This window comes from Streptomyces boninensis (assembly GCF_048572725.1).
Classification (GTDB): Bacteria; Actinomycetota; Actinomycetes; order Streptomycetales; family Streptomycetaceae; genus Streptomyces; species Streptomyces boninensis.
The window spans coordinates 5,000,567-5,057,892 of record NZ_CP183837.1 but is presented as its reverse complement, the minus strand read 5'-3'; the positions used below and the strand labels follow the sequence as shown (position 1 = coordinate 5,057,892).

Genomic DNA, 57,326 nt, shown 5'->3' with positions numbered 1-57,326 from the left:
GGTGATGCCGAAGCCGGCCTCGGTCAGGTCGCCGCGGTATGCGGGCGCGGGCTTGGCGGCGCCCTTGATGGTGTTCCGCAGCGTCACCGGGACCGGCTTCTTGAGCTGATCGCCGAGGTCCGGGTGCACGGTCACCGCGACGTAGTACCAGCCGGCGATCGAGGCCGGGGCGTAGTCGGTGACGTCGTCGAAGCGGTTTTCGTACTTCACCGGCGGCCCGACGGCGGTCAGCGCCTTCGGCTTGAAGCCGTTCCACCACGCGGACTCGCTGGCGAACAGCGCGCGCCCGGGGCCGTACATCCGCACCATGGCGCCGCCGTAAGCCTGGTCCGTGATGTCGTCGCCCTTGCCTGCGCTGCCGAACTCCACGGCGGCGTACGGCTGTTGCCCCCAGTCCACCGGCATCCGGTAGTAGCGGGTCTCGCCCGGCACGACCTCGTCCCGCCACACGCCGGCGTTCATGCTGCCGGCGTCGGCGAAGCCGAGACCGCCGCTGACGGCCTTGGCCTTGCCGCCGGGCGGCGCCGGGGGATTCTTCTCGTCCAGGTCCGTGTAGTCGGGGGCGTCGTCCCGCATCGGCTTCTTCAGCGCGGGTTCGTTGCGGAACTGCAGCTCGACCGGCCACGCGGTCGGGTCCGAGGTGCCGGCGCTGGTCCGCTTGAGCACCACGTAGTAGATGCCGGCGGCGTTGCAGTCTCCGATGTCGTCGAGCTGCCGGACGGCCTCGCTGCTCATGACCCGGGCGCCCTCGCTGTCGAACCTCGATGACGCTTCGTCGCACTCGTCGCCGCCGGTGGAGGTGAGCCCGATGCTGAAGCCGTCCATGACGCCGGCCTTGGCGCCGGGCTCCGGCGCGACCGTCGCCGAGACGTGGGCGGTGGACTTCGAGTCCAGCTTCACCTGGTAGTACTTCTGGTCACCCGGCTTCACCGAGTCCTTGTAGACCTGCCCGGCCGCCAGCCGCGGCCCGTCCGCACTGCTGGCGGCACCCTTCACCGCCTTCGCCGCCGGATCGACCTTGTACGGCTGCGGGTCCTGCCCGCCCTGGGCCGCGGCCTGCGGCACGGCCAGCAGCGCGCCCAGCGCGCCCGTCGCGACTCCCGCCGCAGCCGCCGCCCGGATCCTGCCGCCCATCACCACTCACCCCTCGTCGGTAGGCCGTTCCCGCCGCCGCTGCCTGCGCCGCCCGGGCGCCGGGTCCGTACGACGGTGAAGACCACCGCCGCGGCCACCAGCACCACGCCGCCCGCGATGCCCGCGATCAGCGGAAGGGACAATCCTGACCCATCCGAGTCGCCGCTGTCCGCGCGGGTCTGCCCGTCGTTAGCGTCCTGTGCCCTCAGCGCGGGCGCATTGTGCTGCGGTCCCGCCTTGGCCTTGCCGGCGACCTCGACGCGCAGCACGACGCCGATGGCGGTGTTCTTGGCGAACTGCGCGGCGTTCGGGCCGAGGGAGACGGCGAGGTAGTAGTCGCCCTTCATCCGCACCGGCTGTACGGCGGCGTCCTGTTCCTCCCAGCGGTTGGTCCAGCTGACCGGGACCGTGCCGAAGTCGACGGCGGCCGGTTCGGCGCTGTAGGTGCTCTGGTCGGTGAACTCGGGGTCGGTGACCGGCACCCGGCGCGGCGAGAAGGCGTCGGTGCGCACGAAGCTGGAGTCGGCGTACCCGGCGTCCTCGTCGACCGTCGGCTCGTTGGCGAACTCGGCCTTGTAGCGCAGCTGCTGGCCCCAGCCGACCGGCACCTTGTAGTAGCGGGTCTGGCCAGGCAGCAGCTTGTCCTTCCACACCCCGGAGGCGAGGGCCTTGGCGTCGTTGAAGCCCGTACCGCCGGTGACCGTTTTCGGCTGGCCGGTCGGCAGCTTGGCGCTCTCCGGTCCGTACGCCCCGTACTCGGTCTCGGACTGGGCCGGAGTGAGGCCCTTCTTCAGCGGGCCCTCGGTGCCGTAGACCAGCTCGAACGGCCAGCGGGCCTGACTGGCGCCCGCCTCCGTCTCCCGCTCGACCGTGAGCAGGTAGGTGCCGGCCTCGTCGCAGCTGCCGTCGCCGTCCTCGGTGGGGATGCGGCTGGCGGCCGCGGTGAGCGGCATGGCGCCTTCCTGGCTGGGGAAGTCGGCGCTGCCGTTGGGGGCGTCGCACGGGAAGGTGTTCTCGTCGGCGGTGGTCAGATCGACGTCGATGCCGTCGGACATCCCGACCTTCACGCCCGGCTGCGGCACCGCCGTCACCGCGAAGTCCGCGGCCGTCTTAGCGTCCAGCTGGGCGGTGTAGTACTTCTTCTCGCCCGGGCCGATCGAGTCCAGGTACTGGCCGGGCTGGATGCCGGTGGCACCCTTCGCCTGCACGGATCCGGTGATCTGCTTGCCCTTGAAGCGGTAGCCGTCCGCGGACAGCCGGCCCGCGCGCTCCAGCTGCCGGGCGAGCGCGGCCGCGTCCGGGGCGTCGTAGTACGAGCCGTGGCCCTGCTCGGCGACGCACTCCAGCTGCCGCTTGGCCTTGCCGCGCACCTGGAAGCCGATGGTGTCGATGCGCAGGTCGATGCCCTTCTTGCCGAGCTGCGCGGCGACCTTGCAGGGGTCGGGGGCGCAGTTGGACTCGCCGTCGGAGATCAGCACGATCGAACGGTGGCCCAGCGCACCGGCCTTGGGCTCGGGAAGGTCCTTGGCGGCCTGCTGCAGCGAATAGCCGATCGGGGTGTCGCCCTTGGGCTTTACGTCCGCTACCGCCTGCTTGATGCCGTCGCGGTCGAGCGGCTCGACCGGCTTGGCGAGCCGGGTGTCGGTGCAGCCCTGCGGCTTGTCGGCGCCGTAGACCCGCAGCCCCGTCGGGTACGCGTCCGGCAGGCTGTCCACCACCGAGCCGACGGCCTTGCGGGCCGAGGCGATGCGGGTGCTGCCGGAGCCGTCGGACTCCTTCATCGAGCCGGAGGAGTCCAGCACCATCACCATGGAGCTGTTCCCGTCGGCCTTCGGCTCGTCGGCCGCGGGTGCGGCGGCTCCGGCTGCCGGAAGCGGCCCCGCCAGCAAACCCAGCAGCGTCCCCGCGATCAGAGCGGCAGCCGCACCTCGGCGGCGTGGCGTACGCATGATCCGTCCCCCTCGAGTCGTCATGCGCAGCACACTAGAGCGTGTGCAGTAGCAAATTCCAGCGGGTTTGCGTCACGGTACGGAAACAGCGGGCGCACGACAAAGCCCCGGCCGCCGCCAAGGCGGGACCGGGGCCCTGTCCAAAAGTGCTGCCTCGTTGCGATATCCGCTCAGACGCCGGAGCCGGAAGGCACGGAGTCGGTCGCCTCCGTCCACAGATCCTGCTCGGCGCGGTCCGCCTGGACCTGGCGGTACACGAGGAGCCCGCCCACGGCGGCCAGTGCGATCAGGAGCAGCTTCTTCACTGCGCTACCTCGTCCTTCAATAGACGTTGGGACCTCTGAGGCCCGATGATACACAGCGCCGGAAGCCAAAAACCCCCGGTCCTCGATGGACCGGGGGTCTGGGTGTCTGTGCGGGTACCAGGACTTGAACCTGGGGCCTCATCCTTATCAGGGATGCGCTCTAACCGTCTGAGCTATACCCGCTCGCTGACCCCTGAAGATTAGCGCACGAAGCCCCCATGCCCAAAATCGGTTCCGAGCTGCTACTCGTCCTCGGCGAGAGTCACCTCGACGCCACCCACGAACCCGGCGGACAGGTTGTAGATGAACGCCCCGAGCGTCGCGAGCGCAGTGGCGAGCACCACATCGATGACCGCGATCACAGCCGTGAAGAGCAGCACCCGCGGCAGCGACAGGAACGACTCCAGATCGAATCCGGTCGACCCCTCCGAGCCGGTCGCCTCCGCAAGCGTCGCGCCCACGGTGGAGAAGACGCCCATCGCGTCCAGCACCATCCACAGCACCGCGACCGCCACGATCGTGCACAGCCCGAGCGCGATCGACAGCAGGAAGCTGACCTTCATCACCGACCACGGGTCGGCCTTCGCCACCCGCAGCCGCGCCTTGCGGGTCCGCGGCACTGTACGGGCCCCGGTGCGCGACCGCCGCGTGCCCTGCTCGGCGCGACGGCTGCCACGGGTCCGTACGGCGGTGGTGGTGGCAGCGGCGCCCGCGGCGGCACCGGCAGCGCCGCCGCCTGTGGAGCCGCCACCAGGCGGTGCGTACGCCTGCGGCGGATGATGCGGGGCGGCCGGCTGCGGCGCGCCCTGCGGCGGCGCCGGCGGCATCGGCGATCCCCGGCCGTCCGTGGCCGGCGACGGGCCGGCCGAGGCGGGCGCCGAATCGTAGCCCCCCTGCTCGCCGCCTTGCGCGGCCCCATGCTCGCGCGTATCGGTCACGGTGCCCCCCTGGCCCTTGGACGTGGCCGAGCCACCGGCATCCTGCTGCGGCTGCGAGGAATCGGCCGGGGCTCCGCCCGAAGGCCGCTGTGCCCCCGCCTGGCTTCTGCCGGCGCCGGTGGCTCCACTCACGTCTTACTCCCTTACGCCTTAGGCGTCCGGCGTGGGCGCCTCGCCCTCGCCATCCGCCGCCTCGGTGGCCTCCCCGGTGGGGTCACCCACCTGGTTCGCCGCCTCTTCGACCTCTTCGGCTTCGCGCCCGGCCTCGGCGTTCCGTGCGATGCCGACCACGGCATCCTTCTTGCCCAGGTTGATCAGTTGGACGCCCATGGTGTCACGGCCCGTCTCCCTGACCTCGTCGACGCGTGTCCGGATCACGCCGCCGCCGAGCGTGATGGCGAGGAGCTCGTCAGAGCCCTCCACCACCAGCGCGCCGACCAGCTCACCCCGGTCCTCGACGATCCTTGCCGCCTTGATCCCGAGGCCGCCGCGACCCTGGACACGGTATTCATCAACGTTTGTGCGCTTCGCGTACCCGCCGTCGGTGGCGGTGAACACGAACGTACCGGGCTTGACGACATTCATCGAGAGGAGCTCGTCACCCTCGCGGAAGCTCATGCCCTTAACACCGGAGGTCGCGCGGCCCATCGGGCGCAGTGCTTCGTCCGTTGTGGTGAATCGGATGGATTGGGCCTTCTTGCTGACAAGCAGCAGATCGTCCTCCGCCGAGACCAGCTCCGCGCCGATCAGCTCGTCCGGCCGGCCGTCGGGCATCTCGCGCAGATTGATCGCGATGACGCCGCCGGAGCGCGGCGAGTCGTAGTCCTTCAGCGACGTCTTCTTCACCAGGCCCGACTTCGTCGCCAGGACGAGGTACGGGGCGGCGTCATAGTCGCGGATGGCGAGGATCTCGGCGATCTGCTCGTCCGGCTGGAAGGCGAGGAGATTCGCCACGTGCTGCCCGCGGGCGTCCCGGCCCGCGTCCGGGAGCTCGTACGCCTTCGCCCGGTAGACCCGGCCCTTGTTCGTGAAGAACAGCAGCCAGTGGTGCGTCGTGGAGACGAAGAAGTGGTCGACGATGTCGTCCTCACGCAGGCGCGTGCCCCGGACGCCCTTGCCGCCGCGCTTCTGCGAGCGGTAGTCCTCGGTCTTCGTACGCTTCACATAGCCGCCACGGGTGATCGTGACGACGATGTCCTCCTCGGCGATCAGGTCCTCGATGGACATGTCGCCGTCGAAGGGCACCAGCTGCGAGCGGCGGTCGTCGCCGTACTTCTCGACGATCGCGGCCAGCTCCGAGGAGATGATCTTCCGCTGCAGCTCGGGGGAGGCGAGGATCGCGTTGTACTCGTCGATCTTCGCCTGCAGCTCGTCGTGCTCCGCGGTGATCCGCTGATGCTCCAGGGCCGCCAGCCGGCGCAGCTGCATCTCCAGGATCGCGTTCGCCTGGATCTCGTCGATCTCCAGCAGGTCCATCAGGCCCCGGCGGGCGACATCCACGGTCTCCGACGCCCGGATCAGCGCGATGACCTCGTCGATCGCGTCCAGGGCCTTCAGCAGGCCGCGCAGGATGTGCGCCCGCTCCTCGGCCTTGCGGAGGCGGAAGGTCGTACGGCGGATGATGACGTCGACCTGGTGCGACACCCAGAAGCGGATGAACGCGTCCAGCGACAGGGTGCGCGGCACGCCGTCGACCAGGGCGAGCATGTTCGCACCGAAGTTGGTCTGCAGGTCGGTGTGCTTGAACAGGTTGTTCAGCACGACCTTCGCGACCGCGTCCCGGCGCAGCACGATCACCAGGCGCTGGCCCGTACGCGACGAGGTCTCGTCCCGTACGTCCGCGATGCCGCTCAGCCGGCCGTCCTTCACGCCATCGGCGATCTTCTGCGCCAGGTTGTCCGGGTTCACCTGGTACGGCAGCTCGGTGACGACCAGGCACTGCCGGTCCTGGATCTCCTCGACCTCGACCACCGCGCGCATCGTGATCGAGCCGCGGCCCGTGCGGTACGCCTCCTCGATGCCCTTGCGGCCCACCACCAGGGCGCCGGTCGGGAAGTCCGGGCCCTTGATGCGCGCCAGCAGCGCCTCCAGCAGGTCCTCGTTCGAGGCCTCCGGGTTCTCCAGATACCACTGCACGCCCGCCGCGACCTCGCGGAGGTTGTGCGGCGGAATGTTCGTGGCCATGCCGACCGCGATGCCCTGCTGGCCGTTGACCAGCAGGTTCGGGAAGCGGGCCGGGAGGACGGTGGGCTCCTGGGAGCGGCCGTCGTAGTTGTCCCCGAAATCGACGGTCTCCTCGTCGATGTCGCGGAGCATCTCCATGGCCAGCGGCGCCATCTTGCACTCGGTGTAGCGCATCGCCGCGGCCGGGTCATTGCCCGGGGAGCCGAAGTTGCCGTTGCCGTCGACCAACGGCATCCGCATCGACCACGGCTGGGCGAGCCGCACCAGGGCGTCATAGATCGCCGAGTCGCCGTGCGGGTGGTAGTTGCCCATCACGTCGCCGACGACGCGGGCGCACTTGTAATAGCCGCGGTCCGGGCGGTAGCCGCCCTCGTACATCGCGTACAGCACGCGCCGGTGCACCGGCTTCATGCCGTCGCGTACGTCCGGCAGCGCCCGGGACACGATGACGGACATCGCGTAGTCCAGATAGCTGCGCTGCATCTCCGTCTCGAGGGAGACGGCGTTGATGCGGAGCAGGCCTGCGGAGTTCGTCTCCGCGTCGTCGGGCTGATCCGGGGTGGTGGGGGTGTTGTCGTCGGCCATCGCTGGTCTTCAGTCCTTGTCTGGTTCGTAAGGCTCGTATGGCCTGAAGCGGCCGACTCAGATGTCGAGGAAGCGGACGTCCTTGGCGTTCCGCTGGATGAAGCTGCGGCGCGCCTCCACGTCCTCGCCCATCAGGATCGAGAACAGGTCGTCGGCCGCTGCCGCGTCGTCCAGCGTCACCTGCCGCAGCACCCGGTGGTCGTAGTCCATCGTGGTGATGCGGAGCTCCTCGGCATTCATCTCGCCGAGGCCCTTGAAGCGCTGCACCGAGTCGTCCTTGATGCGCTTGCCCGCCGCCCGGCCCAGCTCGATCAGCTGGTCGCGCTCGCGGTCGGAGTACGCGTACTCGAACTCGTCCCGGGTCCACTTGATCTTGTACAGCGGCGGCTGGGCGAGATAGACATGCCCGCCCTCGATCAGCGGCCGCATGAAGCGGAAGAGGAGGGTCAGCAGCAGCGTCTGGATGTGCTGGCCGTCGATGTCCGCGTCCGCCATCAGCACGATCTTGTGATAGCGGAGCTTCTCCAGGTCGAAGTCCTCGTGAATGCCCGTGCCGAAGGCCGAGATCAGCGCCTGGACCTCGGTGTTCTGCAGCACCTTGTCGATCCGGGCCTTCTCCACGTTCAAGATCTTGCCGCGGATCGGGAGGATGGCCTGGTACTTCGGGTTACGCCCGGACTTCGCGGAGCCGCCGGCCGAGTCGCCCTCGACGATGAAGATCTCGCACTTCGTCGGGTCGTTGGACTGGCAGTCGCTCAGCTTGCCCGGCAGCGACGCCGACTCCAGCAGGCCCTTGCGCCGGGTCAGGTCGCGCGCCTTGCGGGCCGCGACGCGGGCCGTGGCCGCCTGGATGGCCTTGCGGATGATGTCCGACGCCTCGTTGGGGTTACGGTCCAGCCAGTCCGTCAGATACTCGTGCGTGACCTTCTGGACGAAGGTCTTCGCCTCCGTATTGCCAAGCTTGGTCTTCGTCTGGCCCTCGAACTGCGGCTCGCCCAGCTTGATCGAGATGATCGCCGTCAGCCCCTCGCGGATGTCCTCACCCGTGAGGTTGTCGTCCTTCTCGCGCAGCAGCTTCTTGTCGCGCGCGTAGCGGTTGATCAGGCCCGTCATCGCCGCGCGGAAGCCCTCTTCGTGGGTGCCGCCCTCATGCGTGTGGATGACGTTGGCGAAGCTGTAGACACCCTCGCTGAACTGCGTGTTCCACTGCATGGCGATCTCGACCGACATCTGCCGCTCGGGGTCCGACGTCTCGAAGTCGATCACCGTGGGGTGCACCGGCTCGCCCTTGCGCGCGTTCAGGTGCTTCACGAAGTCGACGATGCCGCCCTCGTAGCAGTACGTCACCGAGCGGGCCTGGTCGTCGTCGGCGTCGTCCGCCGTGTCCGCGCCCGAGGTCTGCTTCGCCGCCTCGCGCTCGTCCGTCAGCGAGATGGTCAGGCCCTTGTTCAGGAACGCCATCTCCTGGAAGCGCCGCGACAGCGTCTCGAAGGAGTACTCGGTGGTCTCGAAGATGTCGCCGTCGGCCCAGAACGTGACCGTGGTGCCGGTCTCCGTCGTGGCCTCGTGCTTGGCCAGGGGCTCGGTAGGCACACCCAGCTTGTAGTCCTGCGTCCAGCGATAGCCGTCCGTCTTGATCTCGACGGACAGCCGCGTCGACAGCGCGTTCACCACGGACACACCCACACCGTGCAGACCGCCGGAGACCGCGTAACCGCCGCCGCCGAACTTGCCGCCCGCGTGCAGCACCGTCAGCACGACCTCGACGGCCGGCTTCTTCTCCACCGGGTGGATGCCCACCGGGATGCCGCGGCCGTTGTCGACCACTCTGACGCCGCCGTCGGCGAGCAGCGTCACGTCGATCGTGTCGCAGTAGCCCGCCATGGCCTCGTCCACGGCGTTGTCCACGACCTCTTGCACCAGGTGGTGCAGGCCGCGCTCGCCGGTCGAGCCGATGTACATGCCCGGTCGCTTACGAACCGCGTCCAGACCCTCCAGCACGGTGATCGCGCTGGCGTCGTACGACTGCTTATTGGACTCGTTGGAGTTGCCGGAATCGGCCACGAAGCGCCCTTTCTGGCACAGCACGGGCCACTCCTCCATGGGAGCGGCCACGCTTCTGATTCAGCTCAGTATTTCGACTTTTCCGCAGTGGGCGGGTTGCTCTCCAGTGTACCGGTAGCCGGGGACAGAATGGCGGTTTGCCGGGCCCTGACGGAGCATGTGCCGCCTTCGATCCCGTCCCGCCGACTCCCCACACACGGGCTGGGCCTCCAGAAGCCTCTGGGCGCCGCTCAGCGCTTCGCGCCGTCAACCCGGAGCGACTGTGACCGAAGTCACGTCAATCACAGGCATAAGACTGCGCATCGCGCGTCATCCGTACGTGTCCCCGGGCCCCCGGCTGCCCGGCGCCCGCAGCCGCCCGCCGTACTGCTGCGGCGGGCCGCCGGGACCGAGCACCTTGATGAACGTGACCGTCCCCTGCCCCAGCTCCCCGTTCAGCCGCGCCACGAACTGCGGCGCCAGCAGCCGCATTTGCGTCGCCCACGCCGTCGAGTCGCAGCGCACCATCAGCACCCGCTCCTGCTCGTCATACCGCTCCGGCACGCAATGCTGCGCCACCTCGGGCCCGACAAGCTGCGGCCAGCGCCCCATCACACCGCCCACCGCGGCCGGCGCCTCCCAGCCGCGCTCAGTGATCAGCCGGCTCACCGCGGCACCCAGCGGCAGCGGATCGCGGCCGTCCGCCCGCGCCCCCGACCGCAGGCCGCCGCCGCGGCGCGCCTGCCGCTTCTGCTGCGCGGCCGCGCCACGGGCCCGAGCCTGCTCCTTGGCGGCGCGCAGGGCGACCCGGGCGAGGTCTACGCCGGAGGGCTCGGGTGCTCCCGCAGCCGGCTCCGACTCGGGCGTCTTGGCGGACTCGTCGCTCATACGCGCTCAACGCTCCCGTCCGCCACCGCGAACCGCGCCCCCGCCAGCACCCCGGGCACATCCTCGGCCACCGCCGCCGTCACCAGCACCTGCTCACCCGGCGCCACCAGCTCGGCAAGCCGCTCCCGCCGCCGCGAATCCAGCTCCGCGAAGACATCGTCGAGCACCAACACCGGCTCCGCACCCTCCGCGCTCAGCAGCTCGTACGACGCCAACCGCAGCGCCAGCGCCAGCGACCACGACTCGCCATGCGACGCATACCCCTTCGCCGGCAGCTGCCCCAGCTTCAGCACCAGATCGTCCCGGTGCGGCCCGACCAGCGTCACCCCGCGCTCGATCTCCTGCTTACGGGCCTCCGCCATCGCCGCCAGCAGCAGCTCGTACAGCTCCTCCCGCGTCGACGCCGCCGCCAGCCCCTCACCCACCGACGACCGGTACTCCAGCGCCACCGGACCACCACCCGGAGCCAGCTGCTCGTAGGCCTTGTCGGCGAGCGGCTGCACCGCCCCTATCAGGTCCAGACGCTGCGCAAGCAACTCCGCACCCGCCCGCGCCAGATGCTGGTCCCACACATCAAGGGTGGACAGATCCATCTGCCGGCCGCCGTGCCGCCGCGCCATCGCCGCCGTCTTCAGCAGCGTGTTCCGCTGCTTCAGCACCCGCTCGTAATCACTGCGCACCCCCGCCATCCGCGGCGACCGCGCCGTGATCAGCTCATCCAGGAAGCGCCGCCGCTCACCCGGATCGCCCTTCACCAGCGCCAGATCCTCGGGGGCGAAGAGGACGGTCCGTACGACACCGAGCACCTCCCGCGGCCTGACCTGGGAGGAACGGTTCAGCCGTGCCCGGTTCGCCTTCCCCGGATTGAGCTCCAGCTCCACCAGCTGCGAGCGCTCGCCCTGCGTCACCGCCGCCCGGATCACCGCCCGCTCGGCGCCCATCCGCACCAGCGGCGCGTCCGACGACACCCGGTGGCTGCCCAGCGTCGCCAGATAGCCGACCGCCTCCACCAGGTTCGTCTTCCCCTGGCCGTTCGGGCCCACGAAAGCGGTCACGCCCGGGTCGAGAGCAACCTCGGCCCGGGCGTACGAGCGGAAGTCGGCGAGCGACAGATGCGTGACGTGCATGTATTTCGCCGACCTCCCCCGGCTGCCGTGCACACGGAGTGCACAGCCTGTGGATCAGTGTTCGCTCTTGGACTCGACCGCGTGGCCGCCGAACTGGTTGCGCAGCGCCGCGATCATCTTCATCTGCGGGGAGTCGTCCTGCCGCGAGGCGAAGCGGGCGAAGAGCGACGCGGTGATGGCGGGCAGCGGCACCGCGTTGTCGATCGCGGCCTCCACCGTCCAGCGGCCCTCGCCGGAGTCCTCCGCGTAACCGCGCAGCTTGTCCAGGTGCTCGTCATCGTCCAGGGCATTGACCGCGAGGTCGAGCAGCCAGGAGCGGATGACCGTGCCCTCCTGCCAGGAGCGGAAGACCTCGCGCACATCCGTGACCGAGTCGACCTTCTCCAGGAGCTCCCAGCCCTCGGCGTAGGCCTGCATCATCGCGTACTCGATGCCGTTGTGAACCATCTTCGAGAAGTGGCCGGCACCGACCTTGCCCGCGTGCACCGAGCCGAAGTCACCCTCGGGCTTGAGGGCGTCGAAGACCGGCTGCACCTTCGCGATGTTCTCGGCGTCGCCGCCGTACATCAGCGCATAGCCGTTCTGCAGGCCCCAGACGCCGCCCGATACACCGCAGTCCACGAAGCCGATGCCCTTGGCAGCCAGCTCCTCCGCATGCTTCTCGTCATCGGTCCAGCGCGAATTCCCGCCGTCCACCACCACGTCACCGGGCTGCAGCAGCTCGCTCAGCTCATCGATCGTCGACTGCGTGGCGGCACCCGCCGGCACCATGACCCACACGACGCGCGGCGCAGGCAGCCGCTCCACCAGGTCCTTGAGGCTGGACACGTCGGCCAGCTCCGGGTTCCGGTCGTATCCGATGACGGTGTGGCCTGCGCGGCGGATGCGCTCGCGCATGTTGCCGCCCATCTTGCCGAGGCCGACGAGACCGAGCTCCATTGGTGACCCTTCCAAGCGAAATGTCCGTAGCGTCTACGAGCCTACGCCGAGGTCAGCCGCTCAGCCTCACGGGCATGATGAGGTACTTGTACTGGTCGTCCGCCTCCGCATCCACCGCGGGCTTGCCGCTGAGCAGCGCGGGCTTCGTGGACGTGGTGAAGGCCAGCTGGGCGACCGGGGAGTCGATCGCGCTCAGACCGTCCAGCAGGAAGGTCGGGTTGAAGGCGATCGAGATGTCATCGCCCTCCAGCGTCGCGTCCACCCGCTCCACAGCCTGTGCGTCGTCGCTGGACCCGGCCTCCAGGGTGAGCACACCCTGCTCGAAGCTCAGCCGCACCGGCGTATTGCGCTCGGCCACCAGGGCGACGCGCTTCACGGCCTCCACGAACGGCGCCGTCTCGATCACCGCGACCGTATTGAACTCGGTGGGGAAGAGCGTCCGGTACTTCGGCAGGTCGCCTTCCAGCAGCCGGGTGGTCGTACGCCGCCCGGCCCCCTCGAAGCCGATGAGCCCCTCGCCCGCACCCGATCCCGCCAGCGCGATCGAGACGGTGTCACCGCTGGTCAGCGACTTCGCGGTGTCCTGCAGCGTCTTCGCGGGGACCAGCGCCACCGCGGAGATGTCGGCGGCCTCCGGCTTCCACAGGAACTCGCGGACCGCGAAGCGATAGCGGTCGGTGGAGGCCAGCGTGACGGTGTCGCCCTCGATCTCGATGCGCACACCGGTGAGAACCGGCAGCGTGTCATCCCGCCCGGCGGCCACGGCCACCTGCGCGACGGCGGCCGCGAAGACCTCGCCGGGGACGGTGCCGGTCGCGGTGGGCATCTCCGGCAGCGCCGGATACTCCTCCACAGGCAGGGTGTGCAGGGTGAATCGCGAGGAGCCGCAGACCACGGTGGCCCGCACCCCGTCCGATGAGATCTCCACAGGCCTGTTGGGAAGTGCACGCGAGATGTCGGCGAGCAGCCGGCCGGACACCAGCAGCTGCCCCTCCTCCTCGACCTCGGCCTCCACCGAGACGCGGGCCGAGACCTCGTAGTCGAAGCCGGAGAGGCTGAGGGTGCCCTGCTCCTCGGAATCGGCCTTCAGCATCAGGCCGGCAAGGACCGGCGTCGACGGGCGGGCAGGCAGGCTCCGAGCCGCCCACGCCACCGCCTCTGCGAGTACGTCGCGCTCCACACGGATCTTCAACGGGACCGCCTCCTGCAGTACGCCGGCACTTCTTGTCGTCAGACACAGCTTGTCTGCGGGGAACAGTCTGACGTACGGCACCGACAGCGCGGGGACGGTCTCGGTCAACTCCTCGCGGCCCGCCTCGTCGGCCGCTCCCCAACTTGTGCACAGGCCCCACTTCGAAGCGAATCCCGAGCTAACTATCCGAGGCAGTAGTAGTAGGGCCTGTGGACACGGTGGAAAACCGTGTTTGCGCAGGTCACACCCGTTTTTTTACCCACAGCGGCTGTGGGTGGAGCCGGTGGAAAACCAGACGTTTCTGTGGACCAGCAGATTCTGTGCACAGCTGATTCACAGCCGAGGCCGTCTTAGCCACAGCTCCATCCCCAGCTTTACCCCGTTCTCCCACAGGCCAACCGACCCCCTTGGTGTGACAGCTTTCACACGTACCGGTGAAGGGGCGCGTTGCGTTGCCGAACAGTGGACAGGGGTGTGGACAAGGTGTGGACAGGAGCATGTTTCCTGTGGGCGGGCGGTGGACAGTGCCACCAGGCGCCTGTGGACGCCCGATCCGTCCCCAGTCTGTGGACAGCTTGGGCCCACAAATCCACAGCCTGCTGAACTGGATCATCGCGAGTTATCCCAGGCAGGTCCACAAGGGTACGTGGGTAACCAGTGCCCTCCCCAGGGTGTGGACGGCCCATCCGCCGCGGTGGTGTGGAGAAGTCAATACACAGGCTGTGGATTCGAACAGCGAAGAGCCCCCAGGGAGTTCGAGGACTCGATCCAGGGGGCTCGGGGTGCCGCTGAGCGGCCTGTGTCAGCTGTTCTTGATGCGGTTCGTGAGCTCGGTGACCTGGTTGTAGATGGACCGCCGCTCCGCCATCAGCGCCCGGATCTTCCGGTCGGCGTGCATCACGGTCGTGTGGTCGCGGCCGCCGAACTGGGCGCCGATCTTGGGGAGGGAGAGGTCGGTCAGCTCCCGGCACAGGTACATCGCGATCTGCCGGGCCGTGACGAGGACCCGGCTGCGGGAGGACCCGCACAGATCGTCCACCGTCAGCCCGAAGTAGTCGGCCACGGCGCTCATGATGGCCGGCGCCGTGATCTCGGGTGCCGCGTCCTCACCGCCGGGGATGAGGTCCTTCAGCACGATCTCCGTAAGACCGAGGTCCACCGGCTGCCGATTGAGCGACGCGAACGCCGTCACCCGGATCAGCGCGCCCTCGAGCTCGCGGATGTTGCGCGAGATGCGGGAGGCGATGAACTCCAGTACCTCGGGCGGAGCGTTGAGCTGCTCCTGCACCGCCTTCTTGCGGAGGATCGCGATCCGGGTCTCCAGCTCGGGCGGCTGGACGTCGGTGATCAGACCCCACTCGAAGCGGTTGCGCAGCCGGTCCTCCAGGGTGACCAGCTGCTTGGGCGGCCGGTCGGAGCTGAGCACGATCTGCTTGTTGGCGTTGTGCAGCGTATTGAAGGTGTGGAAGAACTCCTCCTGCGTCGACTCCTTCGACGCCAGGAACTGGATGTCGTCCACGAGCAGGATGTCCATGTCGCGGTAGCGCTTGCGGAAGGTGTCCGCCTTGCCGTCGCGGATGGAGTTGATGAACTCGTTGGTGAACTCCTCGGAGCTCACGTATCTGACCCGGGTGCCCGGGTAGAGGCTGCGGGCGTAGTGGCCGATGGCGTGCAGCAGGTGCGTTTTGCCGAGGCCGGATTCGCCGTAGATGAAGAGTGGGTTGTACGCCTTGGCCGGGGCTTCGGCGACGGCGACCGCGGCCGCGTGGGCGAAGCGGTTGGAGGCGCCGATGACGAAGGTGTCGAAGAGGTACTTCGGGTTCAGCCGGGCGGTCGGCTCGCCGGGGCCGGTCGCGGGGGCCGGCTGGGCGGCGAGCGGGCCGGGGGCGCCGCTGGGCGCGGGGAGCTCGGCGCTGCCGAGGGAGGCGGCGCCCGGGGAGCCGTGGAGCGGCGGCGGCGTCTGGCTGGGGAGCTGGGGGCGGCGGGCGGCGTACGGGTCGTGCTGGCGCTGGCCGCCGTTGTAGTCGGTCTTGTAGTCGCCCTGGCTGTAGTCGGTGTGGCTCGGGGCGGCGTGGTTCTGGGCGCTGTGGTTCGGGGCGCCCGGGTGGCCGGGGGTGTGCTGCTCCGGGGGCTGCTGGCGCGGGAAGGCGGGCTGGTCAGGGCGGTGGCCCTGATGGCCCCCGGGTCCCTGGTGCGCCGGGCCCGGCTGCTGCGCGCCTGGCGGGGTGGCGCGGGGCCAGGCCGCGGGCTCGGGGTGGTGGTGCTGCGCGTACTCGGGATAGGCCGGGCTGGCGGTGGGCAGCTGGGACTCGTCCTGGCCGCGGCCGTAGTCGTCGCGCGGGGTGTGGCCGTAGTCATAGTCGGCCTGGGGCTGACCCTGGGGCTGGTGCTGCGTCTGGGGTGCTTGAGGCTGCTGTGACTGCTGTGACTGCTGCGGGCCGCTGGGCTGGTGCTGGCTGGGCTGCAGCAGTCCCGGCTGGTGCGGGTGCTGCCCCGGCTGCGACGGTCCGGCCTGGTGATGCTGGGGCTGGCCCGGCACGGTCGGCTGCGCGGCGGGTGCCGCCGGCGCGGGGGCCGGTGTCGGCTCGGCCTCCCCGGGGCTGACCGTGATCGCGAGGCCGATGGGCTGGCCGCAGGCGCGGCTGAGGGCGTCGCTGATCACGGGGGCGAGCCGGCCTTCGACGACGCCCTTCGCGTATTCATTGGGTACGGCGATCACCGCGGTGCCCGCCACGAGCACGAGCGGCTGGCAGTCGCGCAGCCAGCGCTGGTCCTTTGCCTCTACGGCCTGGCCACCTGGTCCCCCGTCGATCAGCTCTTCGAGCACGCGTGGCCATACTGCCGCCAGATCTGCAGGTAGGTCAGCCACGGGGCACTCTCTCACTCGCTGCGCGGGGTGAACGCCCGGAGGGGCGGGATTGACGGCGGGAACTGGCCACGCTACTCAGCCTGGCCTGCACCATTCAAGTCGTTGTCCACAGGGGTGTGCATGATTGTCCGGCGTCGCCGGGGTCGTTGTCCGGGGAAGTCCCCGGTTTGACCGGAAGGTACAGGCGCACGTACCGTAGCGAGGTCGAGTTGTCGACGGCTGCTGCCGCCTGCCTCCGATCGGCCGGCGCCGCACAGATCTTCACCTGTCAGGCGTATAGCGAGCCACTCGCGGGCGCACGGTGCCAGCCGTCGGCTCTACACACACCGTCTCGTAACCCGCGAGATCCAAGCTTTTCTGGAGCCCCCGAGTGAGCAAGCGCACTTTCCAGCCGAACAACCGCCGTCGCGCCAAGACCCACGGCTTCCGGCTGCGCATGCGTACCCGTGCCGGCCGCGCGATTCTCGCGTCCCGCCGTGGCAAGGGTCGCGCACGCCTTTCCGCCTGATCGCCGTGGTCTGACCGTGCTGCCTGCTGAGCATCGGCTGAGGCGGCGCGAGGACTTCGCGACCGCGGTACGACGAGGGCGCCGGGCCGGGCGCCCGCTCCTCGTCGTCCATATGAACAGCGGTACGGACCCGCACGTCCCGGGGGAGTCCATTCCTCCGGCGCGTGCGGGTTTCGTCGTCAGCAAGGCAGTGGGCGGCGCGGTCCAGCGCAACCTTGTCAAGCGTCGGCTGCGTCACCTGATGCGTGACCGGCTCTCTGCGCTGCCCGCAGGTAGCCTGGTGGTCGTACGCGCGCTGCCGGGCGCGGCCGCGGCTGATCACGATCAGCTGGGCGGCGACCTGGATTCGGCGCTGCGGCGACTGCTCGGAAGGGCGCCGCTATGAAGTACCCGCTGCTTTTGCTGATCAAGCTCTACCAGTGGACCATCAGCCCGCTCCTGGGGCCGGTCTGCAAGTACTACCCGTCGTGCTCGCACTATGGCTTCACGGCCATCGACCGGCACGGCGCGGTGAAAGGCACGGCCCTGACCGCTTGGCGCATCCTGCGCTGCAACCCGTGGTCGCTCGGCGGAGTCGATCACGTACCGCCCCGTAAGCATCCGGTCTGGCACCGGCGCCTCCGTCTTTGGATGAGCAGGCGCAGAGGCGAGACTCAGCCCAAGGCCCAAGGAGCCTGATTAGTGGACACGATCCTCAATCCTCTCTATATCGCGGTCTCCTGGATCATCGTCCAGTTCCACAGCCTGTACTCGCTGGTCTTCGACGCGAGCAGCGGCTGGGCCTGGGGTCTGTCCATCGTGTCGCTGGTGGTCGTGATCCGTATCTGCCTGATCCCGCTCTTCGTGAAGCAGATCAAGGCGACGCGGAACATGCAGGTCCTTCAGCCGAAGATGAAGGAGATCCAGGAGCGCTACAAGAACGACAAGCAGCGCCAGTCCGAGGAGATGATGAAGCTCTATCGGGAGTCGGGTACGAACCCGCTCTCGAGCTGTCTCCCGATCCTGGCGCAGTCGCCGTTCTTCATCGCGCTCTTCCAGGTGCTGAACAAGATCGCCGGTAACCACGAGGTCGGTGTTCTCACCCAGACGCAGGTGGAGCAGGCCCGTGAGGCGCATGTCTTCGGTGCGCCGATCGCGGCGAAGTTCATGGACAGCGCCGAGAAGGTCGAGTCTCTGGGCGCCACGCTGACCGATGTGCGGGTCGTCACGGTCATCATGATCGTGCTGATGTCGGCGTCGCAGTTCTACACGCAGCGTCAGCTGATGTCGAAGAACGTCGACACCTCGGTGAAGACGCCCTTCATGCAGCAGCAGAAGATGCTGATGTACATCTTCCCGATCATGTTTGCCGTCTTCGGCATCAACTTCCCGGTCGGTGTCCTCATCTACTGGCTGACCACCAACTTCTGGACGCTCTGCCAGCAGATGTACGTGATCAAGCGCAACCCGACGCCGGGCAGCTCAGCGCAGCGGGAGCTGCTGGAGAAGATGGCGCCGAGGATCGTGTCGCACGGCGGTGTGCGGTCCCGGCACGACCGGGCGATCGTCAAGGCCATCGCGGTCAAGGAGGACAAGTCCCGCGCGGAGGCCGAGCGGAAGTTCATCAGCACGCTGGGGAGCTCCGAGCTGGTCGCGAACGAGGACGGCACGGTGGAGAAGGGCAAGCCGAAGCCGCCGCCGGAGGAGCGTGCCGCACGCCGGAAGCAGCCGAAGCGGCAGACGAAGTCCCAGCGGCAGGGCGTCCAGTCCGGCCAGGCGCAGTCCGGTGATGAGCCGCAGGACGGTGACGGCGGCGGCAGCGGTGGCGGCGGTGGCAGCAAGCCGAAGTCCGGCCCGCAGGATGCCAAGCCGTCCGGCTCCGGTTCCGGTAACCAGCGCAGCCGGGCGAAGTCCGGTCAGCGCAAGGGCCAGCAGCGCCCCAAGTCCCCGTCGTCGAAGAAGTAAGCAAGAAGGAGTCCTGAAGTGACGGACACCCCGACCGCCGTTCCCGAGACGGACGCGGCAGACGTGGTCGACACGGCCGACGAGGCCGACGAGGCCACCGACGGTCTTTCCCGCCTGGAGCAGGAGGGCGAGATCGCGGCCGACTACCTCGAGGGGCTGCTGGACATCGCCGATCTCGACGGTGACATCGACATGGATGTGGAGGGCGACCGCGCCTCCGTGTCGATCATCAGCGAGGGCGAGAGCCGCGATCTGCAGAAGCTGGTGGGCCGCGACGGCGAGGTGCTGGAGGCGCTCCAGGAGCTGACCCGACTGGCGGTGCACCGGGAGACGGGCGACCGCAGCAGGCTGATGCTGGACATCGCCGGCTTCCGGGCCCGTAAGCGGGAGAAGCTGACAGAGCTGGGCACAAAGGCGGTCGACGAGGCGAAGGAGACCGGCGAGCCGGTGAAGCTTGCGCCGATGTCGCCGTTCGAGCGCAAGGTGGTGCACGACGCGGTGAAGGCCGCCGGGCTGCGCAGCGAGTCCGAGGGCGAGGAGCCCGAGCGCCGCGTGGTCGTGCTGCCGGCCTGAGCCGGTCGCAGTCGTAGCCGGTGTTGCTCGTGTTTGCGTGGTCTGTGGTCGTGGTCAGTGGTCAGTGAGAGGACGGTCCCGTGACGGACGCGGCTGAGCTGCTGCCCGCCCCCGAGGCGGCTCAGAAGGTCTTCGGTGACCGGCTTCCGGACGCGGTGCGATACGGGGAGCTGCTGGCGGATGCCGGGGTGCGGCGCGGCCTGATCGGGCCGCGGGAGGTGCCCCGGCTGTGGGAGCGGCATCTGCTGAACTGCGCGGTGCTCTCCGAGGTGGTTCCGGAGGGTGTGTCGGTCTGCGACGTGGGGTCGGGGGCCGGCCTGCCGGGCATTCCCCTGGCGCTGGTACGGCCCGACCTGCGGATCACGCTGCTGGAGCCGCTGCTGCGGCGGACCACGTTCCTGCAGGAGGTCGTGGAGCTGCTCGGCCTGGATCATGTTTCGGTGGTCCGGGGCCGGGCGGAAGAGGTGCTGGGCACCTTTGAGCCGGTGCATGTGGTGACGGCACGGGCGGTGGCCCCACTGGACCGGCTGGCCGGTTGGGGAATCCCGCTGCTGCGCCCGTACGGGCAGATGCTGGCGCTGAAGGGCGACACGGCGGCCGAGGAGCTGCAGACGCACAAGGCAGCGCTGGCGAAGCTCGGTGTCGAGGAGACCTCGATCGTCCATGCGGGTGCCGGTGTCGTGACGCCGTCGACGACGGTAGTGCGTGCCGTGGTGGGTGAGAGCCCGGGCGGTGTGCGGTTCGCTGCGAAGCGTGCGCGGGCGGCCCGGAGGTCGTCGGGGAAGAGTCGTCGGCGGCGCTGAACATCACACCGGACTCTGCTGTCCGGTTTGTTCCTTTAATGCGGCTCATTCCGTTTTCGGAGTGTCGGCCGCGGCGTGCGACGCGCCGAGTGCATCGTGTTTCACGTGAAACGTCGCTCACTACTGCCGGGAATCCTGAATCGTGGGCGTGAGGCTGCCGAGTCTCATGGTCCGCCGCCGGGATTTGACCGAGATTCATCCACAGGAGAACGGGGCTCGCTGGTTCCTACCCCCGACGGCATGGCAGGCTCTGTGCATTGCGAGTCTGAAGTCGAGGAGAGTGACCCCTTGCGGTCCGACGCCAACGTCGCGGGTCCGATGACCGATCCGGTCCCCGGCCCGCGTTCCGAAACGGTGGATGTTTCACGTGAAACACCACCCCCGATGGACGACACCCCCATCGGTCGTGCCGCTCAGCTCGCCGTAGAGGCGCTGGGGCGGGCGGGCGAGGGCCTGCCCCGTCCGGAGCAGACCCGGGTGATGGTCGTCGCCAACCAGAAGGGTGGGGTCGGCAAGACCACCACCACCGTCAACCTGGCCGCATCCCTGGCGCTGCACGGCGCGCGGGTGCTGGTCATCGACCTCGACCCGCAGGGCAATGCCTCCACTGCCCTCGGCGTCGACCACCACTCCGAGGTTCCCTCGATCTACGACGTCCTCGTAGAGGGGAAGCCGCTCGCGGACGTGGTGCAGCCGGTCCCGGACGTGGAGGGGCTGTTTTGCGCACCGGCCACGATCGATCTGGCCGGCGCGGAGATCGAGTTGGTCTCGCTGGTGGCCCGTGAGAGCCGGCTGTCGCGAGCCATCGATGCGTACGAGCAGCCGCTGGACTATGTGTTCATCGACTGTCCGCCGTCGCTGGGCCTGCTGACCGTCAACGCTCTCGTGGCAGGTGCCGAAGTGCTCATCCCGATCCAGTGCGAGTACTACGCGCTGGAGGGCCTCGGGCAGCTGCTGCACAACGTGGATCTGGTCCGCGGGCACCTGAACCCGAAGCTGCACGTCTCGACCATCCTGCTGACGATGTACGACGGCAGGACGCGGCTCGCCTCGCAGGTGGCCGACGAGGTCCGCGGGCACTTCGGCAAGGAGGTCCTGCGCACGAGCATCCCGCGCTCGGTGCGTATCTCGGAGGCGCCCAGCTATGGGCAGACGGTGCTGACTTACGATCCTGGATCGAGCGGGTCGCTCTCCTACCTGGAGGCGGCACGGGAGATCGCGCTGCGCGGCGTCGGGGTCAGCCATGACTCCGTGCCGGCTCAGCCGAGCGGCGGCGATCAGGCTGGAACACGGCATGACGGAGGGGCGCAGTGACGGAACGACGAAGAGGGCTAGGCCGCGGGCTCGGCGCGCTGATTCCCGCGGCCCCGACGGGCAGTGACGCCGGTCCCCTGGTGGGCGGCGCCACTACGTCCCCGGGCGCGGTGCCGGTCATAGTGTCGGAGCGCGATCTGCCTTCTCCCACGGTGCCGGAGGCGCCGGCGGAGGCCGATCCGATTCCGCCGCAGGACCTCGGCGAGTCCCAGGAGTCCCCCGCAGAGATGCCGGGAGTCGACGAGGTGGCCGGTGCGCACTTCGCCGAGGTCCCGCTGGATGCGATCACGCCGAACCCTCGCCAGCCACGCGAGGTCTTCGACGAGGACGCCCTCGCCGAACTGGTCACCTCCATCCAGGAGGTCGGCCTCCTGCAGCCGGTCGTGCTCCGGCAGCTGGGTCCGGAGCGCTACGAGCTCGTCATGGGCGAGCGCCGCTGGCGGGCCTGCCGCGAGGCCGGCCTGGCCCGTATCCCCGCCATCGTCCGGCAGACCGACGACGAGAAGCTGCTCCTCGACGCGCTGCTGGAGAACCTGCACCGCGCTCAGCTGAACCCGCTGGAAGAGGCTGCCGCCTACGACCAGCTGCTGAAGGACTTCAGCTGCACGCATGACGAGCTGGCCGACCGCATCGGCCGCTCGCGTCCGCAGGTCACCAACACGCTGCGACTGCTGAAGCTGTCGCCGAAGGTGCAGCAGCGCGTCGCCGCCGGAGTGATCTCCGCTGGGCATGCCCGCGCGCTGCTGTCCGTGGAGGACTCGGAGACCCAGGACGGGCTGGCGCACCGGATCGTCGCCGAGGGCCTCTCGGTGCGGTCGGTGGAGGAGATCGTGACCCTCATGGGGGCGAGTCCGAAGTCCGCCAAGCCGAAGGGGCCGCGGGCCGGCAGCCGGATGTCCCCCGCTCTGGTGGACCTCGCCTCCCGGCTCTCGGATCGCTTCGAGACCCGGGTGAAGGTCGATCTGGGCCAGAAGAAGGGAAAGATCGTCGTCGAGTTCGCGTCGATAGACGATCTGGAGCGGATCCTCGGCTCCATCGCTCCTGGCGAGGGCAAGGTGCTCGAGAAGCGCCTGGCCGAGGAGGACGCGGACGACGAGGAGTGAGCCCGGCCCTCAGCAGAGGGACGGGTGCGGGAGCGGGTCGTGTCCGTACACGACCCGCTCTTTACGTTGTGGTGGGTAACGCCACGGTCATCCCCTGGATACGATGCGTAGGCGTGGAGGGGAGTCGGCCATGCGAACGGTGAGCCGCACCGGACTGGTGACCGTAGGCCTCGGCCTGGGTGCAGTGAGCGGGTTCATTGGAAGCTTGATCCGCGAGCGAGGTGCCTTGGCCGCGGCGGCGCGAGGTGCTCCGGGAGGAGAGGAACGCAACTCATGGGGCGACGTCTCGCGCCGCTTACGCTCGACAACCTTCCCGACGTCCCCAAGCGATGCAGATCCTGTGTCTTCTGGGAGCTCGACCCTGTCAGCGGAGAGGCCGCGGTAAAGGCCGGCCGGCCCGAGCTGGAGAAGGAAGCCTGGATTTCCGGCGTGCTGCTGGAGTGGGGTTCCTGCGGCCGGGTCGCTTATGTCGACGACGTGCCCGCGGGCTTTGTGATGTACGCGCCGCCCGCCTATGTGCCGCGTTCCTACGCCTTCCCGACGAGCCCTGTGTCGGGTGACGCCGTCCAGCTGATGACGGCCTGGCTGATGCCGGGCTATCAGGGGCAAGGGCTCGGCCGGGTGCTGGTGCAGACCGTGGCGAAGGATCTGCTGCGGCGGGGGGTGAAGGCGATCGAGGCCTTCGGCGACGCACAGTGGAAGGAGCCGGCCTGTGTGCTGCCCGCCGAGTATCTGGCCGCCGTGGGATTCAAGACCGTACGGCAGCATCCGCGCTATCCGAGGCTGCGGCTGGAGCTGAGGACCACGCTCTCGTGGAAGGAAGACGTCGAGCTGGCGCTGGACAAGCTTCTGGGGGCCGTACAGAAGGATCCGGTCCTCCGCCCCCTCTGAGGCGGTGCGAGGCGCTCACAGGGGCATACAGGGGCATATCGGGTCGGGTGCACGAAAGGGCCGGGCGGTGTTTCACGTGAAACACCGCCCGGCCCTTTCGGTGGGCTCTGCCGTCGCCTCAGCCGATGAAGTCGGCGAGGTCGCGCTCCAGCGCGGCCTTCGGCTTCGCGCCGACGATGGTCTTCACGACCTCGCCGCCCTTGTAGACGTTCATCGTCGGGATCGACATGATGCCGTACTTCGCGGCGACCGCCGGGTTCTCGTCGATGTTCAGCTTGACGATCGTGATCTTGTCGGCGTTCTCCGCGGCGATGGCCTCGAGCGACGGGGCGATCTGGCGGCACGGACCGCACCACGCCGCCCAGAAGTCGACCAGCACGGGCTTGTCGCTGTTGAGGACCTTCTCCTCAAAGTCTGCGTCGGTAGCGGTGACCGTGGCACCGGCCATGGTGTTCTCCTTACTTCGGGTGTTGCGCTGGCGGGGTGGAAGGGTCAGACGGCGGTGGCGGCCGTCTTCTCCGGCTCGGCGGTCTTCTCGCCGTCCGTGAGGGCGGCGAGGAAGCGCTCGGCGTCGAGGGCGGCCGAGCAGCCTGTGCCGGCGGCGGTGATCGCCTGGCGGTACGTGTGGTCGACGACGTCGCCCGCCGCGAACACACCCGTGATGTTGGTGCGGGTCGAGGGTGCGTCCACCGTCAGGTAGCCCTCGTCGTCCAGGTCCAGCTGACCCGTGAAGAGCTCCGTCCGCGGGTCGTGGCCGATGGCGATGAACAGACCCGTCACCGCGATCTGGGAGGACTCGTCGGTCTTCAGATTCCGCAGCGTGAGGCCGGAGAGCTTGTTCTCGCCGTGGATCTCGGTGACTTCGCTGTCCCAGATGAACGAGATCTTCGGGTCGGCGAAGGCGCGCTCCTGCATGGCCTTGCTGGCGCGGAGCTCGTCCCGCCGGTGCACGACCGTCACGGACTTCGCGAAGCGGGAGAGGAAGGTGGCCTCCTCCATGGCGGTGTCGCCACCGCCCACCACGACGATGTCCTGGTCGCGGAAGAAGAAGCCGTCACAGGTGGCGCACCAGGAGATGCCGCGGCCGGAGAGCTCGTCCTCACGCGGCAGCCCGAGCTTGCGGTGCTGGGAGCCGGTGGAGACGATCACGGTCTTTGCGCGGTGGACGGTGCCCGCGGTGTCGGTGACCGTCTTGATCTCCCCCGTCAGGTCGACGGAGACGATGTCGTCCGGCACCAGCTCGGCGCCGAAGCGCTCCGCCTGGGCCCGCATGTTGTCCATGAGGTCGGGCCCCATGATGCCGTCCCGGAAACCGGGGAAGTTCTCCACGTCGGTGGTGTTCATCAGCGCGCCGCCTGCGGTAACGGCTCCCTCGAAGACGAGGGGCTGAAGAGCCGCGCGGGCGGTGTAGAGCGCCGCGGTGTATCCCGCGGGCCCCGAGCCGATGATGATCACGTTGCGGACGTCGCTCACGGGAATCTTCCTTGTCTCCTGCCGGGCAGCTGTCGATCTTTTCGCTACTTGTTGCGGCTTCCACACCACCCAACGGATCCTACGGCCCGGGCATTCCCGGTGCCGAACGCCACGGCTACGGGCGCGGGTAGGTGGACTTCTGCAGCAGCTCGGAAGGGCTTCCCGGGGCGGTGACACAGGTGGCCGAGACGGCGTACGCGTCGACCTGTGCGCGGTCCGTGACGTTCGGCAGCACCACGACGTAGACCTGCCCGCCACGCATGACGCTCTCGTCGACGGCGACCGGTTTCTCGGCACGGCTGATCAGGTCGCGGATGCAGGTGGGCACGACGGCCGGGCGGCGCTCGTCCTTCGTCTTCGGCTCCCCGGTCTCCGGTGTCCCCTTGAGGGTGGCGTCACCACCGCCCTCAAGCGTCTGGTTGCCGGGATCGGCAAGGAGCGCCGTGACCTTGTCGCCGAGTTCCTCGCGGGAGACGGACCCCGCGGACGATTCGCCGGGGGCGGCCTTTTCAGCGCCCCCGCCGGCGTCCTGGGCCTTCGACGCGTTATCGCCTCCCGCTCCGGAGTCGATCGCGAGGGAACCCAGCCAGACGCCGCCGGCGATGACGGCGACCGACGCGGCGAGGCTCAAGACGATGCGTGGGCCCCTGCCCCGCTGCCGCCGGCGGCCGGCGGTAAGTGGCGTCACCGTTTCACGTGAAACAGAGCTCGGCCCGGCATCCGTTTCACGTGAAACATCGTCCGGCGCCGTCGCGGTTTCACGTGAAACAAGCGCCTCGGCCGCCAGCGCCGCATCGATTCGGGTGGCGACGTCCTCCGGCATGGCAGCCGGGCTCGGAAGGTCACCGAGCAGCCCTCGGATCTCATCCAGCGACATCTCGATGTCCGCGCAGATCTCACACTCCGCAAGATGCGCGCGTACGGCGCTGCTCTGCTCGGCCGGGAGCAGTCCCTCTGCGAGTGCGGAGATGTCCGCGACCTCCGGGTGCCCGTCCGAGGAGGCGGACGTGTGGGCTTCCGATGTCACGAGATCTCACCTCCGCCCTTGACGATGCTGCTCTCCGGCGGATCTGCGGGACCTGCCGTCTGTGGGACGGATGCGTCGTCGGTCTGGTTCCGCTTGGGATGCAGGTGCGTAAGAAGCGGCAGCAGCCGGGAGCGTCCGCGGGCGCACCGGCTCTTCACCGTACCTACCGGCGTATCGAGGATCTCCGCCGCCTCGGCCACCGGGTACCCCTGCATATCGACGAGGATGATGGCCGCCCGCTGTTCCGGCGGGAGCGTGGCGAGGGCCGCCAGCAGCTCACGGTTGAGGTCGCGGCGCTCTGCTGGGGCGGCAGCCGATTCGGCGGGTTCCAGGAGCTGCTCGAAGCGGTCGGTGTCGGCGACCGGCGAGGTGCGGCGGGTGGCTGCCTTGCGGGCCCGGTCGAGGCAGGCGTTGACCGTGATGCGGTGCAGCCAGGTTGTGACGGCCGACTGGCCGCGGAAGGTGTCGGCACGCCGATAGGCGGAGACGAGGGCGTCCTGGACGGCGTCAGCGGCTTCCTCGCGGTCGCCGAGCGTGCGCAGCGCCACGGCCCAGAGCCGGTCGCGGTGGCGCCTGACTATTTCGGCGAAGGCGTCGGGGTCACCGGAGACGTGTCGGGCGAGGAGCTCGCGGTCGTCGTCCGCGGCGCTGCCGCCGGGGTGTGCCACCGTCTGCCCCCTCCCCTGCTGCGCATCGTCAGTCCTTGACCTTGATATCCGAGATCTTGCCGCGGAACTCACCGTTGTTCTGCGGTAGCTCGGTGAGCCAGACAAGAACGTACCGCGTCATGACCGCCTTCTTCGGCTTCAGAGTGACATCGGTTCCGTTACCACTGGCAATACGTGTGAAGCCGTCCAGGGCCGTGGGCATGGCCGAGGCGCTCTTCGGCGCCGCCATCGCCTGGAGCTTGGTGGCCCCGATCGCCTTGACCTCCACGCTCCCGACCCGCTGGACCTTGCCGAGGTCCAGGATGAGGCCGACGCCCGGCTTGAGGTTGCCGAACCGGGCGGAGGTGTACCACTGGGTCTGCCAGAAGGTGCCGGCGTCCCCGTCGATGGCATTGCCGGTCCGCTCGGGGTTCTCCTCGCCGTTGCCCGGCGCGGGCGGGTCGAAGTCCTTCACCTCTTTGATGTCGATGGGCTTGCCGTCCTTGGCGCCCCCGGCGGCGTTGGACTGGCTCTGGCCGGAGTCGTCGGAGGTCGTCCCCTGGTTCATCAGCGTGTCGGCGAGCTGCCAGCTGCCGAGGGCCAGCGCGGCGATCAGCAGCCCCGAGACGCTCCACTTGACCGCCTTGCCGGTGCGGCCGGGCAGCGCGGGCGGCGCCGCGGCCGCCGGTGCCCCGACGCCGGGCCGGCCGCCGCTGCCGTTGGGGCCGGGGCGGGCGTACGAACCCTGCTGATAGGTGGTGCGCCCGCCGCGCGGCGGCAGGCTGTAGTGGGTCTCCGGGGGCCGGATCCGCGGCATCGCGGCGACGGCCTCGGCGAGCTCCTCGGATGTGGTGCACGGCGGCTCAAGCCGCGAGGGGGTGGCCCCGTCGTTCACCAGCGCCCGCATGGCGAGCTCGGACAGTCCGCGGTGGACGCCCGCGCGCACCTGGTCCGGCGCGATCAGCCCGACCTGCTTGGGCAGCCCGCTGAGTCCGTACGCATCGTCCTCGTACGGCCAGCGGCCGGTCAGCCCGGCGTAGAGGAGGGCGCCGATCGCCTCCGTGTCGTCGCGCTGCGGGTGGTCGGAGCTGAGGCCGCGCAGCGCGGCGAGGATGGCGAGGCCGCGGATGCGGTACTGCCCGGAGGAGGTGCGCAGCACAGAGGCGGGGGTCAGCGCCAGGTGCGTCAGCCCTTCGCGGTGGGCCGCGGCGACGGCCTGGGAGAGCTGGCTGACGAGCTGGTAGGCGTCGTGGGGCTCCAGCGGTTGGCCCGTGGCGAGGAGCGTGGACAGCTCGGTGGCGTCGGGGAGCCATTCGTGGACGACGTAGACGAGCGACTCCTCCTCGACGGCGTCGAGGACCTGCACGAAGCGTGGGTCGCCGAGCAGCGCCGAGGAACGGGCCGCGGCGAGCACCGGGCGGGCGCGCGGGTGGTCGGCCGGCAGCACATGGATTCCGACGGCGCGGCGCAGCTTTTCGTCGACCGCCCGCCAGCTGCTGAATCCATCCAGACGGGTGAGGCACTCTTCGAGGCGATAGCGCCCGGCCAGCTTGTGGCCGCTGTGGAGCTCCGGTGGCGGCGTGGTTTCCGATGTTTCTTCGGCGCCGCCGTTCTCCTCCGCGTCGCTCATCGGGTCCTTGCCGTCTGCCGTGTCGTCGACGGCCGCTGAACTACGATCCGCCACCGTCGTTCCTGCCTCCCCATTCCATGTGCTTCCACCGACGCGAGCCAAGACAATTGTGCCCACACCTTGCCGATAAGCACGACACGCGGTGGCCGCCGATGGTTGCGCGTGTACCCCGCTTTTACCGGCCGAGGCGGCCGCGCACCATCCCGACCAGTGTGTTGAGTTCCTCGACCCGCAGCCGCCTGGCGACGACGTAGAAGAGTGCGAGGAGCACGGCCCCACCGACGACGGTGGCGGCGAGGGCCGAGAAGAATCCGTCTCCGAGCGCCCGGAGGATCGCCCACGAGACGACGCCGCTGAGGACCGCCGCCGGAATGCTGGCGAAGCTCAGGCGGGCGTAAGTGCGGACGACGCGTGGGCCGTCGAGGTCGCCGACGCGCTTCTTCAGCCGGGCCCAGGCGACGCCGACGCCGACCGCGTAGGCGAGTCCGTACGCGGCGGCCATGCCGGCGACGGCGTACTGGTCGGGCAGCAGCACGTAGGCGAGCGCCGAGGCTCCCGCGGAGACCCCGGCGACGATCAGGGTGTTGTAGAAGGGCGTCCGGGTGTCCTCGAAGGCGTAGAAGCCGCGGAGGACGACGTACTGCACGGAGAACGGGATGAGGCCGAGGCCGAAGGCCATCAGCACATAGCCGAAGGACCGTGCGGTGTCGTGGCCGGAGGAGCCGAACATCAGCAGACACATCGGCACGCCGAGCGCGAGGAGGCCGAAGGCGATCGGCACGATCGCGACGGCGGAGGTGCGCAGCCCGTGCGAGATGTCGTCGCGGACCGCCGCGAACTCGCCGTCGGCGGCCGCCCGGGAGATCCGGGGGAGCAGCGCCGCCATCACCGACACCGTGATGATCGCCTGCGGCATCTGCCAGATCAGCAGGGCGCTCTGGTAGGCGGTGATGCCGGTGCCGGGGTGCTCCTTGCCCGCTGCCTTGCCGGCGGCGGTGGCGAGCTGGGTGACGACGATGTTGCCGAGCTGGTTGGCGAGGACGAAGAGGAGCGTCCACTTGGCAAGCTTGGCGGACTTCCCGAGGCCCTTGCCCTTCCAGTCGAAGCGCGGGCGGACCTTGAAGCCGGTCTCCCGCAGGTACGGAATCATCGACAGCGCCTGGACGATGAGGCCGAGGAGGGTGCCCGCGCCGAGCAGGCGGATGGCCTCCGGCGGGATGTTGTCCTCGGTGAGGCCCGAGGAGCTGTTCGTCCCGTACACCCACAGGAAGAGGCCGAGGGTGCCGATGACGACGATGTTGTTGAGGACCGGGGTCCACATCATGGCGCCGAAGCGGCCGCGGGCGTTGAGGATCTGGCCCATCACCACGTGGATGCCCATGAAGAGGATGGTGGGCAGGCAGTAGCGGGCGAAGGTTACGGCGACCGCGTCGGCGTTCGGGTCGTTTGCGATCGGCGTCGACAGCAGCCGTACGAGGAGTGGGGCGGCGAAGAACGAGATGACGACCAGCGCGCCGAGGATGACCGCGACGAGGGTCAGCAGCCGGTTGGCGAAGGCCTCGCCGCCGTCCTCGTCGTTCTTCATCGAGCGGACCAGTTGCGGCACGAAGACGGAGTTGAGTCCGCCGCCGATGGTCAGGATGTAGATCATCGTCGGCAGCGTCCAGGCAACGGTGTACGTGTCGTTGAGGGTGGCGCCGCCGAGCGCCGCGACCAGCATCAGCTGGCGCAGGAACCCTGTTACACGCGAAACGAGCGTGCCTGCCGCCATGACGGCGCTGGACTGGGCGATGGACGCCATCTTGCCGCCTCGCTGGGCGGGCACCGCCGGCTGCGCGGGCTCCGGCTGCTCCTGGCCGTGCTGCTGCTGCGCGGCGTGGGCACCCTGATCCCGGTAGAGGTGCGCGAAGGCGTCCGGCTCCGGCTGCTGCTCCCCGGCATGCGTGACGAGGTCGTCGAGGCCGAGGTACATGGTGCCGGTGGAGGCGTCCCCGTACGGCAGATGGCGGCCGGGCCCGTCCGGCTCCGGCGCGGGCGGCTGGCCCCACAGCCGCGGGTCGGGGGCGTGCTCGGGGGCCGGCGGCTGCTGATAGAGCGGCTGTGCCGGCGGCTGGCTGCCGGGCGGCGGCGGGGGGTGCGCCGCCTGGTCGTAATAGGCGTCGGTCAGCGGGTCCGGCTCGCGGTACGGGTCGTAGGCGTACGCGTCCTGGACATACGGATCCTGGGGCTGCTGCTCGCCGGTCTGCGGGTCCTGTGCGTACGGGTTCTGCTCCGGCGACTGGGCGGGCGGGTGCCCGGGCGGCGGCGGCACAGCGGGCGGGCCGGCCGGGTCGCTCCCGGAGCCCTGCACGCGGTCACCGTCATACGGCGCGTTCATCGCTACCCCACATCGTCATTGCGGCGGCCCGGCTCGGCTGTCACGAGCTGCGGCACGGGCGCTGTCACCGGTCCACCTTCTCACCCGCGCCGGAAGGCGCGCCGCTTTCGGGTCCGGTGTCGTCGTCGCCCGAGCCGTCGGAGCCGGGGTCCTCAGGCCCCTCATCCTGCCGCTCCTCGGGGTCGTCCGCCTCCGGCTCGGCGGCCTCCGCGGCGGCCCGCCGCTTGCGGGCCGTGTACATCCGCACGCCGGCGAGGACGAGCAGCAGGATGCCGACGCCGATGACGAGGAGCACGGTGGAGGTGATGGAGGTGACCTCGACGGTGAAGGTCATCGGCTGGCCGAAGGTCTCGCCGTCCGCGGTGACGAGGCGCGCCTCGATCTCGACGGGGCCGTTGGCGTACGCCTCGGTGTCGAACTTCACCGAGGTGCTGTGGCCGCCGCCGACCTCGATCCACTGGCTCTTGCTGACGTGGAGGCGCTTGGGGGACTTGGAGATGAGCTCCAGGCGCAGCCCCTGCACGTCCTGCAGCAGCTGGTTCTGCACGGTGACCGGGATGGTGCCGCTGCGTCCGGACAGCGTCAGGTCGGACTTCTTGACGAGCTGCACCTCATTGGTGAGGTCCTCGAGGTAGCCGCTGACATCTTCCCGGTAGGCGGTTGCGCCGTTCGGGTTCCCGCGCCACTGGGTGGACAGCTCGCGCAGTATGGCGGTGGCGAACGGGGGCACCACGCGGTCGGGGGCGGAGAGGATCTTCTGGAAGTCCCGGATGTCCTTCTGGGTCTGGAGGATCTGCTCGAAGGTCTCGGTGGGGATCTCCTGGCGGCGCAGATCGTTGGGGTACGCGCTGGCGCCCGGCACCGTCCGGTTGGCCCTCGGGTCCGGCTCGGCCTTTGCGGCCCTGGCCAGGTTCTGCGGGTCGGTCCACAGCGTGTCGGACAGTCCCTCGACGGCGGTGGCCATCGTCTGCGCCTGGGAGGCGGTGGGGGTGCGCTGCGGGGCGACGACGATGCTGCGCTGCCGATTGGGCTGCTGCAGCGTGATCATCTGGGTCTGGGCGAGGAACTCCTGCACCGCGACCGAGGACTCCTCGGCCTGGTTCATGTCGCCCTCGAAGAGGCGGGAGAGCCGGGCGTCGGCGACCACGGCGGTGCGGCCGCCGCCGATGGGCCGGGCGGCCGACGGGGTATAGGGGAGGCCGCTGGTCTCCTTCAGGCTGTCGCTGCGGGTGATGATGTTGCGGGCTCCGGCGGAGGTCGCGGTGTTCACGATGGCCGGGTCGATGGCGCCGTCCACCGGCCAGGCGAAGTCGGTGCGCGGCTTCACGCCGGGGAGGACCGACTCAAAGGTGGAGGTGGCCATTTCGGTGGCGCTCTTGAGGTGGTCGAGTGAGCCGGGGACCTTCTGCCCGTTGTGGGCGAGCGATGCGACGTCGGTGTCGGCGAAGGGCAGCGCCACCACTTCCCGGCCCTTGATGGCCTCGTCCAGCTGCGCGAGCCAGGCCTTGGCGACGCCCTCCCCCTTGCCCCGGACGGTCTTGCCGTCCTCGGTCCGCACGCTGTAGCCCTCGCGCATCTGGTCGACGCTGGCCAGCAGGTCGGGGTCGATGACCCAGGTGACGGGAAGGTCGGCGCCGAGGGACACGAGCTGCTGCAGCCGCCCGCCGGGGCGCAGCTCGCGCTCCAGGCGGTCGCTGGTGAAGACCGGCGTCTGCTCGTCGTCCGCCTCCGTACGGGCGGTGAGCGTCGGCTCGGCGATCAGGGGCCACATGAACGACAGCTTCGTCCGGGTGTCCCTGGCGGCCTCCTGCCAGGGGATGAAGCTGTGGTCGATGCCCACGACCCGCTGATAGCCGCCGCCGGCGGGCGGGGCGCTGACGCTGGCGGCGAGCTGGTAGACGCCTCCGGTGTCGAGGCCCAGCTTGCTGACCGAGATGCGGATCTTGAAGGGCTTGCTGACTCCGGGCGCGAGGTTGCCGATCTTCCGCTTGCTGCTGGGGATCTCCGCGCCGTCGGCCTGCTGCGAGAAGCCGGAGCGTTCCCGCGCCTGTGCGATGGAGTTGCGGCTGTCGAGCGGCCCGACGACGCGCAGTGCCGCGTGGGCGTCGGGGATGGTCGCGCCGGTGCGGTTGGTGAGCTTGCCGGAGACGGTGACCGTGTCGCCTTCCGCGGGCACGGTGGGCGTCAGCTTGTCGATGGCCACGTCCACGGAGCGAGAGACGTCGTTCTGAGCCTGTGCGGGCGGCGCTGAGGGCAGCTGGAGGAGTCCGGCGAGTACGGCGAGCCCGAGGAGGAGTACAGCGGCCAGGCGGCGGCGTGCCGTCCAGGGGCGGGCAGGCATGCCAGAGGTCCGCTGGGTCACTGCCTTGGCCACGCGTTCGCCCGTCCTCGTCGTTGGTCGGCCCTGACTACGGCGGGTGCCGCGGGCCCCTTGGCCCCCTGATGGTAACGATGTGCAGGGGTCGCGGGTGCCGGGGAGTGCTCGGCTCCGGCCGCGGACCCGTACCCTGTTCTGTTGTGCCGAACGTCCCGGAAACCCGCGAAGCCCAGCAGGCCCAGCTCAGCCATGCGCAGCGACAGGCGGTGAGCGAGCTGTTGCGTGTCTCACCCGTCGCCGACGACCTGGCCCGCCGCTTCAAAGAGGCCGGATTCACCCTCGCCCTGGTGGGCGGATCGGTGCGCGACGCCCTGCTCGGCAGGCTCGGCAATGACCTGGACTTCACCACGGACGCGCGGCCCGAGGACGTCCTGAAGATCGTGCGGCCGTGGGCCGACGCGGTGTGGGAGGTCGGCATCGCCTTCGGCACCGTGGGGTGCCAGAAAGACGGCTATCAGATTGAGGTCACCACGTACCGCTCCGAGGCGTACGACAGGACCTCGCGGAAGCCGGAGGTGTCGTACGGCGAGACGATCGAGGAGGACCTCGTCCGCCGTGACTTCACGGTCAACGCGATGGCAGTAGCACTGCCCGAAAAGGAGTTCATCGACCCGCACGACGGGCTGACGGACCTGGCTCAGGGGGTGCTGCGCACCCCGGGCACCCCGGAGCAGTCCTTCTCCGACGACCCGCTGCGGATGATGCGCGCCGCCCGGTTCGCGGCTCAGCTGGACTTCGACGTCGCCCCCGAGGTGGTGGCGGCGATGACGGCCATGGCGGACCGCATCGACATTGTGTCGGCCGAGCGGGTGCGCGATGAGCTCAACAAGCTGGTGATGGGCGCCCACCCGCGGAAGGGGCTGACGCTGCTGGTCGAGACCGGGCTGGCCGAGCGGGTGCTGCCGGAGCTGCCGGCCCTGCGGCTGGAGCGGGACGAGCACCACCGGCACAAGGACGTCTACGAGCACTCGCTGACCGTCCTGGAGCAGGCCATCGCGCTGGAAACCGAAGGACCCGACCTGATTCTGCGGCTTTCGGCGCTATTGCATGACATCGGCAAGCCCAGGACCAGGCGTTTTGAGAGCGACGGCCGCGTCTCGTTCCACCACCACGAGGTGGTCGGCGCCAAGATGGCGAAGTCGCGGCTGACGAAGCTGAAGTACTCCAACGACGACATCAAGCAGATCACCAAGCTGATCGGGCTCCACCTGCGCTTCCACGGCTACGGCACCGGCGAGTGGACCGACTCCGCCGTGCGCCGCTATGTGCGTGACGCCGGTGACCAGCTGCTGCGGCTCCACAAGCTGACCCGCTCCGACTGCACAACCCGCAACAAGCGCAAGGCCAATGCGCTGCAGCGTGCCTACGACGGGCTCGAGGAGCGGATCGCCAAGCTGCAGGAGCAGGAGCAGCTGGATGCGATCCGTCCGGACCTCGACGGCAACGAGATCATGAAGGTTCTCGGCATCCGTCCGGGGCCGGAGGTCGGCCAGGCGTACACGCATCTGCTGGAGCTGCGGCTCGAGCACGGGCCGATGGAGCGTGACGAGGCCGTCGCGCAGCTGAAGAAGTGGTGGGCGGCCCAGCAGGGCGAGTAGGGCGAGTAAGTGGAGCCATGTTTCACGTGAAACAGCTCAGGTTTCACGAAGCAGGCTCAGTTCCACGCCTATGTTTCACGTGAAACAGGATCCACCGGCCCCGCCCACCGCGGCGCCTCCCGTTTCACGTGAAACATCGCCCATGAAACGGCCGCGTAGATCACCGTCACCAGGATCACGAGCCCGACGGACCGCCCATCCGCGGGCAGTACCAGTGCGGCGACGCCCGCAGCGCCGACGAACGCGACGTTGAAGAGCATGTCGTAGAGCGAGAAGACCCGTCCCCGGAAGCCGTCGTCCACCGATGACTGCACCACCGTGTCCGTCGCGATCTTCGACCCCTGGGTGACCAGACCCATCACAAAGGCGGCGACCAGAATCGGCCTGCGGTCGAAGGGCAGCGCCAGCACCGGCAGTGCCACCGCCGCGATCGCCGCGCACAGCGCCATCCAGCCGAGCCGTCCGATGCGGTTCACCACCCACGGCGTGATGACGGCAGCGACGAAGAATCCTGCCGCGGAGAGGCCGACGGCGAGCCCGAGCAGCGCCAGGGCCTCCTTGTTGTTCTCCGTCCAGGCGTAGCGGCACAGCATCAGCACCATCACCAGCAGCCCGCCGTAGCAGAACCGCATCAGGGCCATGGCACCGAGCGCCCTCGCCGCCACCCGCCGCTCGGCGAGATGCCGCACCCCGGCCACCAGTCCGCGTGCCGTGCTGGCGATGGCAGCACGGAACTGCGGCTGTATAAAGCCCGGTTCGGGGCCGAGTAGCCCGGGACGCATCGTCGTAGCCACCACCGCGGCGCACAGATAGACGCCTGCCCCGGCGATCACCGTCAGCGCGTCCGCCGCCCGGCCCTCGGGCCCTGCGAGCCGGATGATGAAGGCGACGCCGCCGCCCGCGGAGGCGGCGATGGTGCCTGCGGTGGGGGAGATCGAGTTGCCGAGGACGAGCTGTTCCTCCGTGTCGACGACGCGCGGCAGCGCCGCGGAGAGCGCCGACAGCACGAAGCGGTTGATGGCGGTGACGGACAGCGCGCAGAGATAGAAGAGCCAGTCGGGCACGGCGGCGAGGATCAGGGCCGCGGTGCCGCCGGCGAGCACCGCCCGCAGCAGGTTCCCGTAGAGCAGCACCTGGCGTCGGCGCCAGCGGTCGAGCAGCACCCCGGCAAAGGGGCCGATGAGCGAGTACGGCAGCAGCAGCACCGCCATCGCCGAGGCGATCGCGGCCGGAGACGTCTCCTTCTCCGGCGAGAAGACCACATACGCCGCCAGCGCGACCTGGAAGATGCCGTCGGCGCCCTGCGACAGCAGCCGCACCGCAAGCAGCCGGCGGAAGCCGGGCAGGTGGAGCAGTCCGCGGAGATCGCGTACGACGGGCATGGCGCAAGCCAAACACACGAGGGGGCCCCGGGCAGCAGCCCGGGGCCCCCTCGTGTGATGCGGATGGGTCAGTGGAGCGTCAGCGCTCGACCTCGCCCTTGATGAACTTCTCGACGTTCTCGCGGGCTTCGTCGTCGAAGTACTGCACCGGCGGGGACTTCATGAAGTACGAGGAGGCGGAGAGGATCGGGCCGCCGATGCCCCGGTCCTTGGCGATCTTCGCGGCGCGCAGCGCGTCGATGATGATGCCCGCGGAGTTCGGGGAGTCCCACACCTCGAGCTTGTACTCCAGGTTCAGCGGGACCTCGCCGAAGGCGCGGCCCTCGAGGCGCACATACGCCCACTTGCGGTCGTCGAGCCAGGCCACGTAGTCGGACGGGCCGATGTGGACATTGCCCTCGCCCAGCTCGCGGTCGCGGATCTGGGAGGTGACGGCCTGCGTCTTGGAGATCTTCTTGGACTCGAGGCGGTCCCGCTCGAGCATGTTCTTGAAGTCCATGTTGCCGCCGACGTTCAGCTGCATCGTGCGGTCCAGGATGACGCCGCGGTCCTCGAAGAGCTTCGCCATCACGCGGTGCGTGATCGTGGCGCCCACCTGAGACTTGATGTCGTCGCCGACGATCGGCACGCCCGCCTCGGTGAACTTGTCGGCCCACTCCTTCGTACCGGCGATGAAGACCGGCAGCGCGTTGACGAAGGCGACGCCCGCGTCGATGGCGCACTGCGCGTAGTACTTGGCGGCCTCCTCGGAGCCCACCGGCAGGTAGCAGACCAGCACGTCGACCTGGGCGTCCTTGAGCGCCTTGACGACGTCGACCGGAGCCTCCTCCGACTGCTCGATGGTCTCCAGGTAGTACTTGCCGAGGCCGTCCAGCGTGTGGCCGCGCTGGACCTGCACGCCGGTGCTGGGCACGTCGGCGATCTTGATGGTGTTGTTCTCGCTGGCGCCGATGGCGTCCGCCAGGTCGAGGCCGACCTTCTTGGCGTCGACGTCGAACGCGGCGACGAACTCGACGTCACTGATGTGGTAGTCGCCGAACTGGACGTGCATCAGGCCCGGGACCTTGCTGTCCGGGTCTGCGTCCTTGTAGTACTCGACGCCCTGCACCAGAGATGCGGCGCAGTTGCCCACGCCGACGATGGCTACGCGAACCGAACCCATTGACGGTTGCTCCCTGTGTTTCGTAACGAAGCCCTGCACTCGCGCAGGGCCTCAGTTGGTGGTGTCGTCGGACGGATCCGGCCGGGTGCTGTCCCGGTCACGGGGCAGGCCGCCCGTCTCAGACTCTTCGCGAGCCGAACCGGGGCCGGATCCACGCTGATCCCGCCCCGCCCGCTCGCTCTCGATCAACTCGTTCAGCCAGCGGACCTCACGCTCCACCGACTCCATGCCATGCCGCTGCAGCTCGAGCGTGTAATCGTCCAGCCGCTCCCGGGTGCGGGCGAGCGAGACGCGCATCTTCTCCAGCCGCTCCTCCAGGCGGCTGCGCCGCCCTTCCAGGACGCGCATCCGTACGTCCCGTGAGGTCTGGCCGAAGAAGGCGAAGCGCACGCCGAAGTGCTCGTCCTCCCAGGAGTCCGGGCCGGTCTGGGCGAGGAGCTCTTCGAAGTGCTCCTTCCCCTCGGCCGTCAGCCGGTAGACGATCTTGGCGCGCCGCCCCGTGAGGGGCGCCGTCAGGGCATCCTCGGGCGCCCCACCGGACTCCTCTGTCAACCACCCCTGGCTGACCAGCGTCTTGAGGCAGGGGTACAGGCTGCCGTAGCTGAACGCCCGGAAGACCCCGAGGGATGTGTTGAGCCGCTTGCGCAGCTCGTAGCCATGCATCGGGGACTCGCGGAGCAGGCCGAGGATCGCGAACTCGAGGACGCCTGAGCGTCGGCTCATCGCCGGTCCACCTCCCTCTCCGCACGCCGGACGCCGCAGGTAGAAGCGGCGCTTATGTCGAGCTGATGTATCGACTCGATACATCCAGACGATAGAACGGGCTCCCGGAGGCGGCAAGAGGGGGTCCGGCGAACGGATCTGTGAACGGCGTCACATCGCGTATCTCACCCCCCACGTTGTGACTGATTTGGGGTGAATCCTTGGCTCTAAAGGTTTTGGGCGTGCGTACTCTGTTCGGCATGCATGCCATCGGGAACCAGGAGACTGCTGTGGACGTCCTCGTCCTCGGTACAGTGCGGCTGGTTGTCGGTGACCATGGCCTGGCTGCCCTGGCCGCACATCGGGGGGACCAAAGGCTGACCACGGCCGCCGGCACACGCAGGCGTAGCCACCTGTCCTAGGAGTAGTCCTTCCATGAGCGAGCACCGTCGCAAGCCGCCGAACGGCGGAGGCGCTGGAGGCCGGCGTCGCGCCGCGCCCCCGCGAGGCGGCAGCTACGGGGACGGCGTCCCCGGTGCCCCGGGCGGCCGCGGTGCGGCCCGCCGGGCGGCGATGGGCGGAGGCACCGGCCGGCGTCGCGCCGCGGGGCCTGGCGGTCCTGACGGCCCCGGCATGGCCAGCCGTTCCGGAGGTTACGGCGGCGGACGTGGCGGAGGCGGCGGTGGCCGCCGAGGCTACGGCGGGGACTACGGGGACGGGCCGCGGCCGCGCCGGAGGCGGCCTATGCCGCCGCCGAAGAAGCGGTTCATTGACTATCCGCGGTCCGACCGCGACGGTGCGGGCCGCTGGCTCCCGTCCTGGAAGCAGGTCCTGGGCCTCTGCGTGATGGGCCTGGGGCTGCTGGTCGGCGGCACCGGCATAGCGCTGGCGATGGTCGACGTGCCGGAGCCGAACGACCTGGCGAAGCAGCAGACCAACGTCTACCAGTACGCGGACGGCAGCCAGATGGTCGCCGCGGGCGGTGGCGAGGTGAACCGGCAGATCCTCGATATCGAGGACATCCCGAAGTCGATGCAGAACGCCACCATCGCCGCCGAGAACGAGTCTTTCGAGAAAGACGCCGGCGTGGATCCGATGGGCATCGCCCGCGCCGTGTTCAACATGGCCAAGGGCGGCGAGACCCAGGGTGGTTCGACCATCACCCAGCAGTACGTCAAGAACTACTACCTGGACCAGGAGCAGACGCTCACCCGTAAGGCGCGTGAGCTCTTCGTCTCCATCAAGGTCGGCGCGACCAAGAGCAAGAACGACATCCTGGCCGGTTACCTCAACACCGCCTACTACGGCCGCGGCGCGTACGGCATCCAGGCCGCCTCGCAGGCCTACTTCAGCGTGCCCGCCAGCGAGCTGAAGCCGGACCAGTCCGCCTTCCTCGCCTCGGTTCTCAACGGCGCCAACTTCTACGACCCGGCCGGCGGCATGGGCACCGAGGCCACGCCGGAGAAGAACCTGGAGCGGGTCAAGGCCCGCCAGCAGTGGACCCTGGACCGGATGGTCAAGACCGGACGGCTGTCGGCCACCAAGCGGGCCGAATACGAGGATAAGTTCCCGAAGGTCGACGAGCCGCACAAGGCCCGGGACCTGGACGGCCAGAAGGGCTACCTGGTCGACCTGGCGAACAACTACGTCATCGCCAACAACATCCTGACCAAGCAGCAGCTCGACCAGGGCGGCTACACGATCAAGACGACGTTCAAGAAAAAGGATGTCTTGGCCCTCGCGAAGGCGGTCGAGGACTCCAAGCGGAAGAACATCAATCCGAAGAAGCGCGAGGAAGACAAGTACGTCCAGTACAGCGGCGCCTCTGTCGAGCCGAAGACCGGCGCCATCAAGGCGATCTACGGCGGAACGGGCTTCAACAACCGGCACTACACCAACAACGCCGACTACACCGGTGTCCAGGTCGGCTCCACCTTCAAGCCGTTCGTGCTGGCCGCTGCCCTCGACAAGGGTGTGCTCAACCCCGAGATGGAGGCCAGCCAACCCGAGTCCGAGCGCACCCCGGTCTCCTTGAACAGCGTCTTCAACGGCAATAACAAGGTGACGCTGCGGAACTTCGACGGGACCGTCTGGAAGGACGAGAAGACCGGGAAGATCTGGAAGCAGAAGAACGACGGCGGCGAGAGCAAGGGCATGGTGAACCTGCGCACCGCCATGCAGTTCTCGGTCAACACGCCGTTCATCCAGCTCGGCATGGACGTCGGCCTCCAGCAGGTCAAGGACGCCGCGGTGGACGCGGGCCTGAGCGACGACCAGTTCGCAGGCCTGTCGCCGACGTTCTCCCTGGGCACCTCGGCGCCGAGTGCGATCCGGATGGCCGGCGCGTACGCCACCTTCGCGGCGAGCGGCGTGCAGGCCGACCCGTACTCGGTCGAAGAGGTCAAGCAGGGCGACTCGAGCATCTACAAGCACGAGAAGAAGACCCAGACGGCCTTCGACCCCAAGGTCGCCGACAACGTCACCAGCTCGCTGCAGACGGTCGCCACCAAGGGCACCGGTTCGTACGCGGGTGACAACCTGGGCCGCCCGGTGGCGGGCAAGACCGGTACCACCGACGAGAACCGGTCGGCCTGGTTCGTCGGCTACACGCCGCAGCTGTCCACCTCGATCGGCATGTACCGCCTGGACCCGGACGCCAAGGGGCAGAAGAAGTTCCTGTCCATGCGCGGTGTGGGCGGGCAGGAGTCCATCCACGGTGCCTCGTACCCGACCGAGATCTGGACGGCGTACATGAAGAAGGCCCTCGCAGGCAAGGAGATCAAGCAGTTCCCGGTCGCCCCGCCCATCGGCGAGAAGGTCTACGGCCCCGGCGCCAGCCCGAAGCCGACGCCGACGCCGACGCAGCCGACCGAGGACCCGACGCCGACGCCGTCCGACGACCTGCCGAGCGGCCAGCCGTCGACACCGAACCCGACCGATTCGTGCAACCCGTGGGATCCGAAGTGCCAGACGGACACCGGCGGTCAGACCGGCGGCGACACCGGTGGCGATACCGGCGGCTTCCCGACGCCGTCGGAGAGCGGTGATCTCAGCAACGGCGGAGGCAACGGGAACGGCAACGGAGGCAACGACGGCGGACTCTTCCCATAGCGGGACAGTCAGGCAGCCGCGGCCTCCGCACCTTCACGATCGGTGCGGGGGCCGCGTCGTGTGCGGGGGGCTTGCGGCAGGATGGGCGGCATGAGCAGTGCGCGGGAGGATACGGAGACGAAGCGCCGGCAGGGGCAGGAGGCCGATGTTGTGCGGCCCACCTCGCAGGATGAGGTCGCGGCCGCGGGCAGTGAGCTGATCGGTGGGCCTGCCGGGCGGCGGGCGGTCGGCGGGATGTCCTGGTGGACGCCGGTGCGGGTGGTGGCGCTGCTGGCGATCGGGATGTTCGCGCTCGGCATGGTGCAGAAGTTCCCGTGTTACGACGGCGCCTGGTTCTCCGGCTCCGGCGGGCAGTACACGCGGCTGTGCTACTCCGACATTCCGCATCTGTACGCCGGGCGCGGCTTCGCCGACGATCTGGTGCCGTACTTCGACCGGATCCCGGACGACATCTCCGGCGGGATGAGCTACCTCGAATACCCGGTGCTCACCGGCCTCTTCATGGAGCTCGCCTCCTGGCTGACCCCGCACGGCCAGGACATGGTCCACCGCGAGCAGGTCTACTGGCTGGTCAACTCCGGCATGCTGATGATCTGCGCCGCCGTCCTCGCGGTGTGCGTGGCCCGTACGCACGCACGCCGGCCCTGGGACGGGCTGCTGGTCGCCCTCGCGCCCGCGCTGGCGCTGACCGCGACGATCAACTGGGACCTGCTCGCCGTGGCGCTCACCGCCGCGGCGATGCTCGCGTGGTCGCGCAGCCGGCCGGGGGTGGCCGGGGTGCTGCTCGGCCTGGCGACGGCCGCGAAGCTGTATCCGGTGCTGCTGCTCGGGCCGCTGCTGGTGCTGTGCTGGCGGGCGGGGCGGATGCGCGCCTTCTGGGTGGCGACCGGGGGCACGGTGGCGTCCTGGCTGGTGGTGAACGTGCCCGTGATGTATTTCGCCTGGGACGGGTGGACGAAGTTCTATACCTTCAGCCAGGAGCGGGGCGTCGACTTCGGCTCGTTCTGGCTGATCATTTCGCAGCGGACGGGCAAGTCCCTGGATGATGCGAATACGTACGCCATGCTGCTGGTGCTGATCGGCTGCGTGGCGATCGGGGCGCTCGCCCTCTACGCTCCGCGGCGGCCGCGCTTCGCCCAGCTGGCGTTTCTGGTCGTGGCGCTCTTCATCCTCACCAACAAGGTCTATTCACCGCAGTACGTGCTGTGGCTGCTGCCGCTCGCCGCGCTGGCCCGGCCGCGCTGGCGCGACTTCCTGATCTGGCAGGCCGCGGAGGTGGCGTACTTCGTCGGCATCTGGCTCTACCTGGCCCAGACCTCGGGCGGCGAGAACGCCAAGGGCCTGCCCGAGGAGGGCTACCACCTGGCCATCGCGGCGCATCTGCTCGGGACGCTGTACCTCTGCGCGGTCGTGGTCCGCGACGTGATCATGCCGGAGCGCGACCCGGTGCGCCGGGCCGGGGACGACGACCCGGGCGGCGGCGTCCTGGACCGGGCGCCGGACGTGCGGGTGCTCGGGCATCAGCCGAGCGGGCGGCATGCGGTGCGGTACGGGGACGGGTACGGCCCGGGACCCCGCGAAGGGAACTACGTCCAGTGGGGAGTCGCCTCCGGCGGCACCCCGTAGCCCCCGTGCCGCCGCTGGACTCAGCGCTCCACCACCCGGTCCGGCATCGTCGTCGTGTGCCGCAGCTGCGCCACCAGCTCGTCGCCGACCACCGGCGGCGCCGTGTCCGCCGGCAGGAACAGGATCGACACCTGCATGTGCGGCGGCTCGGCGAACCAGCGCTGCTTGCCCTGCCACAGGAACGGCGACAGATTCCGGTTCACCGTGGCCAGACCGGCCCGCGCCACGCCCTTCGCCCGCGGCATCATGCCGTGCAGCGCCTTGGGGGACTCCAGGCCGACGCCGTGCGAGGTGCCGCCCGCGACCACGACCAGGTGGCCGTCGCCGGAGGCCTTCTGCTGGCGGTAGCCGTAACGATCACCCTTGGCGACCGGGGTGACGTCGAGGACCGTGCCGCGATACTCGGTGGCCTCGTGGTCGCCGAGCCACAGCCGGGTGCCGATGCGGGTGCGGAAATTCGTCTGCGGGAACTGCTGCCGCAGCCGCGCCAGCTCCTCCGCGGAGACATGGCTGACATACATGGTGTGCAGCGGCAGCCGGGCGGCGCGCAGCCGGTCCATCCAGGAGATGACCTCCTCGACCGCGTCCGTGCCGTCCGTACGGTCGAGGGGCAGGTGGACCGCGAAGCCTTCGAGGCGTACGTCGTCGAGGACGCCGTGCAGCTTCGGCAGGTCCTCCTCCTTCACGCCGTGCCGCCGGATGGAGCTCATCACCTCGATGACGACGCGGGCGCCCACCAGGCGGCTGACGCCGTCCACCGACGCGACCGTGCGGATGACGCGGGTCGGCAGCGGCACCGGCTCCTCGGTGAGCTGATACGGGGTCAGGACCATCAGGTCGCCGCCGAAATAGTCCTTGGTCTGGGCGGCCTCGTAGACGGTGCCGACCGCGAGGACGTCGGCGCCGAAGCCGGTCGCCTCGGCGGCGAGCCGCTCATGGCCGAAGCCATAGCCATTGCCCTTGCAGACCGGGACGATGCCCGGGAACTGCTGCAGCACCTGCTGCTGGTGGCCGCGCCAGCGCGCGGTGTCGATATACAGGGTGAGCGCCATCGCCTGGCCCGGGACCTTTCGTCAGTCGGCGGCCGCGGTCAGCGGCGGGACATGTATCAGCGGCGGGACATATAGATGTCGAGCGCCTTGTGCAGAAGCTTATTGAGCGGGAAATCCCATTCGCCGAGATACTCGGCGGCCTCGCCGCCCGTGCCCACCTTGAACTGGATGAGGCCGAAGAGGTGATCGGACTCGTCCAGGGTGTCGCTGATGCCGCGCAGGTCATAGACCTTGGCGCCCATCGTGTACGCGTCCTGGAGCATCCGCCACTGCATCGCGTTGGACGGGCGGACCTCGCGCTTGTGGTTGGCGGAGGCGCCGTACGAATACCAGACATGGCCGCCGACGACGAGCATGGTGGCCGCCGCGACATTCTCCCCTTCATGCCGCGCGAAATACATCCGCATGGTGCCGGGCACCTCGCCGTTCAGCGCCTTCCACATGCGCTCGAAGTACGCCTGCGGGCGGGGGCGGAACTGGTCGCGCTCGGCCGTGATCTCGTACAGCCGCTGCCACTCGGCGAAGTCCTCCAGGCCGCCCTCGACGACCTCGACGCCGGCCTTGTCGGCCTTCTTGATGTTCCGCCGCCAGAGCTGGTTGAAGCTCTTCAGGACGTCTTCCAGGGAGCGGCCGGCCAGCGGCACCTGGAAGACATAGCGCGGCTGCACATCGCCGAAGCCGGCGCCGCCGTCCTCGCCCTGCTGCCAGCCCATCCGCCGCAGCCGGTCGGCGACCTCGAAAGCGCGGGGCTCTATCACGTCGGCCTCGACATCCCGCAGCCGCTTGAGGTCCGGGTCGGCGATGCCCTTCTTGATAGAGGCGGCGGTCCAGCGGCGGATGACGACCGGCGGGCCCATCTTCACCGAGAAGGCGCCGCGGGACTTCAGATGCGCCAGCATCGGCTCGAGCCAGTCCTGCAGATTCGGCGCGTACCAGTCGATGACCGGGCCCTCCGGCAGATACGCCAGATAGCGCTTGACCTTCGGCAACTGCCGGTACAGCACCAGACCGGCGCCGACCTGCTCGCCGCTGCGGTCGTCGAACCAGCCGATGCTCTCCGCGCGCCACTCCGCCTTCACATCTCCCCAGGCGGGCACCTGACAGTGGCTGGCCGCGGGCAGGCTCTGGACATACGCCAGGTGCTCCTCGCGGCTGATGGTCCTCAGGGTCAGGCTCATGCGGGGCGCTCCTCGTGCGCAGCGGGCAAACTCGGCTTTCCGTCGGAAGCCTACTGCTGCCGCCCGCACGTCCGCCGTCCCCCTGTGGACAACTCCACGGAGGGGGACGGCTGCGCCCGAATGGGTGAAACAGTTCGAGATGCGGGTGAGCGGCCTAGCCGACGATGCCGCCGAGCAGCCCGCCGCGGGCCATGCCGAGGAAGAACCCGAGGGCCGCCGCGCCGAGCGCGATGATGACCACGAACCGCTCCCGCGTCGTGGCGGAGATCATCTGGCCCCAGGCGCCCGTGACGATGCCGACCAGGCCCGTCCACGAGGCGAGCACATGCAGGTCCCTGAAGAGCGACGTGACCAGCGCGATCCCGCCCAGCATCACCGTGAGGCCGATCAGGATGTCCTGGGTGGTGTGCCGCTCACCGTCGCTGGCGAAGAGTCCGATGCCCTGCTGTCCGCGTGCTACCTGTGCCATCTGGCACCTCCAAGCCGGAAGGCTGCGGCGTGAGGGGGCCGGCGCGACCCTGGTGGCAGCGTGACGCCGCTCACACCCGATGTGTACAGATTGCCGGGTATGAGGGGCGGATTTCAACCGGAAGGGGTCGGGCAGGTAGTCTGGACGGTCTGCATCGGTATTTACCCAGGCCAGAGCAGCTTCCCGACAGTCCCCTGTGGATAACCCGGGGGTGTGTCAGTGCCAGGCGCTACCGTTGCGACGCAGAGAAAGACCCTCCTGCCACGGAAATACCGTGGCCGCTGAGTCCAGAGGAGGTGGGTTCCCACATGCGTCATTACGAGGTAATGGTCATCCTCGACCCCGATCTCGAGGAGCGCGCTGTTTCCCCGCTGATCGAGTCCTTCATGTCCGTGGTGCGTGACGCCAAGGGCAAGGTGGAGAAGGTCGACACCTGGGGCCGTCGTCGTCTCTCGTACGAGATCAACAAGAAGCCCGAGGGCATCTACACGGTCATCGACCTGCAGGCCGAGCCTGCGGTCGTCAAGGAGCTCGACCGTCAGATGAACCTCAACGAGTCGGTCCTGAGGACCAAGGTCCTCCGCCCCGAGACCCACTGAACGGGTTTCAAGGGCGCACGGACACCGAGTAGCAGCAACAACGCCACACAAGCGCTCCACGCCCGCAAGCCGTAAGCAAGACTGCGAGAGGTCAAGATCATGGCAGGCGAGACCGTCATCACCGTCGTCGGGAACCTGACCGATGACCCCGAGCTGCGCTTCACCCCGTCCGGCGCGGCCGTCGCGAACTTCACGATCGCGTCGACCCCCCGGACGTTCGACCGGCAGACCAACGAGTGGAAGGACGGCGACGCGCTGTTCCTCCGCGCGTCGATCTGGCGCCAGGCGGCGGAGAACGTCGCCGAGTCGCTGACGCGCGGCACGCGCGTCGTCGCTCAGGGACGGCTGCGGCAGCGTTCGTACGAAACCCAGCAGGGTGAGAAGCGAACGGTCGTCGAGCTCGAGGTCGACGAGATCGGCCCCGCGCTGCGCTACGCCACCGCCAAGGTCACCAAGGCCAGCCGCGGCGGCCAGGGCGGCGGCGGAGGGTTCGGCGGCGGCCAGCAGGGTGGCGGCGGTCAGGGCGGTGGCTGGGGTGGAAACTCCGGCGGCGGCCAGCAGCAGGGTGGCGCCCCCGCGGGCGACCCCTGGGCGACCGGCGCACCGGCCGGCGGCGGCCAGCAGGGCGGCGGCGGTGGCGGCGGCTGGGGTGGAAACTCCGGCGGCGGCGGTGGCTACTCGGACGAGCCGCCCTTCTAAGACCCCGTAACCGGGTCCCAGAGGGCAGCTCCCCCACCACACACTTCTTGAAGATCAGTACTGGAGAAACCAATGGCGAAGCCGCCTCCGCGCAAGCCGAAGAAGAAGGTTTGCGCGTTCTGCAAGGACAAGGTCGCATACGTCGACTACAAGGACACGAACCTGCTGCGGAAGTTCATCTCCGACCGCGGCAAGATCCGTGCCCGCCGGGTCACCGGCAACTGCACCCAGCACCAGCGTGACGTCGCCACGGCCGTGAAGAACAGCCGTGAGATGGCGCTGCTGCCCTACACCTCGACTGCTCGATAAGGGAAGGGTGACCACAGCATGAAGATCATCCTCACCCACGAGGTCACCGGCCTCGGTGGCCCCGGCGACGTCGTCGAGGTCAAGGACGGCTACGCCCGCAACTACCTGGTCCCGCGGAACTTCGCGATCCGCTGGACCCGTGGTGGCGAGAAGGACGTCGAGCAGATCCGCCGCGGCCGCAAGATCCGCGAGATCGCCTCGGTCGAGCAGGCCAACCAGGTCAAGGGCGAGATCGAGGGCGTCAAGGTGCGCCTGACCACCCGCGCCGGCAACGGCGGCCGCCTCTTCGGCGCCGTCACCCCGGCCGACATCGCCTCGGCGATCAAGGCCGCGGGCGGCCCGGATGTGGACAAGCGCCGCATCGAGGTCGGCTCGCCGATCAAGACCCTCGGCTCGCACGAGGTCTCGGTCCGCCTGCACCCCGAGGTCTCGGCGAAGCTCAATGTCGAGGTCCAGGGCGCGTGACGCTGCGCTGAGCTGAAGTACCACTGAGAGGGCTGCCCCGTTGTACGGGGTGGCCCTCTTTGTGCTGGCGGCGGGCACAGCCTCGCTGATACCTAGTCACGGTTGAGTACCTCAGCGCATCCCCCGGGAGGCGCCCGAAGCGAGGCTGGGGCGCATGACGAGCATCGTGCGCCAATCGATACTGCGGCCGATCAGCGCCGGACTCACCGGGCTGTACCGGCTCTACCGCATGCACCCCGCCATCTGGCGGCTCATGGCCCGCAACTACCGCCCCTGGATGGGCCGCTTCGCGCGCCTCCACGCCGCGATGACCTGCCAGTCCGCCGCCGCCGACGTCCCCGCGTACGCCGACCACCTGCGCCGCAACGGCCACCGCCCCGCCCGGCTGCGCCTCAGCGGCTACCCGGCCACCGCCAAGGAGTCGTACGTCAAGGCCTACCCGGAGCACGAACGCTGCTGGAAAGGCCGCATCGACATCGCCGGCAGCGTCGTCGACGAATCCTCCGGCTCCTCCGGCACCCCGTACAACTGGGTCCGCTCCAAGCGCGAACTCGACACCGTGCACCGCAACGTCGCCGGCTACACCACGCTCGTCTTCCCCACCAAGCGCCTCTTCGTCCTCAACGCCTACTCCATGGGCGCCTGGGCCACCGGCACCAACACCGGCATCGCCATGTCCCGCATCGCCACCGTCAAAAACACCGGCCCCGACATAGACAAGATCATCGACACGCTGCGCCACTTCGGCCCGCGCTATGACTACCTCGTCACCGCCTACCCGCCCTTCCTCAAACACCTCCGCGACCGCCTCGCCACCGAGCACTGGTTCGTACAAGGCAACTACCGCCTCGCCGCCATGGTCGGCGGCGAAGGCATGACCGAGGCGCTCCGCGACCACGTAGGCGACATCTTCACCAAGGTCCGCTCCGGCTACGGCGCCTCCGACCTCACCATCGGCATGGGCGGCGAAACCACCTTCACCGTCTGGCTGCGCCGCCTCATGCGCGACGACCCGGAGGTACGCGCCGCCTTCCTCGGCGACGGCGAACAGCGGCTGCCCATGATCTTCCAGTACAACCCGCTGGAGACCTACCTCGAGACCACCGAGGCCCGCGAACTCCTCTGCACCATCAACTCCACCGCCGTCATGGCCCCCAAACTCCGCTACAACATCGGCGACGAAGCAGAACTCCGCACCTTCCCCGACGCCTGGCGCACCCTCGAGCAGCTCGCCACCACCCGCCCCGGCCTGCTCGCCCGCGCCCGCGCCGCCGCCGACCGCGAACGCATGCGCCTCCCCCTGCTCTTCCTCTACGGCCGCGCCGACTCGACCGTCTCCTACATGGGCGCCAACATCTATCCCCAGGACGTCGAGTACGGCCTCTACGACGGCAACCCGCACGCCGCCCGGATCGAAAGCTTCTGCCTCGCCCTCGACGAACAGGTCGACGCCCGCCCCGTCGTCCACGTCCAGCTCCGCCGCGACACCACCCTCGACCCCGCCGACACCGGCAAACTCGCCGACACCTGCCGCCACGGAGTGCTCCGCCACCTCGCCACCGCAAGCCGCGACTTCGCCCAGTCCCTCACCGAGGACGACTCCGCCGCCGAGCTCGGCGTCGAGATCCACCCGTACGGAACCGGCCCCTTCACCGACCGCCCGAGCAAGATCAAAAACACCTACCTGATCAGCCCGGAGAGGGCAGCCTGATGCGCAGCACCGACTTCTCCCGCACCCCCGCCCCCGGCCAAGCCGGCGCCCTCTTCGTCGGCGCCACCCGCTACCGCGGCCCCCTCTCCCTCCTCACCCTCGCCCCCCGCTGGCGCCGCCTGGTCCGCGAAATGAAGCGCATGCGCGGCTACGTATGGCACCGCGTCTACTGGCGCCCGCCCTTCACCCTCGGCACCATCGCCTTCTTCACCGACCGCGACGAACTCCACAAATTCGCCCGCACCCCCGCCCACCACGACCTCATGTGCTGGCTCACCGACCACGGCACCAAACGCGCCACCGGCGGCTACATCCGCATCTACACCGCCGACCCGCACGGCTACACCAACGGCATCTGGCGCGCCGAAGACGGCCGCCTCGGCCACATCGACATCTTCACCCCACTGACGACCGAACACCGCACCCGGCCCGTACCGCACCGGAGCAAGGCATGACCACGGCCCCCGCCACGACCACGACCCGCGTCACCACCCCCGCCCAGCTCCGCGCCTTCCTCGACCTCCCGCGCCGACTCCACCCCCGCGACCGGTACGTACCGATACCGCACCCACAGATCCGCGCATGGCACCGCACCGGCGCCGCCGAACTCCACCTCGCCCACGACCCCACCGGCCGCGTCACCGGCCGCATCTGCCTCCACCGCAGCCCCGCCTTCGACGCCAAACGCGGCGCCCGCCACCAGCTCTTCGGGCTCACGGAATTCACCGACGCCGCCACCGCAGGCCGCCTCTTCGCCCTCGCCGAACAGCACGCCGCGGACACCGACCGCCTCTTCGGCCCCGTCTCCCTCCTCCCCAACGAAACCGGCGGCGTCATCACCTCCGGCCACCAGCACCGCGGCTTCATCGACTCCGCCTGGAACCCCGCCCACTACCCGGCCGCCTACGCCGCCCACGGCTTCCAGCCCGCCCACCCCTCCGACACCTGGATCTGCGACCGCATCCAGCAGACCGACCCCGACGCCGCCTACCCCTTCGACGACACCCGCCTCACCACCGAAGGCCTGCGCATCCACCACGGCACCCGCCGCCGCCTCCCCGAACAACTCCCGCTGCTGCGCACCATGCTCAACGCCTCCTTCGCCCAACTCGGCTACTACACCGAACTCTCCGCCGCCCAACTCGCCGCCCAGACCGACGGCCTCACCCACCTCATGGACGAGCGACTGCTCCTGTACCTCACCAAGGACGACACCCCCATCGCCTTCATCCTCGCGCTGCCCGACATCTCCCCCTTCCTGATGCGTACGGGCGGCCGCCTCGGCCCGGCGGACCAGCTGCACCTCCTCGCCACCCGGCGCCGCTACCGCCGCGAGGCCGTCCTGATCGTCAAAGGCACCGTGCCCGAACACCAGGGCCGCGGCTATCTCACGCTGCTCTCCCGCGAGCTCCACCGCGGGTTGCGAGCGGGCGGCTACGACACCCTCCGCTCCACCTTCGTCGAACACACCAACCCGGCCTCGGCGGCGTCGTACCGGCGCATCGGCGGGCGCCCGCTGCACGGATACGCCTTCTACGAGAAGCGACTCGAGCCGTGACCGGGTCCCATCCCTGGGCGGCGGCGATGCGCGACCTGGAGCCCATCACCCGCCGCGCCCCCAGCGCCCACAACACCCAACCCTGGACGCTCCACTACGCCCCCGACCACATCACCATCGGCTGGGACGAGGATCGGGAACTGCCCGCCGGCGACCCCACCCGCCGGGACCTCTATCTCAGCCTCGGCGCCTTCGTGGAGACCAGCCTGATCGCCGCGACCGACGCAGGACTTCCCGTACGAGCCGAGGTCGCCGTCGATGCGAGCAAGCGGGTGGCGGCCCGCCTGCTCCCTGCGTGCGAGCCGTACGCCACGCCGTACACCACCGACACCATCACCGCGCGCGGCTGCGCCCGAGGGGCGCACGAACCCGGGCGGCTGCGCACGGACCAGCTCACACGCGTACGGGAGCAGCTGCGGGACACCGCGCTTACCGAGCTGCCCGCGCGGGCGCTGGCCGGGCAGGCGCGGGATGCGGACCGGTGGCTGTTCGGGAGCCCGGCGGTAGTACGGGAGCTGCGGGCGTGGATGCGGCTCGGCGGTCGGTCAGCTCGCGCCCGCGCCGGCGGCGACGACGGTCTCACCGCGGCGGCCCTCGGCCTGTCCGCGTCCGAAGCCGTGGCCTTCCGTGCGGCACTGGCCGCGCTCGCCGGCCCGCTGCGGCACCTCGGCCCGAGCCGCCTCGGCCTGCCCCGCCTCCTCGCCCGCTCCCAGGCGGGGCTGCTCCGCTACGACGGCAGCGTCCTGGTCCTCACCGGCCCGGCGGAGCCACTCGATCCGAGCGCCATGGTGACCGCCGGTCGCGACCTGGTCCGATGCTGGTACGCGCTCACCGAACTCGGCCTCGCCGTACATCCGCTGAGCCAGCTGATCGACTGCCCGGACACGGCATCGGCACTGCGCCGCCGCCTCGGCACGCCACCACTCGCGATCTTCCGCGCCGGCCGTCCCACGGCACCACCGCCGCGCTCGAAGCGCCTCCACGAGGAGCCCTAAGCGCCGCCACGAGGCGCCCTAAACGCGCACCGCCCCCGTCACCACCCAGCGCCCGGACCGCGCCCGCCACCACAACGTCGCCATCCGCGTGGCCATCATCAGCCCCATCGCCCACCACACCGCCGTCAGGCCACCGCCCATCGCCGGCACCAGCAGCGCCACCGGCGCGAACACCGCCAGCGTCAGGATCATCGCCCACGCCAGATACGGCCCGTCGCCCGCACCCATCAGCACGCCGTCCAGCACGAACACGACGCCCGCAACCGGCTGCGTCACCGCCACCACCAGCAGCGCCGGCAGCAGCCGGTCCTGCACCGAGGAATCCGACGTGAACAGCGGCATGATCAGCGGACGCAGCGCCACCACCAGCACGCCCAGCACCACACCCGTGGCAATGCCCCACTCCACCATCCGCCGGCACGCCACCCGCGCCCCGTCCGCGTCGCCCGCACCCAGATAGCGGCCGATGATCGCCTGCCCCGCAATGGCGATCGCATCCAGCGCAAACGCCAGCAGCGACCAGATCGACAGCACCACCTGATGTGCGGCGATGGAGGTATCGCCAAGACCGGCGGCCACCGCCGTCGCGATCAGCAGCACCGCACGCAGCGACAGCGTGCGCACCAGCAGCGGCACCCCGGCCTTCGCGCTCGCCCGTATCCCGGCGGCATCCGGCCGCAGCGGCGCACCGTGGCGCCGGGCGCCGCGCACCACGACCACCAGATAGACGGCGGTCATGCCCCACTGCGCGATGACCGTGCCCCAGGCCGAGCCCGCGATGCCGAGTCCGGCGCCGTAGACGAGGGCGATATTCAGGACGATGTTTCCCGTGAAACCACCGATCGCCACATACAGCGGCGTCCTTGTGTCCTGCAGTCCGCGCAGGACGCCGGTCGAGGCGAAGACGATCAGCATCGCCGGGATGCCGAGGGCGCTGATCCGCAGATAGGTGGTGGCGTACGGGGCCGCCGTGGGCGAGGCGCCGAAGAGATCCACCAGCCACGGCGACGCCGGGATCACCGCCGCGGCGACCACGCCGCCGAGCAGCGCCGCGAGCCAGATGCCGTCGATCCCCTGCCGCAGCGCCGCGCGCGTATCGCCGGCGCCGACCCGGCGCGCGACGGCGGCGGTGGTGGCGTACGCGAGGAAGACGAAGATGGCCACGCCGGTCTGCAGCAGGGCGGCGGCGACGCCGAGACCGGCCAGCTGCCGGGTGCCGAGGTGACCGACGATCGAGGTGTCGGCGAGGATGAAGAGCGGCTCGGCGACGAGCGAGCCGAAGGCCGGCACGGCGAGGGCGATGATCTCGCGGTCGTGCCGTCTTTTGCGGCGGCGGTCCGCCTGACGGGGGTCGGCGTGGGCCAGGCGGGCATTGGTCATACTGCCAATCTAATCTTCCACAGGTAAGTGATGCAAGGGCCACATGCCCCTTACCTGCACACTCGGAGGCAGGCCTTCCGGCTAGGTCTGCGGGATGGCGGGAAACTGGCTGCCAGGTTTTTCTTCTCCACCGGCAGTGGACGGTGAAAGCGCAGGTCAAAGGAGTGATCACGGAGTGATTGTGTGCTTGTCCACAGCGCTGTCCCCCGGCCCGTCCCCAGCTCAGGGTGTGTTCTCCACAGCCTTTCCCGAGTAATCCACAGGGGGTGTGGATGACCTGGTTGGCTGTGGTCTCGTCGGGCGCCTACGGTGGGGCGGCTGCCCGGCGTCTCCTGTCCCCATGAGGGGTCTCGCGTATCAGTTGGCCGACGCGCCGTAAGCGGAGCCGGACGTCTCAGTTGTCAGAGTCGTGCCGTAAGAAGGAGAGCGGAGGCGGCGGCGATTGGCGCGGCCCGGGAGGAGGGGCGGGATGTCGGAGTACGTGGACGATCCACCCGTCGACCATGGCGGCCCGAGCGACCGGCTGCCCGTTTCCCGGCGGACGAACGGCGGTCCGCGCGGCGGCGAGCAGCACGACCGCGGCCCGGAGGACCCCTTCGGCCCCGGCGCGCCCGCGGCCTTCGAGCGGGTCCCGCCGCAGGACCTTGATGCGGAGCAGTCGGTCCTCGGCGGCATGATGCTGTCGAAGGACGCGATCGCGGACGTGGTCGAGGTCCTCAAGGCCCACGACTTCTACCGCCCGGCGCACGCCACGGTCTATGGCGCCATCCTCGACCTCTATGCCAAGGGCGAGCCGGCCGACCCCATCACGGTCGCCGCGGAGCTCACCAAGCGCGGCGAGATCACCCGGGTCGGCGGCGCCTCGTATCTCCACACCGTCGTCCAGACGGTCCCGACCGCGGCCAACGCCGAGTACTACGCCGAGATCGTCCACCAGCGCGCCGTCCTGCGCCGCCTGGTCGAGGCAGGCACCCGCATCACCCAGATGGGATACGCGGCCGACGGCGAGGTCGACGAGATCGTCAACTCCGCCCAGGCCGAGATCTACGCGGTCACCGAGCAGCGCACCTCGGAGGACTACCTCCCGCTGGGCGACATCATGGAAGGCGCCCTCGACGAGATCGAGGCCATCGGCTCCCGCAGCGGCCAGATGTCGGGCGTGCCTACGGGCTTCGCCGACCTGGACTCACTGACGAACGGCCTGCATCCGGGGCAGATGATCGTGATCGCTGCGCGACCGGCCATGGGTAAGGCGCTGGCGCTGGATACGCCGCTGCCGACGCCCACGGGGTGGACGACGATGGGCGAGGTGCGGCCGGGGGACTTCCTGCTGGACGGGCAGGGGCGGCCTACCCGGGTGGTCGAGGCCACGGAGGTCATGGAGAACCGGACGTGCTTCGAGGTCACCTTTGACGACGGCACGGTTGTCATCGCGGATGCCGACCATCAGTGGCTGACCGAGACCAGGGCGTCCCGGCGGGCGGCCGCGTCGTACGGGCCCGGTGATCGCCGCGCCCTTCCGGGGGTACGGACCACGAAGGAGATCGCCGCCACACTCCGCTGCGAGTCGGCGTCCGACCGGCGACTGAATCACTCGGTGGCCAATGCGCTGCCGCTGGAGCTCCCGGCGCAGGCGCTGCCGATCGCCCCGTACGTGCTTGGCTGCTGGCTCGGCGACGGTCACTCCGACGCGGCGCGGGTCACCACGGCGGACGAGGAGGTCGCTCGGCGGATCGAAGGAGAGGGCTTCGAGGTCCGCCGGATCGGTTCGTCGATCACTTATGCGCTGCGTTTCGCGGTGCCGGAGCCGGCTCGCATCGAGTCGGATCCGGTGCCGCACGCCGTGTGTGTGGATTGCGGGCAGGAGTGCTTTTCGCCGTTCTCGCAGCCGCGCTGCGACTCCTGCAGCCGCCGCTACGGAAGTCTGCTGGTGGCGCTGCGGGAGCTGGGGGTGCTCGGGAGGAAGCACGTTCCGGTGACCTACCTCCGTGGCTCCGTGGAGCAGCGGCGGGAGCTGCTGGCCGGTTTGCTGGATACGGACGGCACGGTGACCAATACCGGGTCGGTGCAGTTCGCGGTGACGAACCGGGAGTTGGCGGAGGGCTTCCGGGAGCTGGTGGTCGGCCTGGGCTACCGCTGCGGGATGACGACCAAGCGGGTTGCCGGGCGCTCCGAGTCCTCCTCGATCTCGTACATCGTCAGCTTCACCACCGAGGACGAGGTCTTCGGCCTGGAACGCAAGCGGCGCATGCATGCCGAGCGCCGCCGCCCGGGCACGCGGCGTCTCACGCAGCGTCTGGTCAAGGACGTCCGGGAGATCCCGAGCGTGCCCGTCCGCTGCGTGCAGGTGGACAATCCCGATCACCTGTATCTGGCGACCCGCTCCATGGTCCCCACGCACAACAGCACGCTGGCGTTGGACTTCGCGCGTGCCTGCTCGATTAAGGGCAATTTGCCGAGCGTTATCTTCTCCCTGGAGATGGGGCGCAACGAGATCGCGATGCGGCTGCTGTCGGCGGAGGCGCGGGTGGCGTTGCATCACATGCGGTCGGGGTCGATGACGGATGACGACTGGACGCGGCTGGCGCGGCGGATGCCCGAGGTGACGGATGCGCCGCTGTACATCGACGATTCGCCGAACCTGTCGATGATGGAGATCCGCGCCAAGTGCCGCCGCCTGAAGCAGCGGAACGACCTGCAGCTCGTCGTCATCGACTATCTGCAGCTGATGCAGAACGGCGGCTCCAAGCGGGCGGAGAGCCGGCAGCAAGAGGTCTCGGACATGTCGCGAAACCTGAAGCTGCTCGCCAAGGAGCTCGAGGTCCCGGTGATCGCGCTGTCGCAGCTGAACCGTGGGCCGGAGCAGCGTACGGACAAGAAGCCGATGGTTTCGGACCTTCGCGAAAGTGGATCTATCGAACAGGACGCCGACATGGTCATCCTGTTGCATCGTGAGGATGCGTACGAGAAGGAATCCCCGCGGGCCGGCGAGGCGGATCTGATCGTGGCCAAGCACCGCAACGGTCCGACGGCGACGATCACGGTGGCCTTCCAGGGGCACTACTCGCGGTTTGTCGACATGGCGCAGACCTGATTCTTCATGTGATGACTCGCCCGAACAGCGCGGCTACCTGGATGGTCTCGCGGTAGGGCGCCGGAGGGAGCGCCCGGCGGATCTGCTCGGCGAAGGCGGGCCGCTCCTCCGGGTCGGGCAACTGGTCTGCGGGGATTGCGGAGCAGACCGAGCCGACGATCTCGTCAGTGGAGAGTTCGTCGGCGTAGTTGAATACGGTCTCCTGCACGTCGGCGAACCCGGCCGCCGCCAGCGCCTGCGCATACCGGTGCCGGTCGCTTGTGCTGGTGCCGCAGGTGGCTTCCAGCCGGGTGCCGAAGTGGCCCTCCAGGCATGATCGCAGCGCGTGGGCCCAAGCGCTGTCCTGCAGCCATAAGGGAGTGCCGTTGGATACCACCGCGATGCCCCCGCCATGCCGGCACAGCGGAAACAGCGCCTGGAAGAGCTCCTCGTGCCGCATCCAGTGCAATGCCTGTCCGATGACGGCCATCCCCAGCGGTGCCTGCCCCAGCAGCCTGCCAAGCGCAGGCACATCAGAGTCGGCCCCCAGCACCCATGTCACGTTCCGCACCCCTCGTCCTGCCGCGGCCTGCCTGGCGAGGCGGAGCATGTCCGGCTCGGGATCCATACCGATCACCGAGCCAACCCGGGACGCGAGCGGGACAGCCAATTGTCCTGTGCCGCAGCCGAGATCGAGTACGGCATCCTCGGCGGTCAGTGCGAAGGCCGTCTGCAGGGCGTCGAGAGCTTCCGGCGGGTAGCCGCGGCGGTATTCCGCGTAATACTCGGCGACGTCACCACTGAATCCCATGGTCATACGCCCACCCTGGCAGAGCCGGCCCATCGGCACTGCCCGTATTGCTTCGGGGGTGAGCATGACTCTCTGCTGGGCGCTGTGTGCATAGGGAACTAGAAATTGCGTTCTATAGGTGAACTGATCCTGTTTTCGGTGTAGTTGAGGTCCTGCACTGATTGTGTTCGTGGCGGAGGTGATTCGCACAATGAGCGAACACAGTGAGATGGCGGTGCCTGAGGCCACCATCGATGCCATGGCCTCAGTCATGGCCAATGCCGTGGCCGAGGCGGACAGCTTTGAGGCGGTCGCGGCGGAGTTCGGGATCGTGATCCCGCCCGAGGCTTCGCCGGAGGAGCAGTGGGAGTACTTCGAGCTGGTGAAGGCGCTGGTGACGGTTGAGCGCTGCATGCTCACGGTGGTCAAGAGGTGGCTGTCGTGAGTATCGAGTCGGCGCTGCTGGAGTCCCGGACGCTGCGGGACAGCGTCATGCGGCGGACGGAGGTACTGGACCGGGTCAAGGCGCTGTCGCTGCTGCCGGATGGCATGCATGTGACGACGGCGATGGTGGCGGCATACTTCAATGTGGGCGAGAACGTCCTCCGGGCGATGATCCTTGATCATCAAGAGGATCTGGTGGCCAA

The 57,326-nt window shown here is 69.3% G+C and carries 49 protein-coding genes and 1 tRNA gene (2 of these 50 running past the window's edge); 23 read left to right on the top strand and 27 right to left on the bottom strand.

What is annotated here, in order from left to right:
- The 12 genes from ACNNMR_RS23015 to dnaA form a co-directional block, all read right to left on the bottom strand.
- A protein-coding gene (locus tag ACNNMR_RS23015) for a hypothetical protein (protein WP_419996560.1) crosses the window boundary here: on the bottom strand, positions 1–1,134 show its 5' portion. 216 nt of this gene lie to the left of the window's left edge; only the first 1,134 of its 1,350 coding nucleotides appear in the window; it begins with the start codon at positions 1,132–1,134; its stop codon lies beyond the left edge, outside the window.
- Entirely contained in the window at positions 1,134–3,107 is a 1,974-nt protein-coding gene (locus ACNNMR_RS23010) for a vWA domain-containing protein (RefSeq protein WP_419996559.1), read from the bottom strand. The genes ACNNMR_RS23015 and ACNNMR_RS23010 overlap by 1 nt, the downstream gene beginning before the upstream one ends.
- 146 nt (positions 3,108–3,253) lie before the next feature.
- Positions 3,254–3,388, bottom strand: a complete 135-nt coding sequence (locus ACNNMR_RS23005; protein WP_338118057.1) for a DLW-39 family protein — start codon at positions 3,386–3,388, stop codon at positions 3,254–3,256.
- A 109-nt stretch (positions 3,389–3,497) separates the two neighbouring features.
- Positions 3,498–3,571, bottom strand: a tRNA-Ile gene (locus ACNNMR_RS23000).
- 59 nt (positions 3,572–3,630) lie between these two features.
- Complete coding sequence (locus ACNNMR_RS22995; protein ID WP_419996558.1) at positions 3,631–4,326, bottom strand: DUF3566 domain-containing protein; 696 nt, start codon at positions 4,324–4,326, stop codon at positions 3,631–3,633.
- Positions 4,327–4,476: 150 nt separating this feature from the next.
- Positions 4,477–7,095 (bottom strand): DNA gyrase subunit A, encoded by a 2,619-nt coding sequence (gyrA, locus tag ACNNMR_RS22990; protein WP_419996557.1) that lies wholly within the window; start codon positions 7,093–7,095, stop codon positions 4,477–4,479.
- A gap of 57 nt (positions 7,096–7,152) precedes the next feature.
- Positions 7,153–9,183: a DNA topoisomerase (ATP-hydrolyzing) subunit B gene (gene gyrB, locus ACNNMR_RS22985; RefSeq protein WP_420000445.1), complete on the bottom strand. Its 2,031-nt coding sequence runs from the start codon at positions 9,181–9,183 to the stop codon at positions 7,153–7,155.
- A 285-nt stretch (positions 9,184–9,468) separates the two neighbouring features.
- Entirely contained in the window at positions 9,469–10,026 is a 558-nt protein-coding gene (locus tag ACNNMR_RS22980) for a DUF721 domain-containing protein (RefSeq protein ID WP_419996556.1), read from the bottom strand.
- Positions 10,023–11,153 carry a DNA replication/repair protein RecF gene (recF, locus tag ACNNMR_RS22975; RefSeq protein ID WP_419996555.1) on the bottom strand — a complete coding sequence of 377 codons (1,131 nt, stop codon included), beginning with the start codon at positions 11,151–11,153 and terminating at the stop codon, positions 10,023–10,025. The genes ACNNMR_RS22980 and recF overlap by 4 nt, the downstream gene beginning before the upstream one ends.
- Positions 11,154–11,207: 54 nt before the next feature.
- Positions 11,208–12,092 (bottom strand): phosphogluconate dehydrogenase (NAD(+)-dependent, decarboxylating), encoded by an 885-nt coding sequence (gene gnd / locus ACNNMR_RS22970; RefSeq protein WP_419996554.1) that lies wholly within the window; start codon positions 12,090–12,092, stop codon positions 11,208–11,210.
- A 52-nt stretch (positions 12,093–12,144) separates the two neighbouring features.
- Entirely contained in the window at positions 12,145–13,284 is a 1,140-nt protein-coding gene (gene dnaN / locus ACNNMR_RS22965; RefSeq protein WP_419996553.1) for a DNA polymerase III subunit beta, read from the bottom strand.
- 802 nt (positions 13,285–14,086) lie between these two features.
- Entirely contained in the window at positions 14,087–16,111 is a 2,025-nt protein-coding gene (dnaA, locus tag ACNNMR_RS22960; protein ID WP_419996552.1) for a chromosomal replication initiator protein DnaA, read from the bottom strand.
- Positions 16,112–16,523: 412 nt separating this feature from the next.
- Between dnaA and rpmH the strand changes: the two genes are divergently transcribed.
- The 9 genes from rpmH (at position 16,524) to ACNNMR_RS22915 (ending at position 23,289) form a co-directional block, all read left to right on the top strand.
- On the top strand, positions 16,524–16,661 hold the full coding sequence (gene rpmH, locus ACNNMR_RS22955; protein WP_003949374.1) for a 50S ribosomal protein L34: 138 nt from the start codon (positions 16,524–16,526) through the stop codon (positions 16,659–16,661).
- A gap of 16 nt (positions 16,662–16,677) precedes the next feature.
- Positions 16,678–17,046 (top strand): ribonuclease P protein component, encoded by a 369-nt coding sequence (gene rnpA, locus ACNNMR_RS22950; RefSeq protein ID WP_419996551.1) that lies wholly within the window; start codon positions 16,678–16,680, stop codon positions 17,044–17,046.
- Entirely contained in the window at positions 17,043–17,339 is a 297-nt protein-coding gene (gene yidD, locus ACNNMR_RS22945) for a membrane protein insertion efficiency factor YidD (RefSeq protein WP_419996550.1), read from the top strand. Before rnpA ends, yidD begins: the two co-directional genes overlap by 4 nt.
- Positions 17,340–17,342: 3 nt before the next feature.
- A complete protein-coding gene (gene yidC, locus ACNNMR_RS22940) occupies positions 17,343–18,605 on the top strand; it encodes a membrane protein insertase YidC (protein WP_419996549.1) in 1,263 nt (420 codons plus the stop codon).
- Between the two features lie 63 nt (positions 18,606–18,668).
- Positions 18,669–19,178, top strand: coding sequence for a protein jag (locus ACNNMR_RS22935; RefSeq protein ID WP_420000444.1), 510 nt, complete (start codon positions 18,669–18,671; stop codon positions 19,176–19,178).
- Between the two features lie 80 nt (positions 19,179–19,258).
- Positions 19,259–19,981 carry a 16S rRNA (guanine(527)-N(7))-methyltransferase RsmG gene (rsmG, locus tag ACNNMR_RS22930; RefSeq protein WP_419996548.1) on the top strand — a complete coding sequence of 241 codons (723 nt, stop codon included), beginning with the start codon at positions 19,259–19,261 and terminating at the stop codon, positions 19,979–19,981.
- A 240-nt stretch (positions 19,982–20,221) separates the two neighbouring features.
- Complete coding sequence (locus ACNNMR_RS22925) at positions 20,222–21,295, top strand: ParA family protein (RefSeq protein ID WP_419996547.1); 1,074 nt, start codon at positions 20,222–20,224, stop codon at positions 21,293–21,295.
- Positions 21,292–22,398, top strand: coding sequence for a ParB/RepB/Spo0J family partition protein (locus ACNNMR_RS22920; protein WP_419996546.1), 1,107 nt, complete (start codon positions 21,292–21,294; stop codon positions 22,396–22,398). Before ACNNMR_RS22925 ends, ACNNMR_RS22920 begins: the two co-directional genes overlap by 4 nt.
- 273 nt (positions 22,399–22,671) lie before the next feature.
- Positions 22,672–23,289, top strand: a complete 618-nt coding sequence (locus tag ACNNMR_RS22915) for a GNAT family N-acetyltransferase (protein ID WP_419996545.1) — start codon at positions 22,672–22,674, stop codon at positions 23,287–23,289.
- Positions 23,290–23,407: 118 nt separating this feature from the next.
- On the opposite strand, the gene trxA is transcribed toward ACNNMR_RS22915, so the two are convergent.
- The 7 genes from trxA to ACNNMR_RS22880 form a co-directional block, all read right to left on the bottom strand.
- On the bottom strand, positions 23,408–23,737 hold the full coding sequence (gene trxA / locus ACNNMR_RS22910) for a thioredoxin (protein ID WP_419996544.1): 330 nt from the start codon (positions 23,735–23,737) through the stop codon (positions 23,408–23,410).
- A 44-nt stretch (positions 23,738–23,781) separates the two neighbouring features.
- Positions 23,782–24,762, bottom strand: a complete 981-nt coding sequence (gene trxB / locus ACNNMR_RS22905) for a thioredoxin-disulfide reductase (protein ID WP_419996543.1) — start codon at positions 24,760–24,762, stop codon at positions 23,782–23,784.
- Between the two features lie 115 nt (positions 24,763–24,877).
- Entirely contained in the window at positions 24,878–25,789 is a 912-nt protein-coding gene (locus tag ACNNMR_RS22900) for an anti-sigma factor family protein (protein ID WP_419996542.1), read from the bottom strand.
- A complete protein-coding gene (sigM, locus tag ACNNMR_RS22895) occupies positions 25,786–26,457 on the bottom strand; it encodes an RNA polymerase sigma factor SigM (RefSeq protein ID WP_419996541.1) in 672 nt (223 codons plus the stop codon). Before sigM ends, ACNNMR_RS22900 begins: the two co-directional genes overlap by 4 nt.
- Before the next feature lie 28 nt (positions 26,458–26,485).
- Positions 26,486–28,120, bottom strand: a complete 1,635-nt coding sequence (locus ACNNMR_RS22890) for a protein kinase family protein (RefSeq protein WP_419996540.1) — start codon at positions 28,118–28,120, stop codon at positions 26,486–26,488.
- Between the two features lie 121 nt (positions 28,121–28,241).
- Positions 28,242–30,443 (bottom strand): murein biosynthesis integral membrane protein MurJ, encoded by a 2,202-nt coding sequence (gene murJ / locus ACNNMR_RS22885; protein ID WP_419996539.1) that lies wholly within the window; start codon positions 30,441–30,443, stop codon positions 28,242–28,244.
- 64 nt (positions 30,444–30,507) lie between these two features.
- Positions 30,508–32,784, bottom strand: coding sequence for a DUF6049 family protein (locus ACNNMR_RS22880; protein WP_419996538.1), 2,277 nt, complete (start codon positions 32,782–32,784; stop codon positions 30,508–30,510).
- A gap of 110 nt (positions 32,785–32,894) precedes the next feature.
- On the opposite strand from ACNNMR_RS22880, the gene ACNNMR_RS22875 reads away from it, so the two are divergent.
- Positions 32,895–34,418, top strand: coding sequence for a CCA tRNA nucleotidyltransferase (locus ACNNMR_RS22875; RefSeq protein ID WP_419996537.1), 1,524 nt, complete (start codon positions 32,895–32,897; stop codon positions 34,416–34,418).
- Positions 34,419–34,486: 68 nt separating this feature from the next.
- Here the strand turns inward: ACNNMR_RS22875 and ACNNMR_RS22870 are convergent, their stop codons facing one another.
- From ACNNMR_RS22870 to ACNNMR_RS22860, 3 genes are all read right to left on the bottom strand, one after another.
- Positions 34,487–35,800, bottom strand: a complete 1,314-nt coding sequence (locus ACNNMR_RS22870) for an MFS transporter (protein ID WP_419996536.1) — start codon at positions 35,798–35,800, stop codon at positions 34,487–34,489.
- A gap of 79 nt (positions 35,801–35,879) precedes the next feature.
- Positions 35,880–36,962, bottom strand: coding sequence for an inositol-3-phosphate synthase (locus tag ACNNMR_RS22865; protein ID WP_419996535.1), 1,083 nt, complete (start codon positions 36,960–36,962; stop codon positions 35,880–35,882).
- A 51-nt stretch (positions 36,963–37,013) separates the two neighbouring features.
- A complete protein-coding gene (locus ACNNMR_RS22860; protein ID WP_419996534.1) occupies positions 37,014–37,685 on the bottom strand; it encodes a PadR family transcriptional regulator in 672 nt (223 codons plus the stop codon).
- Between the two features lie 414 nt (positions 37,686–38,099).
- Here ACNNMR_RS22860 and ACNNMR_RS22855 point away from each other — a divergent pair, with 414 nt between their 5' ends.
- Positions 38,100–40,775 carry a transglycosylase domain-containing protein gene (locus ACNNMR_RS22855; protein ID WP_419996533.1) on the top strand — a complete coding sequence of 892 codons (2,676 nt, stop codon included), beginning with the start codon at positions 38,100–38,102 and terminating at the stop codon, positions 40,773–40,775.
- A gap of 90 nt (positions 40,776–40,865) precedes the next feature.
- Positions 40,866–42,401 (top strand): glycosyltransferase family 87 protein, encoded by a 1,536-nt coding sequence (locus ACNNMR_RS22850; RefSeq protein WP_419996532.1) that lies wholly within the window; start codon positions 40,866–40,868, stop codon positions 42,399–42,401.
- 20 nt (positions 42,402–42,421) lie between these two features.
- On the opposite strand, the gene ACNNMR_RS22845 is transcribed toward ACNNMR_RS22850, so the two are convergent.
- The 3 genes from ACNNMR_RS22845 to ACNNMR_RS22835 all read right to left on the bottom strand — a co-directional run bounded on the left by ACNNMR_RS22845 (position 42,422) and on the right by ACNNMR_RS22835 (position 45,100).
- A complete protein-coding gene (locus ACNNMR_RS22845) occupies positions 42,422–43,453 on the bottom strand; it encodes an alanine racemase (RefSeq protein ID WP_419996531.1) in 1,032 nt (343 codons plus the stop codon).
- Positions 43,454–43,509: 56 nt separating this feature from the next.
- A complete protein-coding gene (locus ACNNMR_RS22840; RefSeq protein WP_419996530.1) occupies positions 43,510–44,631 on the bottom strand; it encodes a lipid II:glycine glycyltransferase FemX in 1,122 nt (373 codons plus the stop codon).
- Positions 44,632–44,785: 154 nt separating this feature from the next.
- A complete protein-coding gene (locus ACNNMR_RS22835; protein ID WP_419996529.1) occupies positions 44,786–45,100 on the bottom strand; it encodes a hypothetical protein in 315 nt (104 codons plus the stop codon).
- A gap of 308 nt (positions 45,101–45,408) precedes the next feature.
- Here ACNNMR_RS22835 and rpsF point away from each other — a divergent pair, with 308 nt between their 5' ends.
- From rpsF to ACNNMR_RS22795, 8 genes are all read left to right on the top strand, one after another.
- Entirely contained in the window at positions 45,409–45,699 is a 291-nt protein-coding gene (gene rpsF, locus ACNNMR_RS22830; protein ID WP_419996528.1) for a 30S ribosomal protein S6, read from the top strand.
- A 99-nt stretch (positions 45,700–45,798) separates the two neighbouring features.
- Entirely contained in the window at positions 45,799–46,398 is a 600-nt protein-coding gene (locus tag ACNNMR_RS22825; protein WP_419996527.1) for a single-stranded DNA-binding protein, read from the top strand.
- A 72-nt stretch (positions 46,399–46,470) separates the two neighbouring features.
- Positions 46,471–46,707, top strand: a complete 237-nt coding sequence (rpsR, locus tag ACNNMR_RS22820; RefSeq protein WP_165240785.1) for a 30S ribosomal protein S18 — start codon at positions 46,471–46,473, stop codon at positions 46,705–46,707.
- A gap of 18 nt (positions 46,708–46,725) precedes the next feature.
- Positions 46,726–47,172 carry a 50S ribosomal protein L9 gene (rplI, locus tag ACNNMR_RS22815; protein WP_419996526.1) on the top strand — a complete coding sequence of 149 codons (447 nt, stop codon included), beginning with the start codon at positions 46,726–46,728 and terminating at the stop codon, positions 47,170–47,172.
- A gap of 154 nt (positions 47,173–47,326) precedes the next feature.
- On the top strand, positions 47,327–48,883 hold the full coding sequence (locus tag ACNNMR_RS22810; RefSeq protein ID WP_419996525.1) for a phenylacetate--CoA ligase family protein: 1,557 nt from the start codon (positions 47,327–47,329) through the stop codon (positions 48,881–48,883).
- Positions 48,883–49,338, top strand: coding sequence for a DUF4188 domain-containing protein (locus tag ACNNMR_RS22805; protein ID WP_419996524.1), 456 nt, complete (start codon positions 48,883–48,885; stop codon positions 49,336–49,338). Before ACNNMR_RS22810 ends, ACNNMR_RS22805 begins: the two co-directional genes overlap by 1 nt.
- Positions 49,335–50,441: a GNAT family N-acetyltransferase gene (locus ACNNMR_RS22800; protein ID WP_419996523.1), complete on the top strand. Its 1,107-nt coding sequence runs from the start codon at positions 49,335–49,337 to the stop codon at positions 50,439–50,441. The genes ACNNMR_RS22805 and ACNNMR_RS22800 overlap by 4 nt, the downstream gene beginning before the upstream one ends.
- Positions 50,438–51,436 carry a hypothetical protein gene (locus ACNNMR_RS22795; protein ID WP_419996522.1) on the top strand — a complete coding sequence of 333 codons (999 nt, stop codon included), beginning with the start codon at positions 50,438–50,440 and terminating at the stop codon, positions 51,434–51,436. Before ACNNMR_RS22800 ends, ACNNMR_RS22795 begins: the two co-directional genes overlap by 4 nt.
- Positions 51,437–51,454: 18 nt before the next feature.
- Here the strand turns inward: ACNNMR_RS22795 and ACNNMR_RS22790 are convergent, their stop codons facing one another.
- Entirely contained in the window at positions 51,455–52,816 is a 1,362-nt protein-coding gene (locus tag ACNNMR_RS22790; RefSeq protein ID WP_419996521.1) for an MATE family efflux transporter, read from the bottom strand.
- Between the two features lie 469 nt (positions 52,817–53,285).
- Between ACNNMR_RS22790 and dnaB the strand changes: the two genes are divergently transcribed.
- Positions 53,286–55,910 carry a replicative DNA helicase gene (dnaB, locus tag ACNNMR_RS22785; protein WP_419996520.1) on the top strand — a complete coding sequence of 875 codons (2,625 nt, stop codon included), beginning with the start codon at positions 53,286–53,288 and terminating at the stop codon, positions 55,908–55,910.
- A gap of 4 nt (positions 55,911–55,914) precedes the next feature.
- Here the strand turns inward: dnaB and ACNNMR_RS22780 are convergent, their stop codons facing one another.
- Positions 55,915–56,706 carry a class I SAM-dependent methyltransferase gene (locus ACNNMR_RS22780; RefSeq protein ID WP_419996519.1) on the bottom strand — a complete coding sequence of 264 codons (792 nt, stop codon included), beginning with the start codon at positions 56,704–56,706 and terminating at the stop codon, positions 55,915–55,917.
- A 184-nt stretch (positions 56,707–56,890) separates the two neighbouring features.
- On the opposite strand from ACNNMR_RS22780, the gene ACNNMR_RS22775 reads away from it, so the two are divergent.
- Together ACNNMR_RS22775 and ACNNMR_RS22770 are read left to right on the top strand one after the other, a co-directional pair.
- The gene (locus tag ACNNMR_RS22775; RefSeq protein ID WP_419996518.1) at positions 56,891–57,124 is read left to right on the top strand and encodes a hypothetical protein; all 234 of its coding nucleotides are present in this window, start codon (positions 56,891–56,893) and stop codon (positions 57,122–57,124) included.
- Positions 57,121–57,326, top strand: partial view of a restriction endonuclease gene (locus tag ACNNMR_RS22770; RefSeq protein WP_419996517.1) — the start only. It continues 820 nt past the right edge of the window; only the first 206 of its 1,026 coding nucleotides appear in the window; it begins with the start codon at positions 57,121–57,123; its stop codon lies beyond the right edge, outside the window. Before ACNNMR_RS22775 ends, ACNNMR_RS22770 begins: the two co-directional genes overlap by 4 nt.

What these genes read in the sequence shown, in the direction of transcription:
- ACNNMR_RS22790 (WP_419996521.1), bottom strand. Translation starts at nt 52,816, where the DNA reads ATGACCAATGCCCGCCTGGCCCACGCCGACCCCCGTCAGGCGGACCGC.
- ACNNMR_RS22780 (WP_419996519.1), bottom strand. Translation starts at nt 56,706, where the DNA reads ATGACCATGGGATTCAGTGGTGACGTCGCCGAGTATTACGCGGAATAC.
- ACNNMR_RS22855 (WP_419996533.1), top strand. Translation starts at nt 38,100, where the DNA reads ATGAGCGAGCACCGTCGCAAGCCGCCGAACGGCGGAGGCGCTGGAGGC.
- ACNNMR_RS22835 (WP_419996529.1), bottom strand. Translation starts at nt 45,100, where the DNA reads ATGGCACAGGTAGCACGCGGACAGCAGGGCATCGGACTCTTCGCCAGC.
- ACNNMR_RS22805 (WP_419996524.1), top strand. Translation starts at nt 48,883, where the DNA reads ATGCGCAGCACCGACTTCTCCCGCACCCCCGCCCCCGGCCAAGCCGGC.
- gnd (WP_419996554.1), bottom strand. Translation starts at nt 12,092, where the DNA reads ATGGAGCTCGGTCTCGTCGGCCTCGGCAAGATGGGCGGCAACATGCGC.
- murJ (WP_419996539.1), bottom strand. Translation starts at nt 30,443, where the DNA reads ATGAACGCGCCGTATGACGGTGACCGCGTGCAGGGCTCCGGGAGCGAC.
- yidD (WP_419996550.1), top strand. Translation starts at nt 17,043, where the DNA reads ATGAAGTACCCGCTGCTTTTGCTGATCAAGCTCTACCAGTGGACCATC.
- ACNNMR_RS22880 (WP_419996538.1), bottom strand. Translation starts at nt 32,784, where the DNA reads ATGCCTGCCCGCCCCTGGACGGCACGCCGCCGCCTGGCCGCTGTACTC.
- rpsR (WP_165240785.1), top strand. Translation starts at nt 46,471, where the DNA reads ATGGCGAAGCCGCCTCCGCGCAAGCCGAAGAAGAAGGTTTGCGCGTTC.
- ACNNMR_RS22875 (WP_419996537.1), top strand. Translation starts at nt 32,895, where the DNA reads ATGTGCAGGGGTCGCGGGTGCCGGGGAGTGCTCGGCTCCGGCCGCGGA.
- ACNNMR_RS22850 (WP_419996532.1), top strand. Translation starts at nt 40,866, where the DNA reads ATGAGCAGTGCGCGGGAGGATACGGAGACGAAGCGCCGGCAGGGGCAG.
- ACNNMR_RS22980 (WP_419996556.1), bottom strand. Translation starts at nt 10,026, where the DNA reads ATGAGCGACGAGTCCGCCAAGACGCCCGAGTCGGAGCCGGCTGCGGGA.
- ACNNMR_RS22860 (WP_419996534.1), bottom strand. Translation starts at nt 37,685, where the DNA reads ATGAGCCGACGCTCAGGCGTCCTCGAGTTCGCGATCCTCGGCCTGCTC.
- ACNNMR_RS22840 (WP_419996530.1), bottom strand. Translation starts at nt 44,631, where the DNA reads ATGAGCCTGACCCTGAGGACCATCAGCCGCGAGGAGCACCTGGCGTAT.
- ACNNMR_RS22915 (WP_419996545.1), top strand. Translation starts at nt 22,672, where the DNA reads ATGGGGCGACGTCTCGCGCCGCTTACGCTCGACAACCTTCCCGACGTC.
- recF (WP_419996555.1), bottom strand. Translation starts at nt 11,153, where the DNA reads ATGCACGTCACGCATCTGTCGCTCGCCGACTTCCGCTCGTACGCCCGG.
- ACNNMR_RS22775 (WP_419996518.1), top strand. Translation starts at nt 56,891, where the DNA reads ATGAGCGAACACAGTGAGATGGCGGTGCCTGAGGCCACCATCGATGCC.
- ACNNMR_RS22865 (WP_419996535.1), bottom strand. Translation starts at nt 36,962, where the DNA reads ATGGGTTCGGTTCGCGTAGCCATCGTCGGCGTGGGCAACTGCGCCGCA.
- ACNNMR_RS22845 (WP_419996531.1), bottom strand. Translation starts at nt 43,453, where the DNA reads ATGGCGCTCACCCTGTATATCGACACCGCGCGCTGGCGCGGCCACCAG.
- ACNNMR_RS22870 (WP_419996536.1), bottom strand. Translation starts at nt 35,800, where the DNA reads ATGCCCGTCGTACGCGATCTCCGCGGACTGCTCCACCTGCCCGGCTTC.
- ACNNMR_RS22825 (WP_419996527.1), top strand. Translation starts at nt 45,799, where the DNA reads ATGGCAGGCGAGACCGTCATCACCGTCGTCGGGAACCTGACCGATGAC.
- ACNNMR_RS22800 (WP_419996523.1), top strand. Translation starts at nt 49,335, where the DNA reads ATGACCACGGCCCCCGCCACGACCACGACCCGCGTCACCACCCCCGCC.
- ACNNMR_RS22925 (WP_419996547.1), top strand. Translation starts at nt 20,222, where the DNA reads ATGGCAGGCTCTGTGCATTGCGAGTCTGAAGTCGAGGAGAGTGACCCC.
- rplI (WP_419996526.1), top strand. Translation starts at nt 46,726, where the DNA reads ATGAAGATCATCCTCACCCACGAGGTCACCGGCCTCGGTGGCCCCGGC.
- trxA (WP_419996544.1), bottom strand. Translation starts at nt 23,737, where the DNA reads ATGGCCGGTGCCACGGTCACCGCTACCGACGCAGACTTTGAGGAGAAG.
- ACNNMR_RS22810 (WP_419996525.1), top strand. Translation starts at nt 47,327, where the DNA reads ATGACGAGCATCGTGCGCCAATCGATACTGCGGCCGATCAGCGCCGGA.
- ACNNMR_RS23010 (WP_419996559.1), bottom strand. Translation starts at nt 3,107, where the DNA reads ATGACGACTCGAGGGGGACGGATCATGCGTACGCCACGCCGCCGAGGT.
- rpsF (WP_419996528.1), top strand. Translation starts at nt 45,409, where the DNA reads ATGCGTCATTACGAGGTAATGGTCATCCTCGACCCCGATCTCGAGGAG.
- dnaB (WP_419996520.1), top strand. Translation starts at nt 53,286, where the DNA reads ATGTCGGAGTACGTGGACGATCCACCCGTCGACCATGGCGGCCCGAGC.
- gyrA (WP_419996557.1), bottom strand. Translation starts at nt 7,095, where the DNA reads ATGGCCGACGACAACACCCCCACCACCCCGGATCAGCCCGACGACGCG.